The following is a 57,671-nucleotide window of genomic DNA, read 5'->3' on the forward strand; positions in this document are numbered from 1 at the left end:
GCAGCACAAGCCCGGCGGAAGGCATTTCCGGCGAAGAAGCACGCAGGATGATTGTGCCCGTCTCCCTGGTGCCGGCAATCACAGCGAGCAGCTTGCCGCTGAACATCTTGCGGCTTACACCTTTGTATGGATCGTAGTCCGTGCTGTCGCCATTATCCAGACCAACCAAACGCCCGGGGCCTTCTATACTAAGGCTAACCCGGTTATTGGCGTTTGCCACCGGAAGACCTTCCTTGTCAGCTGCGGTAATCGTAACAAAGATCAGGTCCTCACCATCAGCCGTAATTTGCTGCTTATCGGGAGTCAGGACCAGCGAGGCGGCATCGCCAAAGGAGGATTGCTGCTCCGTAGCAATCACATTGCCCAGATCATCATAGGCAACTGCACGAAGAACACCAGGAGAATAAGGCAGCTGCCATTCTCCAAGCAGTTTGTGTCCATTGACATGATCGATGTCATAGGTGCCTTGGGATACATCATTGAAGAACAGCTCAATCCGCGGAGCATTCGAGCAAACCCGGACATCAATGAGCTGCCCCTCCGAGAAGTCCCAGTACGGGAAAATGTGGATCATCGGATGGGTTCTGTAATCCGTCCATTCCGCCTGGTAAATGTAATAAGCATCCTTCGGAAACCCTGCCGTGTCCAATTGTCCGAAGTAGGAGTTTTTGGTGAAGTACGGAGTCGGCTCTCCGATATAATCGAAGCCGGTCCACAGAAACTGTCCGAGTGAATAGGTGGCATCGCGGTCGGCCGTGATGCAGGCCTCCGTGCTTTTGGCTCCCCAGCTGGTTGAGCTGTTGCCGAGGGAGGAGCACTGCTGATCATCGTCGGCCAGCACTGGCTGGGCCAGCGGGAAATGATAAACGCCCCGGCTTTGCACCGTTGAACAGGTCTCACTGCCATAGATGATCCAGTCGGGATGCTCCTGATGCTGGCGGTCATAATATTTCTCCCCGTAGTTGTATCCCGCCACCTTGACAATATCGGCGCATTTCTGCGCGTTCTCCCAAGGCATGTAGTTGGAGCCAATCGTTACGAAGGCATTACCCCTGGGATCGTGGGCGAGCACCTCATCCTGCAGCTGCCTTGTGACCTCCTGGCCGCGGGCATCAGCATGGGTGTCGTAGATCTCATTGCCGATGCTCCACATGATGAGGCTGGGATGGTTGCGGTCCCGCCGCACCCAGCTGGCCACATCCTTCTTCCACCACTCCGGGAAGAAACGGGCGTAATCATAGGGAGTTTTGCTGCGCTCCCACATGTCGAAGGCTTCCGAGACGATAAGCATGCCCATTTCGTCCGCCAGTTCCATCAATTCAACCGCAGGCATATTATGCGCGGTGCGTATGGCGTTCACACCCATTTCCTGCAGCAGGACGAACTGCCGCCGCAGTGCAGCCTTGTTGACGGCAGCGCCCAGACAGCCAAGGTCATGGTGCTGGCACACACCGTAAATTTTGACGTGGTTTCCGTTCAGGAAGAAACCTCTCTCACTGTCCAATTCCACCCGGCGGAATCCGAAGTTTTGCCGTTCTTCTTCAGCAACTTCATCCTGATCCAGCAGCTCCGTCTGGAGTGTATACAGACAGGGATTGCCGATATCCCAGAGCACCGGCCGGTCTACGGTCAGACGGCTGTGGGCATGAACGATAAGACGGCTGCCCTGCGCCGGAAGCGCAGATTCCCCATGTGCGATTGCCGTTCCGGCGTCGTCCAAAATGGTGTGGCTGAGCTTCAGGCCCGATGTTTCTGCTCCTTCTTCCACCTGCAGCTCACAGTCCACATCGACTGTCCAGGCTTCGCCGCCCGCATGCCGGGCGGCAATATAAATGCCATCGGGTGCTATATGAGTCTTCGGATAAGTCTTCAGCCACACAGAGCGGTAGATCCCGGCACCTGAGTACCAGCGGGAATTGGGTGATTCATGAATGACACGCATATTAATCGTATTGTCTCCCTCAATCAGATAAGGGGTAATATCGAATTCAAAGGTCGAGTATCCGTATTTCCATTCGCCCGCCACATGTCCGTTCACATAAAGCGTAGAATTCATATACACTCCCTCAAAACGCAGGGACAGGCGGCTGTGGGCTGGCACTTCGTCCAGGGTGAGGATTTTGCGGTACCAGCCCTCTCCGTTTTCATAGAGCCCTTGAGTGTTGTAGATCAGCCAATCATGAGGCAGCGAAACCGGCATCCAGTCCGCATCGGCGGCTACCTTCGCCAGCTCCGAATGAAGCGGCTGTTTACTGAAATGCCAGCCAGCATTCAGTTTTCTTTTGATACTCATATGGATAAGATTCCCCCCGTTTGTGGATTCGATCTCTATACGATTTGAAACACCGGCTGGTCTTTAACAAAGTGGACCGGAAGCTGTGGAAACTGCGATGACAGCCGCTCTGCCAGATAACTCATGCCGGGCGCTTCACTCTCTGCATGGCCCAGCATAATTAAGGCTTTACCCCGCCCTTGATGGGCTGCATCTCTTATATACTCTGGAGTCTCCCACTCCGGACCTTCTCCGGCTATGATTAAATCGAGGGACTCTTGTTCAAATAAAGGGATCACCGTGGCACCGTTGCCTCTGTAACCGACCAGTATTCCCACTTTGCGGCATGAAGTAGAGAGGCTGCCTGCTACACGCAAGTAAGGAATTTGAAGCTGCCGTTTCAGATATTCTGCAACCTCCGCAACCTTCATAGCAGGAATAGTCAGAATGGATGCAGAGGGCTGAAGTGACGAAACATATTTCTGCCAATCAAGCGCCAGGAGAAGGCCTTCCATGATCCCATCCGGTGTATAGCGGTGCAGGTAATCATGAAACCGGTAAATTCCCAGTCCCGAGCCTGCGATCAGATCAGCTTTTTGCTTATATACAGGGTCATGCATGAGCCAATCCCGGTGATTCTGATGGCTGAAAAAGACGCCTTCGTGCGTAATGATCAAATTGGCGCCCAAGGCAATAGCCTGTTCTATGACATACTGTGAAGCGGAGAAGGCTGTAACGATTCCCTGCACCTTCGTCTCCAGGCACCCTGGCTCCAGCTTGTCTACAGTTTCGTCCGGCGTAGCAATTCCTGCCGTTAATTTATCTATAATGCATCCGAAAGTAGGTATCATTATGTCCTCCTAATGTTTTGTGAGCATAAGCTCTATCAAGACTCAGGTCTATTCATTGGGATGTACAATAACCTTCAGGCTGCCGCTTTTGTTATGAATGGCCCGTTCGAGCGCTTCGCGGGTTTCTGCCAGCGGGTAACAGTCTGTAATTAACACACCTGCGTCCACGTCTCCCGAAGCCAAAAATTCGATTCCTTTGGGGTACGTATTGGCAAATCGGAAGATGCCGTAAATGTCTATTTCGTTATCCGCAATAAAGGGCACATTAAGCGGTATCTCATCCTGTGCAGGCAGACCTACGATAGCCAGCCTTCCCCCGCGCCGTATGGAATATAGTGCCAACTGCAGCGCCTTCGGATTACCGGCAGTCTCCCAGGCCACATCTACGCCGACTCCATCCGTTAATTGCTTGATGGTCTCTACCGCGTCCTCTTTCCTGATATTGATTGCATGCGTCGCTCCAAGGCGCAGCGCCGCCTCCAGTCTGACCTCCTCCAGATCGGTCACAATGATCCGGGAGGCCCCATGCGATTTGGCTGCCGCAACTGCCATCAGCCCGACAAGCCCCATCCCCATGATCGCCACCGTCTCACCTGCCTGCAGCCGGCTTCGTTTGGCCGCGTGGATGCCTACCGAGAAGGGTTAATTTATGCTGCTTTCATGGTCAAGGGCAGCTTATCTTGTCTTGTGACTTGTGAATGCTTGCTCATGTCCGTTCCCCCTCAGTAAATGACCCGTTTGCTGTTATCTTCGATGCCGCTCTTCCGGTAAAAGTACGTATTGATCTGGTCGCACCATTCCTTGGCATGACCGGCCTGCTCCTTCAGGCGGTCCTCCACCTGCAGGTAAAGACCTTCTGCAACCTTGTCCTTCAGACTGGTCCACATCGACAACAGCTCTGCTGCACGCTCCGCACCTTCGAAGTGGGCATCATAAATATGCTGGATCACGGTTTTCCCGGAATGAAGTATATGGGTATACGGAACATGGTGGAAGAACAGCAGCAATTCATCGGGACATTCCTCCAGAGAATCATAGCGCTCAGCATTGCTGCCTAGATATTGGGCACTGTAACCAGTGCCCGTCTTAACTGTCCGGTCTACGCCGATTCCCCGATGGTCAGCATAATGATAGGTGCCCCACTGCGAATACTCATAGCCGTCGACATTCGGTCCATAATGATGCTCCGGATTGATCATCCAGCCTACGCCCAGCGGTGCCGTGTAGGATTCATAAATCTCCCACGATTCCAGCAAAATCCGGCTAATGACGCCTGATACTACCGGGTCTGTGCCAAAGGTCAGCAAGATCCATTCACTGGCGATTTGCTCTGCCGTCAGCTCCGGATTCCAGGCCAGACGTCCGTATCCGTACAGATTCGCCTGTGCCAGCAGATGGCCGGTCCAATTCTTGTCATTGCCCACATTGGAAACTGCTGCAATTCCACTGTAACGGTTGCCCCATAGTGATCCATCCACGATATGCTTTACAGGGGAAGCCTCTCCTTTGGCATAGGTGTTGAATTCCATGATCTCTTTCCATTGGGGGACCAGATAACAAACATGGCGCTGCTGGCCGGTATATTCCTGGGCAATCTGGAATTCAATCACCTGATTGGTCCGCTCCAGAGCCCCGAACAGTGGCGATACAGGCTCTCTGACCTGGAAATCCATCGGGCCGTTCTTGATCTGCAGGATTACGTTATCGTTAAATTTGCCGTCGAGCGGTTTGAAATGGTCATAGGCTGCTCTGGCCCGGTCGGTCTTGCGGTCCCGCCAATCCTGCTTGCAGTTATAGACAAAGCAGCGCCAGATCACGATTCCGCCAAACGGTTCAAGCGCTTCGGCCAGCATGTTGGCCCCGTCGGCATGGTCCCGGCCATAGGTGAACGGACCCGGGCGGTTCTCCGAATCTGCCTTGACCACAAATCCGCCAAAATCGGGAATGGCTGTATAGATTTCGGCTGTTTTACTCTGCCACCACTTGCGTACTTCAGGGTCCAAGGGATCGGCTGTCCCTACTTCTCCTTCATGCATCGGACCGGCAAAATTAACGCTCAGGAATAGCTTGATCCCATACAGCCTGAACACATCCGCAATTCTTGAAACATCGGACAGGTACTTCGAAATAAACAGCGTTTCAAGTGCATGGACATTCACATTATTGATCGCAATGGCGTTGATACCTGCCGAGGACATCAACCGCGCATAATCGCGGATACGCTCCAGGTCGTCCGTAAAACGGTTGTTTTCATACAAAAACGATCTTCCCGAATATCCCCGCTCCACACTGCCGTCAAAATTATCCCAATGGTTAATCATCCGCAGCCCGTTTATTGGATTGACTACCTCGTCCAACCCTTCAATGCTCTGCAGGCTGCCGATCAGGCGCAGCAGGTGAAATACACCATAGAGAACACCAGCCGGTGATGAAGCGCCTACTGCAATGCAGTCATGTTCTTCACTGGACCGGATCGCAAAGCCTTCGGGGCCCACCTTTGCAAGGGTATCTTCAGCAAACACACTGGAAATCAATTCATTTCCTCCCTGGAAGGTGCCGATGGCAATACACAGCCCATCCGGTTCGGATGATACCTTTATGCCCAGCATTGATTCAATACCTCTTTGCCATTCCTGAAGCGCAGCCTGAACCGTATTGTTCATTTCGGCAACCTTCACGGCCCTGCACCATTTCACGTATTGATTATATGCGCTCCCTTGCGGCAGCACCGGATAACTTAACCAGGCATTGTATCCACTGTCAGCAAGAGTATGTTTATTATCGTTGGATGTTTTCATATGCAGATTCCTCCTTGTTCTGGCCTGAAGTAATTTGTCTTAGTGTACTGCTTCCCGGACGACGAATCCTTTTCTTGTAAAGGTGCCTTTCGTATTATCGAGGGTCAATTCAGTAAATACGGCTGGCACAATGTCATCTTTAATCGGAGCGATCTTCCACATGCTCGAAAAAGGGCAACACCTCATAACATTCTCCATCTCCCGGACTCGCGAGTGCTGAACATTATAGAATACATAGGCTTTTGTCATAAAGACTCCTTTCCGAAGCTCTGCTTAAGCTCCCTTGTTCTGCTTGTTCTAGTTCATCCTATCATGGGTCCGGCAGCCGGGAACATTGTCAAATCGAGCATTTATTTACCCAAATCAAGCAGAACTCAGATATACTGATATAGACAAACTGCATCCATTTTGATATCGATGATAAGATCCTGATTTCCCTGCTGAGCCGCCTGAATTATGTTCTCTTTGAATCCGACAGCACCATTGCCCATAAATTAGGTCCGGTTCTCTCTAAGCTGGTGGAGATTTCAAAGTCAATTGCCGGAGATATTACGATGTCCCAGCGAATGCGGCTGCAGTCCGCAGTCTTCGATCTGTTCGCCCAGCTGTGGGAGGCCTTTTCCATTGATGCTCATTTATCTTCGTCCACTCATGAAGCAAAGGTACTTTATGCAATCTTTAAAAAACGCAAAAAAAGAAATCGCCCTTTTTGGTAAAATGGAAGTTCCACCAACCATCTCAAAAAGGATCGATTTCTTTGTATATTCAATATAGGATGAGCTCGGGAAATTCAGTCTACCTTTTCTTCCTTAAATTTTCTTCTTCCGCGGCGCTGCTTTCTTGCGGGCTTTACTCTTTGCTGCAAGCTTTTCCTCAGCCAGCTTATGGATTTCTTCTATACGAAGCTGCTCTTGGCGGATCTTTTCTGCCGCCACCTGCTCCCTTTTCAGCTGTAAATCTGCCGCAGCTTGTTCCTGAAAAGAAGGATTGGCTGTTTTCAAATAGCGCTCAAAGGCTTCCGGATACAGAAAGCTTTTTTCACCAATGGCTTCCGAGAATAACACGCTTATCCGTCCGTCGATATGGCTGACGACAATTCCAGGGCCATACCCGGTATGATAGATTTGTTCATTTACCCAGTTCATTGCGGCAATGCTCCTTTCATCCACTCTACACACAACTTTTATCCAGCTCTTTTTTCAAATATTGGCCTGTATAGCTCGTTTCAACAGAAGCTACCTGCTCCGGTGTGCCTGTGCATACAATCGTTCCGCCCTCCGCTCCACCTTCAGGTCCCAGATCAATAATGTAATCTGCATTTTTGATCAAATCCAGATTATGTTCAATAACGACTACGGTATTGCCCGCATCGGTTAACGAATGCAGCACATCAATCAATTGATGCACATCTGAAAAATGCAGCCCGGTCGTCGGCTCATCCATGACATAAATAGTAGACCCGGTAGCCGGCTTCAGCAGCTCTGCTGCCAGCTTTACCCGCTGCGCTTCCCCTCCGGATAATGTGGTGGACGATTGCCCGAGCTTAATATAACCGAGTCCCACGCTGCAGAGCGCTTCGATCTTTTTGCGGATTTTTGGAATATTCTCAAAAAACTGAACTGCTTCCTGAGCCGTCATTTCCAGTACATCTGCAATACTCTTGCCTTTATAGTGGACCTCAAGCGTTTCACGGCTGTATCTTCGCCCTTTGCAAATGCTGCAGGGCACATAGACATCCGGGAGAAAGTGCATTTCCACCCTAATCAGTCCTTCGCCCGCACAAGCCTCACAGCGGCCCCCTTTTATATTGAAGGAAAACCGTCCCGGGCCATAAGCTCGAATCTTCGCTTCATTGGTGAGCGAGAACAGCGTGCGGATATTATCAAACAATCCTGTATAGGTGGCCGGATTGGATCGCGGGGTGCGTCCGATCGGTTGTTGGTCGATATTGATGATCTTGTCCAGATGCTCCATTCCTTCTATGCTCAGGTGGGCTCCGGGAACGGTATGAGCCCTGTTGAGTGATGCTGCCAGCTTTTTGTACAGGATTTCGTTGACCAGACTAGACTTACCTGAGCCTGAAACCCCTGTGACACAAGTGAATGTACCGAGTGGAATCGAAACATGAATCCCCTGCAAATTGTTGGCGGCTGCCCCTGTAATAGTTAGCTGTTGCCCAGTTCCGGCACGGCGCGTTTCAGGTACGGGGATCAGCTTTTGCCGGGAAAGATACTGGCCCGTAATGGAGCGGGACTCCGCCAGGATGTCTTCAAGTCCCCCCTGCACAACCACTTCACCGCCATTCGTACCGGCATAAGGTCCAATGTCCACGATCCAGTCCGCCTGCCGTATGGTATCCTCATCGTGTTCCACGACGATTAAGGTGTTGCCGAGATCACGCATTTTTTTCAAAGCCAGCAGCAGGCGGTCATTATCCCGTTGATGCAGCCCAATCGAAGGCTCGTCCAAAATATACAGTACACCCATCAGCCCGGAACCGAGCTGCGTCGCCAGACGAATGCGCTGGCTTTCACCGCCTGATAAAGTTCCGGCAGCTCTGGAAAGCGTTAAATAGTTCAACCCTACGTTGTTCAGGAACTGATATCTGGAATCAATCTCCTGAAGAATAGAACCGGCAATCTTGGAATGTTCCTTCGACAAGCTCAGATTTCTAATCAATTGCAGTTCCGCGTCAATGGATAACCTGCAGAATTCCGATATATTCAATCCATTAATAGTGACTGCAAGAATAACTGGAGACAGGCGGTCACCGTGACAATCCGGACAGGGCAATACGGACATGTACTCTTCAATTTCTTTCTGCATCGCCTCAGACTGTGTCTCGCGGTAACGCCGCTCCAGATTGTTCATAATGCCTTCAAAGGATTCTTTCACATACTTTCTTAGCACTTCACTGGGATGGTACACTTCAAGCTTCTCTCCACGGGTTCCATACAGCAGCCCATCCAGTGCTTCTTCCGTAAGCTCTCCTAGCGGAGTGTCGAAATTGAAGCCATACCTTGCACTTAGCGCTTCATAGTACATTTTGCAAAAAGAATTACTTTTGACATTGTTCCAGCCGTTGGCCACAATCCCGCCTGAGTTGATCGAGCGGCTTTTATCAGGAATAACCTTACCCGGATCGACCTTCAAATGCGAACCCAAACCTGAGCAGGCCGGACAAGCACCCTCATGATTGTTGAACGAGAACATACGCGGGGATAACTCCGGCAGTGAGATCGAACAGTAAGGGCAGGCATAGGTTTGTGAGAATAAGGTCTCTTCACCGCTGGCGGTTTGACGAATAATGACCAGATCGCACGAGAGCGACAATGCCGTTTCCAGAGAGTCTGACAACCTTTGAACATCTATGTCCTTCACTATCAGACGATCAATCACAATTGCGATTTGATGTTTTTTATTTTTGTCCAAGCGTATTTCACCGGATAAGTCATGAACCTCCCCATTCACCCGGACCCGGACATATCCATTTTGTTTGGCCTGTTCAAATACATGCTGATGCTCTCCTTTTTGGTCACGGACGACGGGAGCCAGTATTTCGTATTTGGTTCCGGTAGGTAGACTGCTGATCTGTTCCACAATCTGATCCACAGATTGGCGTTCAACCCTTCTCCCGCAGGAGGGGCAATGGGGAATTCCGATCTTGGACCAAAGCAAGCGCAGATAATCATAAATTTCCGTAACTGTCCCCACTGTTGAACGCGGATTGTTTGAAGTCGTCTTTTGCTCGATGGCTACCGCGGGTGAAAGTCCGTCAATTGAATCGACATCCGGCTTGCCCCTAAGCCCCAGAAATTGCCGGGCGTAGGACGAGAGCGATTCCACATAACGCATTTGTCCTTCGGCATACAGAGTATCAAAAGCCAGACTCGATTTGCCCGATCCGCTTACCCCGGTAAAAACTACGAATTGGTTGCGTGGGATGTTAAGACTGACATTCTTCAGATTATTTTCCCTGGCTCCGTGAACACTTATATATTTATGCATAAGGCCTCCTAATTCGAACAAAAAAAACACTCTTAAATAAATTCTATCATATGCATGTCAAGAGTTTTTACCATATAATGTAATTTAATCAGAATTTATTTTTTTATCCAAATAGGTTTGAACTATATTTTTCAGGGAAAACGCTTTAATTTGTTCACCTTCCGCCATGCTATACTTTGGGCAAAATCAGTTCCACTGGAGGGTGCTATGAATATTAACAATGAGGGTTCTTATTACACGCATGAATATAGAAATCTGTTCAGAGAGACTGGCTATACGGAAGAAGAGATTCAAGCAAGGCTTGAACAGGTATGGAACGATTTGTTCTACGGGGCTCCCGATGTGCGGATCTATTATCCGGCGGACAACGATAAAGCCTATATGCTGGATACCGGCAATTCCGATGTACGCTCCGAAGGCATGTCCTACGGGATGATGATGGCTGTGCAAATGGACAAGAAAGATGAATTCGACCGGCTGTGGCTTTTCTCCAAGGTGTTCATGCAGCATACGGAAGGACGCTACAAGGATTATTTTGCCTGGCACTGCAAGCCGGACGGCAGCCTCCTGTCCCAAGGACCCGCACCGGACGGTGAAGAATTCTTCGCGATGGCGTTGTTCTTCGCTTCCAGCCGCTGGGGTGACGGGCCGGAGCCGTACAACTATTCTGAACAGGCGAAGATAATTCTCCGCGCTTGCGTACATCAAGGAGAGCATGGAGAGGGAGACCCGATGTGGGACCCGGCGAACAAGCTGATCAAGTTCGTTCCCGAGTCTCCTTTCAGTGATCCTTCCTACCATCTGCCTCATTTCTACGAATTGTTTGCCCGGGAGGCAGACGAGCAGGACCGCACATTCTGGAAGGAGGCTGCGGAAGCAAGCAGAGTCTACCTGCATCAAGCCTGCCATCCGGTAACCGGCCTCTCCCCGGAATACGCAAATTTCGACGGCACACCCGCAGCTCTTCAGCCCCATGGCGATTTCCGTCATTTCTTCAGCGATGCCTACCGCGTAGCGGCCAATATCGCGCTGGACTATGAATGGTTCCGCAGCGATCCCTGGCAGATCGAGCAGTCGAACCGCATTCAGCAATTCTTTCGGGACATTGAACCTGCGGATTACCGCCGATACACCATTGACGGCCATCCGTTCGAGGAAATGGCACTGCATCCGGTCGGACTCCTGGCTACGCTGGCCATGGCCTCACTCGCTGCCGATGGACCAGATGCGGAACCGTTCGCAAGGCTCTTCTGGAATACACCTCTGCGCAGCGGGGTCCGCCGGTATTACGACAACTGCCTGTATTTCTTCAGTCTGCTGGCCTTAAGCGGAAATTACCGCATTTATCAGCAAGAATAAAGTAAATAAAGCATTAGACTAGCCCAAATACAAAACAGCGGCAGCCGTGGACGAAGTAAAGTCCTGGACTGCCGCTGTTTTATTGAGCTAACGTTTCCTGTTAGCGGAACAAGAAACTCCTTGTGCTACTCGATTTTACAAATCGTTCTGGCAATGCGTTAAGGGTTCCACTTTAACTACGAAATCCATTAAAGTGCCTTAGCCTTTGGATGAAATCATGAAGCTCAACATCTTTCCAGTCCGAAAGCCGTTCATAGTACACAGACTCTTTTTCCTTCAGCGCATCTAAAACTTTTTGTTGCCCGTAATCGGTAAGAGATAATACAATTCCCCGTCCATCATTAGCCGACGTTTCTCGTTTTACATATCCCAAAGCTTGAAGTTGTTTGACGAGGCGACTGACCGAACTTCGATCCATTGCTGTTGATTCAGCTAAAGCGGCGGCATTAGTGGCGCCATAGGAATACAACCAGCGAACAAGATGGAAGGCAGCAGGCTGTATGGAGGAATCGAATTTAGCAGCGGCTTTTACATTTAAGGCATGTGCAGAACTAATGAGAGCATTAAGCTGTTCGCCCAATTCAATCTCAAGTCTATCCCTAGGTACGTTTATCTCTTGCATTCTTAATCACCTTTCTTTAGGTTTAAATAAAACCTTTAAGTAATTGACATATATCAACTAAATCAATATAGTGGATATATGTCAACTAAATTCATAGGCGGGTTATAGTGATTATCCACTTTTTAAGTGTATCATAGGAGGGAGAAAAGACGATGGTTAATAAAGAAAATGTTGTCATTACTGGTGCTACCAGTGGACTTGGGCAGCTTGTCGCGCTCGAATTAGGAAAACGCGGATTTGATCTTATTTTGACTGCCCGGAGTAAAGAACGCGCCGAAATCACGAGAGAACAAATAAAGGAGCAGGCACCTTCAGCGAATGTTGATTTCTTTTATGGAGACTTTTCGTCAATTAAGGATATTTTACGGGTTGGGAGTGAAATAGCTGCCGAATATCCTAAAATTGATGTGCTGTTGAACAATGTGGGGATACATGCTTTTAAGCCTCGCATCACCCCCGAGGGTCTTCCTGAGATGATTACCGTCAATTATTTCGCTCCATGGATTTTAACACAGATTCTAAAACCTTCCCTGCAAAACTCGAGCCATGCCAGAGTTGTCAATGTTGCCTCTGAAGCTTCACGCCGTCACGGTATATTGAAGCTGCCAGAGGATTTAACAGATACAACTCCCTTTACCGCACGCGGCTCATCCCCTGTCTATGGAAAAACCAAATTATTAAATATTATGTTCTCGGCTGAACTTGCGCGGCGGTGGTCAGGAACGGGTATTAGCGTAAATGCACTGAATCCTGGATTTAATGTTACCGGACTCGGACGAGAACTTTGGTTCGCCCCCGTCCTCGAACGATTATTGAAAGCCCTGCACCTTGGAGATCCGCGAAGAGGAACCGATATTATTACCCGATTAATTGCTGATCCGGAATATCTAAATAAGACGGGTGGATACTTTAATGTCGGAACAGGACAATCCATTGAGCCAGACTCTCCCGGAGGAGATGATGCCATGCAGCGCAGGTTGTGGGAATGCACAGAAAAATTATTGAGAGAAAAGGGGTTTCTGTAGGCAATTCAACAAAGACAGCCGATCGCACTGACTGGCTGTCTACATGTCGTGTTTGAACTATCGTGTCTTGTTAGTTTAACCCTAACTTTTCCATAACCCGAGTTTATAAAATCTGTTTTGGCATGGGAATACCGCAAGATCGAATTTCAAACTTGTAAGGTAGATGTAAGGCAAATCGATAGCTCAGGCCAGCCTGGCAGGATAAGATTGGAACAAACGAAAATAGATTTTTTTGAAAAGGAGAATCGAGATGAGGCTGTTTGAACTGTTGCTTTTATTGTCGAACATCGGCTTGTTTGCATTAACAGTCCTATTAAAAAAAGGACGGCGTAGAATTCCAGTATTCGTTGCAAGCGGGATCGCCACACTTTTACTGGTCATTCATTGGACGGTGGAAGGATACAGAGTTCAGCTATTTCCCCTATATTGCATAACGATTATTTTTTTAGCCATTTCAGGGTATAGCTATTTTAAAAAAAACGGCCAAAAAAAAATCCCACGATTCATGTTGGGTTCAGCTTATACCGCTATAGCGATAATGCTGGTGGTAACAGCGGGTCTCATGTATGCTTTTCCTGTATCTAAACTACCTGAACCGACAGGCGAATTTAAGGTGGGAACGCAAACTTTTCATTTCGTGGATACAAATAGGGAAGAGATATTCGACGAAGCCAGAGAGGGTAAGAGAGAATTGATGGTTCAGGTATGGTATCCGGCTCAAGCTGGCACCGGCAAGTACACTCCCTTTATTCCCGATACCCAGATTTTACGTTATATGGCGGCGGACTATGGCCTTCCCGGGTTTACGTTTCAACACCTGAAGTACGTATCCAGTCATGCTTATTCGGGGACCGAAATCTCTTCGGCACAAACTTCATACCCGCTGATCCTTGCGAATCCAGGCAACGGCTCTTCCAGGTTCCTCCACACGTCACAAGCCGAACATCTCGCGAGTCACGGATATATCGTGGCAGTGATCGACCACACCTACAATACATTTGCAACCGAGTTTCCGGACGGGCGAATCACGACCAGCACAACCAACGACTTATTCTCGCCCGACCATGATTACCGGACAGGAAGAAAAATTCGCGACAAATTGGGAAAAGTTTTAACCGATGATGTAACGTTTGCGCTAGACCAATTCGAGCTCATCCAATCGGGGCATCTTCCAAGTCATCTAAAAGGGAGGATTGATCTCGGTCATGTCGGGGTGTTCGGTCATTCCATCGGCGGAGCGACGGCTTATGACGCTTCTTACGATCCGCGAATCGCGGTTGGAATAGACCTTGATGGAGGGCTTTATCGTCTGCGTGACAGAGAGGGTCTGCGAAAGCCGTTTTTATTCATCACCTCGGAAAGCTATTTCGAAAAGTTAAAAATGGTGATGGATAACCGGGTCTACACGGATGCAGAGCTTAACCGTATGGGTTCAACCAGAGAGTGGGAGGATCAAGTAACGGAAGACAAAAAGTTGGAGCTTGAACGGATGCGCGAAACGGTCGACGAAGGGGGGCAAGTCCTCTATATCGAAAATACGGAGCATTTGAATTTTACCGACTTACAGTTCATTTCTCCGATTTTCAAAAGGCTGGGCATTACAGGAAAGATTGCGCCCGAAAGAGCGAACTCCGTTATCAATGCCTATATGCTGGATTTCTTCGATATGCATCTGAAAAATCAAGGCGGAATCTTAATGAAAGGACCGGATAGCCGCTTTCCGGAGGTGAAGTTCGTATCCTCGCTATTATAATCACGGAACAGGCTATCGATTTTGATATGCTCCCCTTCAGTTAGACAGGTTTAATAAATAAACCGCTACTTGAAGGGGAAGCGAAAGCTATGAGCTAGGGGCGGTCTATCAATTATCAGGAACGAATAGACATTGTTCTTTACTGTCTTGCCCCTCCATCCATTTATAAGATTCTATCTTTTCATCAATCATCTTCAGGTTGTTCTTCAGTTCATTAATTTGAGCAAGAACGTTTTTTTGATGGGTTTCCAACAGCTCTCGTCTTGCACTTATTGTAGCCTCTCCTTGACTTCGCAGATCAGAAAATTGCTTCATATCACTGACTTTCATTCCAGTTACCCGCAATCGGAGTAAAAAATGGATCCACGAGATATCAGTCTCTGAATACTGGCGATACCCACTTGTATCTCGATGGATCCCGTAAAGCAATCCGATTTTCTCGTAATAGCGCAATGTGTGAACAGTAAGCCCTGTCATTTCAGAGATTTGTTGAATTGTAAAAAAGTTAGGTTCCATAAATATTATTATAGCACATCAAAAAAAACCATTGCTTTAGAGTGCACTCTAAAGTGTAACATTTAATTCAAGTTACACAGAGGAGGAATAATATATGTCAAATGAACGTTATACACGTGGTTGGGAAAAACTAATGCAAATAGATGGTGAAGGAGGAAAACGTGTCATTGAGTCAATGAGGGACATTGCTCCCGACCTGGGAAAGTACGTTGTTGAATTTGCATTTGGAGAGATATACTCAAGGGAAGTTCTTGATCTCAAACAGCGGCAGCTAATAACGGTCGCATCGCTTACAACACAAGGCGGATGTGAGCCACAGCTAAACGTGCATATCAACGCAGCTCTCAATGTAGGACTTACACCCAATGAAGTAATTGAAGCGATTATGCATTGCATTCCCTATACTGGTTTTCCAAGAGTTCTTAATGCCGTTTTTGTTGCCAAAGAAATTTTTGAGGAACGGAATTTGAAAATTGTGAACTAAAACCTGATTTTGCATCTTTTCAATGTTGGAATCAGTTCCAATAAAATTAATTCAGACAAGTCATTAGCATCTTCAATTCTTGCCTACCTTACGTTTATATCCATACACTCATCTCAACGATTTTTTTGTCATTGAATTATTAATGCGAAAAGTATGCTAAACTTAGGATCACCAAAAATCCCCTCGACCTGAGGGGATTTTTTCTATTGCAATGCATTACGTCTCTCCTAACATTTCCTACAAACGCTAATGATAGATGAAGATGACGGAGAGAACGGCGTCTTATCCCAATCAGCATATTGATGTTCGACGCGAAAGTTGTGACGGGTTAATAAAGAATGCAGCGTATCCTGATCCGTGAACCGACAAGCAATTCGGGAAGTCGTCCGCTTGTCCCCCCAATCACGCATCGTGACCCAATGCATGATATGCTGTCTAGCATCGTAACATTGTGTGCCTGATACCTTGACGTTATTCCCATCCTTATCTATGAATGATCCCCATTCTGTCTCCTCTTGATCGGATAAATCCGTTCCCTCCGGATTACGGGTCTCGAATGCAAAGATTCCCTGGGGTTGTAAATGTTTGTGAACGGTCGTGAGCAAATCAATTTGATCTTGATCACTTATGAATGCCTGAAATGCATTACCAGTCAAATAAATCATTGAAAATCGCTTGTCCGATTCGAAGGTACGGGCGTCACCTTCCATAAAAGTAACAGTCAACCCTTCCGCCTTCAACCGCGCATATGCGAGCATCTCTGAAGAGATATCTACACCGGTCATCGTTATGCCGGCTTTCGACAGGGGTATCGTTGTTAAGCCTGTACCACAAGCAAGCTCTAACACTTCCCCAGGACTCGATCTAGCAAGCTCAAGATAGAACTGATATTTGTCAATTTCACCGTCAAATTCAAGATCGTAATTTACCGGATCTTGATATTCTTCAAGATTGCTATGTTCAATCAACGCCATTCCCCCTTTCATATTGTAAGACCTAGACAAAATAGTCACTGATGAGAAGCAGCCGCTTAGTCAGCCTTCACACAATCAATTGCGACAACGAACGCAATCATGATTGCCTCCATCTCCTCCACAATATAAACCAAGTATATCAAAGCTAGGTTATTCAACTTTACTGCCCGCTAGCGTAATTCATTGCATTAAACTCCCCGTTCGGTTAAAAGAGGCAGCCGATCGTCGTGACCAGCTGTCTCCATGTCATTATTAGGTTATCGTTCTCCGTTAGAGTTCAATGTAATTCAAATCAAAATCGTTGCCTAGATTCCCTTAAAAACAAAGAATCGTCCTATTCACGGGAATCATCCTTCAAGTAAAATCCTCCGAAATCATCAATAATTAATTGCTTTGTCTCTAGCTATTTTTGTAAGCTCCATGAATGTATTACTGTATTGTTCTTTTTCAATTGGCTGAACCTTATAACATTCTTATTCTTTAGGTCATTAAATAACTGATAATAATCCAGCTCCAAGGTTTCCCAATCACTATATTTTCCGTTTTCATCCAATTGTCCAGTTAGAGAGCTTACATTCGTTTCGTTAAGTAGGGTTCCATTGGAAGTTTGCCAATCGGGAATTTTATCTTTCCAATCCGCATATATAAAACCTCTCCACTTGTCCCCTAAAGCTGACTCTAATAAGTTCTTATTAACTTGATTAGCTCCCCTGAACATTTCTAGCCCAGGATGATCATTATCAATGAAGAAATTCCCACAATTTGAACACTGATAAACCGTCTTAAAAAGTGTGGATATTAATGATCGAATTCTCATTGCAGCTTCTTCTTTATCTGTAGACGACGGCCCCGATTTTTCAATAGCATCGTCAATCTCGTCTAGGAGATCAAACTGATCTTGGTCAGAAATTAAATATCCCTTATAGGATAAATAATCAGTCGTGTCGTGTATTCTTTGTCCACACTCACATCTAAAATTCATTAGTTCACCTCAGGCTGACTGCCACTTATAATAGTGCTGTTAATTACAACGTATCCTGCCCGTTAGCGGAATTAAACTTTAACCTCTATCCAAGATATGTTACCAATGTTTTTAATGGATTTCCAATTTGCACATCCATTTCACGCTCAACTTTTTCAGCAGTTTCAACCATGGATAATTGAGCTACAGAAATGGTCTTGTTGGGGTCAGAGACAAGCAAACCCTTTATATAGTTTGATACTTCATTCACATATTGCTCCTTCTTTCCTTGCATTATTAGCTCGAAGGTATTCTCAATGACTTGAACATCAATATTAATTGGTTTTGCGTGTGTGGTTGCAAATTCATTAAGCCGTTTCATTGTTCCTTCGACTGTTGCTGGATTAGTAAATAGTAGAATCTGTGGCTCTGTTATATTGCAAACGTGGTGGATAAATGGCTCATCAATTTTTATTATTGGGACTGATGTCTTAAGTTGTTCTTCGTTGAGAATAGCAATGTAATTAGTACATGTAATTAAAATTGCATCGATATTCGTATTTGCTATCCATTCAATCTGCTCATTCACTTTGTTTTGGGCTTTTGTTAAATCGAAATTTTCATCTGACGCAATTCTGCTCATTAATCCAGGGTCTACAAAGTGTACTAATTCTAAATCATTTGAAGCAATAGCTTTTTGAATATACTCAATATTTGAATAGTGGGCATGCAAACAACCAATCTTCTTCATATGATAACCACCCTACTTTATTTCCTCTTACACTACCAGTTTATTGTGTTTTTCTCCAGAAACAACTTGCTATACAATCCTGCCCTATAGTTGAATAAGCGGGGGATCTTAGAGCAATTAATTCTAGCTTGCTTTTTCAGCGCTTTTGTTGAAATTAAGTGGAGAATTCATCAATAATTTCTACTACTTCGATTTCCCCATTAATCAGCAGCTCAGGAAGTTCGTTATTTATATTGCCTTTCCAATATTCTCTGGCTTGTTCGATTTTTCGGGAGAAAGGAATTCCATCTTCCTTTGGTAAAAGATTACCGTCACCTTCAAAGATATTCCCAGTAACCCGAAGTTTAACGATCTGCAAAACTTTTCGATGATAAGAATCGAAAAGTTCTTTCCATTTCAGAGCGTCTTCATAGCTCTTAGCAGCGTATAAGCAAGACAACCGTGAAGGATATTCAGGATATTCTTGCAATCTGACCATTTCAACTATTACTTCTCTAGTAGCTCTGATTGTTTGTTCCGCATATCTAATAACTACATCTGCATTCTCTTTATCCAACTTAAAGCCGTCATTTGTATAATGACGGTGTAATATTTGAATAAAGTCTTCACCTTTGGAATTCATCTGTTCCTTCTCAAAAAAGAAGTGATATAAAGTGTTTTTTTTGTTTTTGTCAAAGCTAATTATCTGCCCAATGTCCATTTTTCTTCTCGTGACAATGTGGTAAACATACAATTCGCTTCTTTCCATGGACTGCCCCCCATTAATCATTGTTAGCATAAGTAAATTCGGAATTTACCAGCATTATCCTGGCTGTTAGCTTAATTATGGGTCCCGAAAGTCCATATATTTAGGAAATACGTCTCGATTCTTTAGTCCTCTAAGATTTGCACATTCTTAGCTGTCCAACGCTGAGAATCAACCATACTCGGGAACTCGAATAGGTCGAACGCAACTTTTTGACCCTCTTTAAGAAACCGAAAGCCGTTCGGTAGCCTAATAGGGTCTGGTCGTATTTCGCTAAAGTGAACAAACACATGGTTATCGTCCTGCCCGTCTAGCATTATCCGTCCGTAACCTTTATCTTCTTTGAACCATTTGACAATACCACATCTTCTTTCCGCCATTTAAGCACCTCCTCTGTCACTTTATTAAGTATCATAAAGATTGAGTTTTTTGCCCAAGCGGTGAATGAAGCAACCACTTTTTCATTAACGTTTCCTGTTAGTGCTTCGCTGCACTATACATAATGTGTTCCCATCGCGTTGAGTGAGTTACCTCATTTTATTTTTTTCGGGAACCCATATACGAAAAGTATCATACCGAGGAACGTAAGGATTGGCACAAAGATATTATCGAAGAAGCCTGTAATATGAGTTTTAGGTAGGGCATCGAACATTTTCGCTTCGTATAACACTGCAATTTCTTGGATGCGAGCTATCAAAGAGCCCACACGTTCAATAGCATAGATTACTCCAGCGGAAATTAGAAAGGCTGCACCTAGTTTTCTGTATAAGTCGTTGCCCATGAAATATTTGTTGCCTCCTCTATTTTTTGTTGTAATCACTGATGAGAAGCAGCAGCTTGGTCAGCCTTCACACAATCAATTGCGACAACGAACGCAATCATGATTGCCTCCATCTCCTCATTCAATATTTGAATCTTGTAGCTATCGCCCCAAGTGAACCACTCCTTGTTAACTTCACCTATGACTACACCATGCTGTAAGACCTGAAAATCCATGTCCCACCAATTACCATGTACCTCTATGTCAGCCGAATCAATCGTATAGCGTGCTTTTAAGAAAGAAAACTCTTTCTTAATCGTTAACACCTCTCGACCATTTACCTCAACAAAAAACTTCGGTAAAAAACTGAACACCTTTTTCGTAATAAGTGCGACTTCATCTCTTGTTGTATTCATAATGGAGAAAGTCTTTGGAATTTGCATAAAACTGCCCTCTACATAATAAACATCCTCCTCCTGCTGATTCTTTACCGTAAATTTTCCACTTAGACTGAATACTTTCTGCTTTATATAAAGTTGCTTCATACCCCGCCTCCTTCGATATAGTATATTCCCATTTCTTTTTCTTCTACAATATAAACCAAGTATACCAAAGATAGGCTATCTCACATACTGCCCGCTAGCGTACATATTTTGTTGTATGTCTTGCTCTTCAATATAATTGCGATAATTAATACCGCTGTCCATTTAACATCTGATTGTTTAGATCTGGCTTTTGTGGAAATTTGAGATATGACCCCGATTTTAATTCACATTCAAATGTAGATATCACCATAAATATAATTGTTTTTAGTTGGTTGATATTCATAAATAAAGGAAACAGAACCGACCTCCATGTCGACACACGCCTCTTCTTTTGCTTCCCTTTTCACACCGGTGAACATGACGTGTAGATAACCGAGGGCATTTACAGGAGTAGTTCGGTGATCTGATATAGTAGGTGGGGTGAGAAATCGCGAAAGTTCAAGTCGGCTGTGGCCATCTGGGGTAACCATCATAGCAATCTCTACACACTGTGAACCCAGCCCGGTTACGCGGCCAGCCCATTCACCTTCGACAGTAGCTCGCCCGAGCTTCAAGCACGGAGACCTGCCAGCTTATGTCAGGATGGTCGCAGATCGGGTTACGTGAGTCAACAAAAAAATAGAGTATTAGACTGGATGTCTTTATTCAACGCGTTTTGATTTAGACTGGCCTTTGAAATAGAAACAGAGACATCCAAGGACGAGAAAATATGTCCTAGAGTGTCTCTGTTTCATTGAACTAACGTTCTCTATTAGTACAAAACTTGCCTGATTCGGCTCGACCGCGAGCAAAGATTTCTGTACCTGAACCGATGTCTGCCATTTTACTGTTTAACCCAAGAAGATGAAACAAACCCAATAAGCCTGATGAAAAAGGAACGGAAAACTCTCCAATTAATGGAGTAGTTTCGCCGATTTTAGGAGTAGAATTAACATCATATTGTTCCCGTTTACATCTAAATGAACCTGAGATTGATAATCTAAATGGTCATAATGGTCATGTGTATTGAATCTCCACCACTTAGCTGAGCATTAAATAGCCCTCGCCCCTGTAACGGCAAGTTTTCATCAAGTTCTACTCATCCTTCAACCGTCGTTGATACAAAACAACAGACACAATCGTTAATACAACGGTCCATACCAAAATAATGAGGAGGGGTTTTAATATATCTCCCGTCGTAAAGCCTGTATTGCTTATCCCTAGAAAATGCACCAGTTGACTGCTTGGCATGTAATCCAGCACTTGGAAGACCGGGTAATCCTTCTCTAGTACTGCTCCCCACGGTGCACCCATAAATATGAACGCCACAGGGAGTATGGATAATGAGGCTTCAAGCAGCGTCTTGGAGAATAAACCGCAGATGGTCCCGGCTGCTGTGTACAGGATAATCGAAAGAATGATCACTGCCACAAACGCCCATATATTAGCTGGCTCATAGCCAAATAATAATGTAGAAATAGCGAGAACAACAACAGACATCACAAAGACTAAAGAGCTTTTACCGGTTAGAACATCCAGGCTCGTGGCCGGAGTCATCATTAATGACCGTAAAGTGTTACGCTCCTTTTCTTCCGCAATCAAGCAAGCTTGTGCGAAGCATGTTAGTAATACAAACGAAGTATTAAAAAGAAAACCGCTGGCTCCAGGCAAAGACGCGCCAGCCTTCCGAAAAAGAAGTGCAAGAATAATTGGGAAAATCAGCATAATGGACAGCGCATAGTTACGTGAAAACTCCTTGTAGTCCTTTACAAATATCGCCCGCACACGTTTCAATGAGATACTCATAGTAGCTCACTTCCTGTCATTTTAATAAAAATATCACCCAGACTGGGCTCTTTCGTTTCTAACCGGTCAATTAGCCCCTGTCTCATCCAATCCGCGATTTGATCAGCCGTTCCCTCACCGATCGGGAGCTCGTAAGTTTCCCCATTAATTAATTCAACACAAATTACGTTTTCCCGGTGTTGCCGTTTAAGTTCCTTCGGTGAGCCGATGGCTTGAATTTGTCCCTGATACAGAATCGCTACACGATTGCATATCAATTCTGCTTCAGCCATATCATGCGTAGTCAGAAAAATCGTTGTCCCCTTCTCATTTAAGTAGCGCAAGCCTTTATAAATATGTGCGGTGTTAACCGGGTCCAAAGCCGAAGTAGGCTCATCTAAGAATAACAATTCGGGCTCATGGATAATCGCGCAGGCCAGCAAAACACGCTGACGCATTCCCTTCGATAAGAGATTGGCTTTCTTTTTGCGCTCTCCGCTTAAGTTCACAAACTGCAGCACCTTATCGACCGCAGATCGGGGAAGATCATACAACTTACGATACAGCTCCAGATTTTCCTCAACCGATAATCGTTCATATAGACCACTGTTATCCGTCAAAATGCCAAAGCGCATCTTCTGTGAAGACTGCTGCATCATCTCCGCCGGCTGGTTAAATACACTTGCCTGTCCACTTGTCGGATTTAACTGCGCCGTTAAAATCTTGATTAATGTTGTTTTTCCTGAACCACTCGGACCGAGGAACCCGAAAATTTCTCCCTTAGGAATTGAAAAAGACACATCTGCTAACGCATCCTTATTTCCAAATCTCTTGCGGATACGTTCTACTTGGATAACATCCATTCACACCACTTCCTTAGCGTTGATGGCTTAAACATATACAGATTGCATGCTTCCAGCCATCAAAACCCGCCGAAATGTAGCTATTATCGTCTGAATGGTACCACCCAATGCTTGATTGGTTCGACATTTCCCCGGAAATTAAATGTTAAGAAGTGCTTTTAATTCATGCAATTTTGAACGGGATAACGGAACCACCGCAGCTTGGCCTGTATTTAACCGCAAGCTGTAGCTATTCTTCGTCCATGTAATAATCTCTCTTACTTTTTGCAGATTAACGATGTAGGATCGATGACACCTAAAAAACCCGAAATTCAACAATCTCTGCTCCAGCTCGTTTAGCGTCAAAGTACAGTCATAATTTTCCCCGCCCACATGAACAAGGATCGAACCCTCTACACTTTCTATAAAATCGATTTCAGGCGGATTAAATAAAATTACCTTGTCATTTCTTTTTGTAGAGATCTTCTGCAAGGTTATATTGGCCTCGTCTTGTTTCTGTACTTCCTGCTTATCCTCTTCGGAATCCCGAATATCAAGTGGATGAAATCCGGACTCGTTCAACCGGTAAATGGCATCACAGGAAATAAGTGCATCCTCTAAATTCGAAGTTAAAATTAATACTTGCTTCTCTTTCAAAAGGTCATCTAGAATCCGTCTAAATTGACGGCGATCTTGCTCTTCTAAGTAAAAATAGGGTTCTTCCAGTACAAGTGAAGGCTGATGCGCAAAAAAAACACGCAGCAAGGTCACATACATCCTTCTTGATGAGCTTAGGTCCTTGATTTTTACCTTCCTTTCCTCTTTTAAAGCAAAATAATCGATCAACGAAGCGGCACGCTCATTCCTCTCCGTTACTCTGATTAGAAAAGTGATTAGCTCTTCCACCGTTAAACGCATATACTCGTTCTGCCCAGCCCGAAATAAATAATATCGGGAATGATCAACTAATTGATCCATTAAAAGCTGCTTTCGCTTCAAGTCGGTTATAATGCCAATCGATTGGTACGTTGTCATATCTAATTCGATCTTCGGTAGAAGTAATTCCCCATCATAATACATTGGTTGAAATTGCATGCCGTCCTCCCGGTTAGTGCTGCTATAGGATATATAAAACAATTATAAAGTTGGGCTGCTTTTTTGTCAGTTTCTATTAGAATATATAACAGCATACCATGGGTCGGGAAAATACGATGACAACTAAAGTACCATAACAAAGAGAACAGCCTGCGGCTGTTCTCTTTGTTATCTGCCTTAGAAGCAGGTGAACGAGCTAATCCGATTCAAATCAATGCCGAAGTACGCCCAGAAGAAACCAGTCCATCTGAACCCTGCAATAGAATTACGCCCGACGAATACCGGGAAGAACCAGAATTGCTCGCCGTTGTTCAGCCAAATGTATGTGTTGCGGAACAGGCATCGTCTGATTCCCCCGGGGTCGATGGCAAAAGCGGTAGCCGGCATTTGCGGTACGAATTGCGGTGGAGGAGCCGTCGGTGCTTGAACGCCTCCCGGTGCACCCCCCGGAAGTCCCGGAGTCCCCGGAAATCCTCCGGGACTTCCACCTGGAAACCCCGGTCCTCCCGGGACCCCAGGAAATCCTCCGCCGGTTCCCGGCGTTGGAAAAAATCCCATATATGATCGCTCCTTTCAATGATTAGGCATAATCATCATATGCATTCGCGGAAAGGACGCTTGGGCGGATGCCCAACAATAAGATTTAACATAGACCGACTATGAACAACACGGATGGTTTCGACGCAGATCCAAGTTTTACAAAAAAAGAGAGTTGCACCATCATCTGGTGCAACTCTTTATCCGTAGTTCAGTCTTCAAGCTCAGTATAAATTTGAAAAGTCACGCCGAATTTATCCGTTACATCCCCAAACCCTGGACTGAATGGTTCCTCTTTAAACGGCATATTGACCTGACCCTCTTGCCGCAAGGCTTCATACATCCGTTTTGATTCTTCTACTTCATTCGTTGTAATGCAGATGGTGACCCGTTTTCCGTTTTCACTAGGCGAACCCCCTGGAGCATCCGATAACATGAGCTCCGTTACTCCGACCTTTAACTTGGCGTGCGCTACAAGATTACTCAGATCGTCAATGAACGTACCAGGCATGTCCGGCATTTCACCGTAAGTCACCATGGAGAGAATTTCTGCACCGATGGCTTGTTCATAAAATTGAATTGCTTCCTGTACCCGGCCCTCCAAAGTAATATAAGGGGTAAGTTTTACCGTCATAAGATTGTTCCTCCTTAAATTTTGATTGGATTCAATGTGGTTCATTAGTATAGACGATCCGGGCACCATAAACTCATCGGTCTATTGAAAAATCCTGCTTCGCGTCCAAACCTGTCGGCAATCCAAATCGAACAAATAAATCGGAGTCAATAAAATAATGGATATGAGCGATCTTACCCTGTTCCATCTCTGGAATATGAATGCTCCACGGAGCCAGCAGCCCATCCGGTCCGGCGGGTACATACTGAGCAAAAGCGGGACTATCCCCGTTAGCACGAATTGGCAGCAATCTGGAACCCAAACAATGGCTGCGTGTAATATTGTAGAATGACGACAGATTAGAGCTGCCACGAACCCACATCTTAAATGGCGGCATCGACAAGCTGCCGTTCTCGTGGAATAATGCTAACAATGCATTGATGTCGTACTGTTCGAAAGCTTCCATATAATTTGCAAGCACTTGTTGATCTGCCGGGACATCTCCCCCTTGTAATTCTTCGGACCGAAGATTCGAGCGAGCGAGTGTCGAGCGAGCCCGCTGCAAAGCACTGTTGACGGCTGCCGTGGTCATCCCCATCGCATTCGCTGCCTCATTAGCCGTCCATCGGAAGACATCAAGCAAGATCAGTACGGCACGTTGCCGTGGCGGCAATATTTGCAGCATCGCAATAAAAGATAATCGAATGGTTTCTCTGCTAACCACGATATTGGCCGGGTCACCAACGTTATCGGGGGCCGGCCAGATCCAAGAGCTCCGGGGCAAGCTGTCCCTTGGTTCCATAATAATAGCCGCTGGTTCTGAGAGATCCATCGGAAGTGCCCGACGCTTTGCATTCCTTAACCTGTCCAAACAAACATTAGTGGCAATCCGATACATCCAAGCTTTACGGGAGGAATCCTGCCTAATCTGGTCCCAGTTCTGCCAGGCGCGGAGCAGCGTATCCTGCACCGCATCTTCCGCTTCAAAAATGGACCCCGTCATCCGATAACAATATCCGATTAGTTCAGAACGCAATTCCTCGAACATGTCTATTCCATGCTTTTGGCTCATTTTACGTTTCCTCCTTTTTGACGTCCAAAAAGCTTATATCTCACTATTCATATTAACATTTCATAAGCGAGAAAACTTGATCAACAGCTTGTCAAAAAACCCAAGGTCTTTACAGGACCTTGGGTTTCTTGGAGTGTTCGCCCGGCATGGGCGATAACTTGACGGTGAGAGAATCGCTATCTCTCCTTTAACCTCAATAATGTTAGCACTGGCACACTAACTGCAAGTGCTCAAAATTATATTACACCCTATACTTCTTATGCCGGTTTCAAAGCAATTGTAGTTCAATAAAATGATATTTTCCGATATTTGTATTATTGCATTATTTCAAAGGAGAGAGGGTATTGTCTCTAGCCAGCGGTCATTTATCCGCTGGCTCCTCTTTCTCACTAAGGTTCCATTACAAGCTTTATGCGCTCTGGCTTGGTTTCTTACGTATGCTTGTGAGTTCAAAAGCCTCTTTAGGAATCCCCAGTTCATGAGCCTTCTTCTTTTTAATCACCATGGCTTGTTGTAAGCTAGTGGCTTGAAATTCAACTTTGGTGCCAAGCGGATCCTCAAATGCATAGTAACTTTTTTTATTGGACATTAGAACTTAGCGCCTCCTCATCTTATTCTCGAATGATTCTGCCTGGCAACGCCACAAGCATATAAGCTCAATGCAGATATGGCAAATCACCCTAATATTGTGCGTCTCATCTTAGAGAACTATGCGCGAAGGCTGACCTCATAAATCAACAACGAACTCCAACAACGTTAAATAGAAGGTATTTTCGTCCACCTTAGCTTCTGTTCTGACATAGTCTACAAATGCGATCCGCCGGTCGCATCGATCATTTGTCCCGTTATCCATCGGCCGTCAGGTGACGCCGTGAAGGCGACGATGTCTGCGATATCCGAAGGCTCGCCGACGCGTCCAAGTGCCGACATCTCTACCGCAGACTTACGGCCATTGGGCGTGTGTAGCCACGACGCGTTTACGTCGGTATCGATTATGCCGGGCATGACAGCGTTCACTGTAATACCCCGCGGACCCAGAAGCTGAGCCAGGTGTAGGGTGAATGTATTTAGTGCGCCTTTGGTTAGGCTGTAGGTCATGATATGCGGATAGGCAATTCGTGTCACTCCAGATGAGATATTGATAATGCGACCTCCGTCTCGAAGACGTCCGATCGATTGCTGGACGAGGAAGAACGGCGCCTTGACGTTGACCGCGAACAGCCGATCAAAGTCCTCTTCGCTCGTCTCTTCAAATGATGGGGATGTGCCGATGCCGGCATTGTTAACCAAGATATCAAAATGGTTGATGCCCGTTCTGCGGATAAGTTCCTCATCCAAGACCTGAAGAAGTCGATCGACTCCCTCCAGAGAATCCAACTTGGCACCGATGGCAAAAGCTGTACCTCCCGCTGCTTCGATCGCAGAAACCGTCTCTGCCGCCGAATCCCTCCGTGTGCGATAATGTACTGCGACTAGCGCACCTTCAGCGGCGAGACGCAGCGCGATCGCTCTCCCTATCCCTCGGCTGGCTCCTGTAACGACTGCGATTCGGCCTTCCAAACGCTTCAAATTCATGTAGATCCACTCCTTATAATGGGTTGATACCATGATAAACCCTCCTCATAAGGGGAGAGTCAAGGAATGTACTCCAATCTTTTTTCAGACTCGTTCAACCGGCACGATCGCCTCTGCCAAACGTAGCTGACCATAAATATCTTTATCCGACGTCAGATAAATCTCCCGAACCGGTATCGCCTCGAGTGGCCGGTAGCCCGTGCCAGCAATCCAAGCCCGTAGCGTCTCGCTCGCCTTGCAATTATCCTTATACGGGTCACATCGATGAGTAAAAGAGGCAGCTTCCTTTATGCCGGGCAATTGGTGAATCTTCACCCTGCCGCTATTAGGAATCGGTTTTGAGACAGGAATAGCGACCTCGATGTCCGAAGGCTCTTCATCGCAATCGCTCCTCCGATGCCAGACGATTGTCATCTCACGGTCCGGCTCTTCCCCATGTGAGCAGACATACTGCTTCAGTTCGTCGAGCAACAGACACAGTTGGTTTTTTGGCAAAGTCTCGCGGACGTAAGCGACGAGAACCGGATCCACGCTTCGAAGCAAGAACTTCCCTTCCTCCCCAACCGCCTCATTCCGTTTAATCCGCACGAGTCGCTCATCAATCACCGTAATTTGCTGCTGAGCCTCTTGTATCTGGCGCTCCAGCTCCTTTCGTTTCTCAAGCAACGTGCGCTCCGCTTTCGTTAGAGAGGTGGTTCCGGTGAGCATCGGTCGCATCTTCTCAAGGGTTAAGCCGTGCTCTTTGAAACCTGCGATACGGCGGATCGTTAGCAGTTGCTCCGCAGTATAAAAACGATATCCCGATTCTTCGTCCACATGCGCGGGCTTTAACAAGCCGAGTTCATCATAGTGGCGCAATGTCTTCACCGTCACGCCGCTCAGTTTCGCGAACGCCCCAATTTTGAACATCCTAATCCCCCCTTTTGTGAATTCTTAGTATCGGCCTGTTCCCCTATTTATTCAGAAATATATCAATATACTATTAATTTCTAATATACTCATGACGTTTATTCGGATCCCCTTTAATAAAATATTCTTCGTTTACATCACATCACAATCTTCTTTTCAAAATTCCAGATCGTTCTTAGCTAAATCCAAAGCTACGGCAATTTTAAGCTGATTTATCTTACTACGTCCCTTGAACAAACATCAACTATAGGTGCTGTTTTTAATCGTAGCGATCCAATTCAATCTTAATAACTGAGTGTATGTCCACAAGAAAAGTAATAATGTCTTCCCCCTGCTCTGGTGTCCAATATAAGATGTATGCTGTTTTCATTGCAGGGAAGGCCTCTCTAATAATATTTAGAAATCTTCGCATGGATATATCATTGAAAAGAATAGTTCTTGAGGTGCTTAATTCTTCTCTAAATGCTTGTTCTGTCATTGTCCCTCTAAGTTTCATGACTTGCCCTACTCTCCGATAAAAACATACTTTTTTTTACAACTTACCCCAGATGCGAGGTCATCGAGTGGTTTGTGTATCCGTTTTTCGTCCATATATCTCATCCAATTTATTAAGCTTCAAATTATAAAATAGTTCTTAACTATTTCTGCTTTACCGCCCGGTGGGTGCCTCCTTCGTGTGAATTATAAGGTATACTTCATACTTATCCTCGTTTCTATATTTATTTTGCAAACAGTGTTGCTTGTTGTCTCATCTGTTATTTTGAACAAGCATACTATTAAAGAGCCAGCGAAAGTTCCATCTGAAATACTGGGGCAGATGCCAATCCTCATAGCCTTTTAATACCCCTTGTTCCAGCCAATAACACTCTGATTTCCCGCTTTTTACAGCTCCAGAAACATAAGTGATCGTTTTCTCCAAAAAACGTATGACATCCGTGATTCGATCTGAATTAGATACAGCTCCGTGTCCAGGAATGACAGTATCGACCTTGAGGTCTTTTTGAATTCGTTTAAGGATGCGTATCCAAGCGTATGGATTACCGTATGGTATGACCGGAATGGTCTTAGTCGATATTAAATCACCAGCAATCAAAGTTTGCTCTTCTGGAACGTACACAACAGCATCACTTAAAGAATGACCGCCTCCGTAAGATAAAACTTCGATTGTTCGCTTTGTTCCTTGAATAACGAGTTTATCGTCAAAAGTTATCGTGGGTATCACCCTGCAAAGGGAAGGGATGGCATCATAAAGGGCTCGCTGTACGGAAAGATCATAGTCGATTTCAGTTAGCATGTGGGCATCTCTTTGCGTTGAACGTACATGATTTAGGCTAGTTATTATCTTTTGAATGTTTTGCTGCATGAGATCAATATTCACTTCACCCATATCAGAAAGCAAATCTCTTGTCCAAACGGTAGATATAAATTCGCTTTTCATAAATTCCTGATTGCCGTTGACATGATCTCCATGAAAATGTGTATTCACTACATATTTAACCGGTTTGTTTGTTAATTGTTCAGCAGTATGACGTAACAAAGCACCAGAATGCGGCAGGTTGGTTGTATCCACTACAACGGTTAAATCCCCAAGATCAATAATTGCTGCATTTCCCAGAGAACCGCTGCCTGGAACCGAAATAGCACCCCAGATACCTTCCGATGCTTGTTGAATCGTGAAATATTCGTTGTTCATTGTTACACCCCTTTAACAATTAGTAAAGTTAACTTACAAGTTAGAGTCAACTGGAAGTCAAGAGAATTTTCAGGGTGAAGTTAGGGTCAATTGTAAACATTGGCTTTGAGTTGACTGAAAGCTGTATAATATTTTTCAATATCAGCATTAAAAAGGAGGGGCAGAAATCAGATGCTTACAATAAGTCAAGTGTCAGAAAAAACGGGATTAACTCCTTATACGATTCGTTATTATGAAAAAATCGGGGTACTACATGAACCCAAGCGTAGTAATGGAGGGGCACGTGTCTACAAAGAAAGCGAGGTTTCCTACATTCAATGTCTAAATAAACTAAAAAAATTGGGCTTATCGCTTGAGGAGATTACGGAATTTACTCGTGAGGGCTGTGTAATGGATAAAATTCAACAAGGGGAGAATCCTTCTAATTATAATCCTACCTTAAAAAAGCGGATTGAAATCCTTGAGAAGCATCTGATGGGACTGGAATCCAGGCGGCAAGAAATTGATTACATGATTTCTCTCGCCGAAGAGAAACTTACCTTATACCAAGAACTTACGAAAGAAGACATAGTGAATACTAGATAATCGCGGCGTAATCCTACGTGAACACCGCAGGGTGTCTGATGTAGAAATCAGACACCCTGTGCCAGTTCATTGAAAGCAAGCCCCTCCGGGACGAGCTAGCCGATCCCGCAGTGCAAAACCCTGAGCTTCCGCAGTCGCAAGTTCTGGATTTAAGAGAAATCATCGGCATTGAGGAGCAGCAGGTCTGCAGCCTGACGCTGGTGCAGCGGCCTAATCTGGCAATGACGCTGTTGTCTCTCGATAAAGGATCCTCGATTGGAGGGCACTCTTCACCCGGTGATGCACTCGTTCAAATCCTGTCCGGACAAGCCCAAATCACGATTGGCAGTGAGCAGTTCCTGCTGCAGCACAATGAGAGCATCCTCATGCCGGCCAATATTCCCAATGCCCTGCAAGCCGTTGAAGCCTTCCAGATGCTGCTGATTGTAGTCAAGCCGGAGCAGAAGGTGAGGATTGGAGGATGAAGAAGGTGGTAGGCCATAATTTCCTTGCCAAGCTGGAAAAAAAGCGTCTGCGCCCAGGCGGTGTGGTTGCCACCAACTGGCTGCTGGGTCAGGCGGAGCTGGGCAGTGAGAGCAAGGTGCTGGAGGTAGCCTGCAACATGTGCACCACCTCAATCCAGCGCGCCCGAATATTACCGGGTACTGAAGCCCGGAGGCATTCTGCTGACCCATGATATCAGCTATACGAAGGAAAATATGGCCGATGAGCTTGCAGAGCTGCGGCAGACCATCCATGTGAACGTCGAGCCGCTGCCTGCCGCCAATTGGCAGCAGCTGTTCTACTCGGCAGGCTTCTCGCAGGTAGGCACCGCTACAGGTCGCTTTAACCAGATAAAGCAGCGGCTTGTGGATGTACTTATAAGCGTAGAGAGAATACATTACAATAATCATCACGGATAACGCCGCGAGCAGCAGGAACCAGTTCTTGAACTTGTCCAGCGGCGCAAAGACCGCGTTTACCGGAACATATTTGCTAAGCACTGCGTCAAAAAACGGGGAATAGGCATATACCGCCAAATAGCGGGCATTCGCGAAGTTCATCGTTCTGACCAGATTTTGTTCTGAATGTTTGGACAAGATATCCGCAATCATGGGATCGGGTCTGACTCCGCCGCTTGTGGAGATCGTATATTCCGGATTGATCAGCATGAGCAGCTCGTCGGATGAGTTCACAAGCTTCTTGAGTTCTCATTCAGCTTGTTTTGGAAAATTCAACAGACAGGATGAATTGAGGTGTCCTGCTGCCCCCCGGTGAAGTTGTGGGATAGGCTGCACTTATGAAGAGCCTGCCGTTCATATCCCGGAGCTGCGATCCCGTTGAATCCATCGCAAGCTTCAGCCCGTCCATTTCCTCCTGATTAAAGGAGGACACGGTCAAAAGCCGAGATCTTTTTCTGAACCGACTGAATGTAAGCGTACACATCAATGATGTAAGTGCTGCTGTTCCGTATCGCATTGAGCCGCTGCTGCAATCTCAGGATGCTTTCCATCAGTCTTCGAAACACATTTTTCTTCCATGGAAATTTCCTTATGTTCATTTCGCCCTCCACTCTGGTGCTGTTTTTCTTCACTTTGTTTTTTAACACATCGAAGCTTCAGAAGGCAATGTAAAATAAAAAAGCTTACTAGAACGTTAGGTGTTTCCTATACGACTATCAAGCCTTTTCTAAATACCTTTCACGAAAAAAAGCAAAGGGAGCAGCGCCTTCTTTGGCGCTCCCTTTGCTTCAACCTGCTGTATAAATACATACTGATTTACTATAAATCCGGGCTTGGAAGAACCAGTTCATCCAATGAAGTCGGCTGAACAAAAATGCTTAGACTAATTGATTCTCATCATAGGAGAACGTATCAAAAATATCCTTTAAATTTATCCTATTTGCTTATCCCATACTCCGTAATCTTCCGGTACATGGTCGATTTCCCTATGCCCAGCATTTTGGCTGCGGTCACAACATTGCCGCTGCAGGTTTGAAGCGCACTACAAATACTCTCGATCTCTATCTGCTCCATTTTTTTGCCGGACGCCTCCCTTACAGGCTGCTGTGACACTGCCACACTACCGCTGTTGCTGTGCTGCACAGGTGTAATCCTTACGGGGGGCAAATCCAGATGGGTAATGCAAGCGAAGCTACACACATAATAAGCCCGCTGCACGGCATTCTGAAGCTCACGTGCATTTCCCTGCCACTCATAGCTCTGCAAGGCTTCCAGAAAGGAGGGGCTGAACTGCTTTGCCGGGCCGGGATGATCACGGTTGCACTTCGTCAGGAAGAGTCTCGCCAGCGGTGCAATATCCTCCGTGCGTTCCCTTAGCGGTGACAGCTTGATATTGATCACATTCAAACGGTAATAAAGGTCGCTGCGATAAGATTTCAGGCTTACTTCCTCCACCAAATCGCGGTTGGTGGCCGCTATGACTCTTACATCCAGCGTCCGCTCATGCTTGCCGCCGATTCTGCGGACCTTATGGTTATCCAGAACACGGAGCAGCTTCGCCTGAATTTCCAGCGGCAGTTCCCCGATTTCATCCAGAAAAATAGTTCCCCCGTGCGCCAGCTCGAACTTCCCCGGATTGCCTTCCCGCAGCGCTCCCGTGAAGGAGCCCTTCTCGTAGCCGAACAGTTCGCTCTCCACAAGATCTTTAGGCAGCGCCGCGCAGTTAATCGCAATAAAGGGGCCTCCGGCCCGCAGGCTGGCATTATGAATGGATTGGGCAAACAGCTCCTTTCCTGTTCCGCTCTCCCCTTCGATCAGCACAGTACAATTTGTCTTCGCAATTCTCTTGGCAAAAGCAATTTGTCCCTGCATATAGGAATTGTCCGTGATGATTTCCTCGAACCGGTAGTTCGCCTTGAAGCCGGCCAATTGATTGACCTCTTTGCGCACCTGCCCGGCTTCCCTGATCGTGAGCGAAGCGCCAAGAATCTTGTCATCGAAGGTGAAGGGATAAATGTTCACCATGCAATCGATCTTGTTGCTGCCGACGGTAAGTGTACAGTCCGCGTAGCTTAAATGCCTCTCACCGGCAAATACACTGTCCAAATCGACCTCTTCCAGCAGTTCTTTGATGCATAAAGCTTCCATCTGTTGCAGGCTGAGCATAAAGATTGAGGCCAGTCTTTCATTAAAATGCCGTACGTGGTATTCGGTGTCAATGACAAGCAGCCCGTCCTGCATCGACTGAAATACGGCATGCATCATCTGGCTCGTCTCCAGCATATGCAGCTGCTTCTCGATACTGCTGACCGCCGACACCACAACGCCGAACGTATGGGCATGCACATCTTCGGCCTTGCCCGACAGATCCAGACAGCCAATCACGTTGCCCCGGCTATCATGAATCGGTGCGGCCGAGCAGGTCCAAGCATGGTGCGTTGTGCAATAATGCTCGCCGCCTAGCACCTGAACTTCATCATTGATAGCCAATGCAGTGCCGACCGCATTGGTGCCCACACTGAGCTCATCCCACTTAGCCCCTTCCACGAAATTCACCTTGACACATTCTGGTTCAAGCTCCTTATTGAGCATCGTGTGCAGAAGCACCCCATCCTGATCGGTCAAGACAATTGCGTATACAGTATCCTTAATGATCTGAAAGATACTGTTCATGACCGGCCCTGCAATGGAAAGAAGCTGCTTCTTCTCCAGTAAGCGGGAAGCCAGTTCCTCTTCTGACACCTGCATTCCCTTGCCGCGCATCGGATCGACTCCGGATTGGCGGCATCTTCTCCATGAAGCGGCTATTTCCGGCTTGGTCCCGGCGGCAATCTCCCCGCTGGATATGAAATGTTCCCAGTTCCCAAGCGATTGTGCGTAGCTGATTCGCATGTCTACTGCTCCTTTCCGTTGCGTGCAGCATTTAAATCGGATAATCACGTCTGCCCGGGGCGGAGGCAATCCGCATGGATTCCCTATACTTGGCGACCGTCCGGCGGGAGAGGACCGCACCTTGCTCAAGCAGAAGCTCGGTGATTTTGCGGTCGCTATAGGCTGCCCGCTTATCTTCGCCCTCTATAATGTCACGGATGATTCTCTTCAAGGCATCCGGTGTCCAATCGGTATCTTCTCCCGTAATTCCGGAAGGAAAAAAATACTTTAACTCAAAGGTTCCCCATGTACACTGCACATATTTGCCCCGGATCGCCCGGCTCACCGTAGACTCATGAAGATCCAGTTCTTCAGCTATTCTGCCAAGGGTTAAGGGCATCAGATAATCCTGCCCTCTTTCGAAAAAAGGCCGCTGCAGCTTCAAAATGGCGCCAACCACGCTGCATAAAGTCACCTTTCGTTCTTCGATGCATTTCATGATCCAGTTGGCCTGTTCGTTCTTCTCCCGCAGATAGTTGCGTGTTTCTTCGTCTCCGCTCAGGCTGAACAAACGTTGATAGCTTTCGGCAAAGGTAATCTGCGGGCACGACAAAGGATGCGGGGCGGCTTCGTACAAGCCGTTCTTCAACACAACGGATACATCCGGCACAATGTACACCGTTGATTCCCCATGATCAAAGGTATTGCCGGGGCGGGGATTCAAGGATTTAATCACATTGCATGATTCCTTAATACTCTTTAGTGAAGTCTTCAATTCTTTGGCCACACGGACTAACTGATTACTGCCCAACTGCTCAAGATGGCGTTCAATCAGCTTCCGTAATAAGGGTGTTATTCTGCCGGTGTGTTCCAGTTGCAGCACCAGACATTCCTGCAAATTCCTGGCGCCGACTCCGTAAGGCTCCAAGGACTGAACGAATCTCAGTCCGGTTTCGATATCCTGACAGCCGACTCCCAGTCCGGCGGCCGTCTCCTCTACCCGTTCAACAAAATATCCCTTATCATCCAGGCAGCCGATCAGATAGGCCGCAAGAGACCGTTCCGTCTCAGGCAGCGAGAGCAGATTTAATTGCGACAACAGATGATCCTGCAGATTCTGCCGGGGACCGGCCACATATTGCAGCAAATGCTGGGTACTCTTTCCGCTTCTGACCCTGCTGCCGCCTAATGAATATTGAACCTCAATCAGCGGATTTCCCTCTGACAACCGGTCCACATATTGCCCCAGCTCTTGCAAGTCCATTTGTAGTACCTCAAGGGATTGCCGCAGCCCCGGCGACAAACCCATTCGTTGCTTAGTATCCAAAGCAAGCCTCATTTGCTCACCCCTCGTCGTGTATACGCTTACATTATCTCTCTCTATTATAAATCGCCATAACGTCCAAAAAAGACAAATACGATGAACTTAGTATGACAATCCGCAGGGATATAAGGGATCGGCATAGTCTGTTCATCGTATTTGACATCTCTCTGGTGAATTGAAGGCTATACGTTAAACGTGAAGATGAATGGCACGGTTATGAACGGCGTGCGCAGCTTCGTGCAACGATTCCGCAACTGTCGGATGGGCATGAATGGTGGTAACGACCTCATCCAGCGTTGCTTCAAGGCGAATAGCCAGCGCCCCTTCCACAATGATGTCCGTTGCCCGCGGTCCCGCAATATGCAGCCCCAGAATTTCATCATTGCCGGCGTCAACAACATACTTCACCAGCCCGTTGCTCTCACCCATGATCATGGATTTGGCATTGGCCTGAAGCGGAAATACCCCGGTCTTCACCTGAAATCCCTGCTGTATGGCCTCTGCCTCCGTCATTCCCACGGATGCCAGTTCGGGCCGTGTGTAGACACAGGAAGGGACCGTTCTGAAATCTATCAGCGATGGCTCACCCATAATCGCTTCCGCAGCAATAACCCCTTCTGCGGAGGCTACATGTGCCAGCATGATTCCTCCGTTGCAATCCCCGATAGCATAGATGCCCGGTATGCTGGTCTCCATATTCCGGTTGACCTGAATTGCACCGCGTTTAATCTCCACCCCGATGTCCTCCAGTCCCAGGCCCGTAGTCACCGGCCGCCGGCCAATGGACAGCAGCACTTTGTCCGCCTCTATGACATGATGGCCGTTACCGGTGGAAGTGACTACCCGCAATCCTGCCGCCGTCTGCTCGATTCTCTCCACTTTCGTCTCTGTATGCATCTCTATGCCGGTGCTTGCGAATTCCTTTCGCAGGCACTGCACAATATCACGGTCCATGACCGCGATCAGTTCGGGCAGCATCTCGATAATCGTAACCTTGCAGCCCAAGCTGCTATAGACACTAGCGAACTCACAGCCGATTACCCCGCCGCCAATAATGCAGAGGCGCTCCGGTACCGCAGGGAGCGATAGTGCTTCATCGCTTGTTATAACCCCTTCCAGTTCTGCACCGGGAATAGGCACGATCGAGGGCTCTGAGCCGGTAGCGATAATCGCCCGGTCAAAGCCCAGCGCCCGGACACTGCCATCGGCTGCAGTCACTTCCAGTTCGCTGCTACTTGTAAATTTGCCTGAGCCGCTCAGCTTGGCAATCTTGTTTTTTTTGAGCAGTGTCTCGATGCCTCCAGTGTTTATTCTGATGATCTTATCTTTGTGTTTCTGCAACTGGCCCCAGTTCACTGAGACCTCGCCCGCTTCAATACCAAGCTCCTTGGCATCCCGCTTCAGGTGTGTATACAGCTCCGAGGTATGAAGCAGCACCTTGGTGGGTATACAGCCGACATTAAGGCAGGTCCCTCCCAGCGCCTTCTTCTCCACAAGTGTAACTTCCGCCCCCAACTGCGCAGCCCTAATTGCGGCCACGTATCCGCCTGGGCCGCCTCCAAGCACAACGATCCTCATTGTTGTCCTCCTAAAAGTTTTGATAGCATAGGCTTTCTTATTTCACTTCGCAAAACTCACTTCGGAAGCATACACCTAAGTTTTGATAGCTTAGGCTTTCTTATTTCACTTCGCAAAACTGACTTCGGAAGCATACGCTTCTCACAGCAGCAGCAGTGCCGGTTTCTCTACATAGGCTTTGATTTTTTGCATAAATTGCGCTGCAACCGTTCCATCCACTGCTCTATGGTCAGCGGTCAGGCTGATGTTCATCAAGGGTCGGATGACAACTTCTCCATTGACTGCGACCGGAGTATTCACTATGGCATTGACGCCCAGAATAGCAACCTCAGGTTGATTGATAATCGGTGTGAAGGACTCCATTCCATACATTCCCAGATTGGTAATGGTAAAGGTGCCTCCCGTCATCTGCTCGGAGGTCAAGCTGTTATTTCTGGCTCCTGCCGCCAGCCGTTTCACTTCCTGCGATATTTCTGCCAGCCCTTTTTGCGCGGGATTCTTGACCACAGGAACAACTAGTCCTTCATCCAGTCCCACGGCTACGCCGATGTTGGCATAATTTCTCATGACAAGCTCGGTTCCCTCAATGGAGCAGTTCAGAAGTGGAAACTCCAGCAGGGACCTGGCTACAATACTGACCAGCAAATCTGTATAAGTAACCTTGAGCGTCTCCTTCAGCTGCTGTCTCAGCGCACCCAGAGCCGTTGTATCCAGCTTCATATTGTAGGTCACAGTCGGAGAAACCGCCTGGCTTTCCAGCATTCGTTTGGCGATGATTTTGCGCATGCTGTTCATCGGCACACGTTTGACTTCCTGCACGGCGGCCTGTACTGCGGTCTGTACCGCTGTCTGATTGGAGGCTGCTGCGAAGGAGCGGATGTCTTCCTTCATAATTCTCCCTTCTTTATGGAGCCCGGAAAGATCAATTCCAAGCGCCGCCGCTTCCTTAGCCGCCGCTGGAGATATTTTCAATTTATCTACGGATCTGCTGCCGCCTTCTGCGGCATACTTACGTACATCCCCTTCGGTAATTCTGCCCTGCGGCCCGCTCCCTTTCACCTGCTGCAGATCAACGGACAACAACCCGGCTGTCTTCTTCGCATACGGCGAAGCCTTGATTCTGCCCCCGGCAGCATGAAGCGACGTTTCACTGGAATCTGACGTAGCTACTCCGGTATCAGCCAGAGCTCTGCCCTGTTCAGGAGCGGGAACTGCCGGCATCCCGCCCCCACCGAGCAGAGCGGAAATATCCTCACTGGCATTGCCTATGACAGCAACCGGCTGGAAGATCTCAACAGTGCCTTCCTCTACAATGATTTTCCGCAGTACACCGCCAACCTTTGCTTCAACTTCATTGGAGATTTTGTCGGTCTCCACATCAAACAGGATTTCCCCTTGGGCCACGGTGTCCCCTTCAGCTTTTCGCCAATTGGAGATTGTCCCCTCGGTCATAGTGAGCCCTAATTTGGGCATAACGATAAGTTCAGCCATTGTGCACCTCCGCAAGTTTGCTTACTGACATTTCCTGAGCCTGATCAGAACATGCTCTTGATGCCCTGAATAATATCATCCGTATTTGGCAGCACATAGGCTTCCAGCGCCGGAGAATAAGGGACGGGAGTATTAAGTGCACCGATTCGCACAACAGGAGCATCCAGCTCGTCAAAACACAGCTCGGAGATCATGGCGGACAGTTCACCCCCGAACCCGCCCCGCTTCACTTCTTCGGTTACAACAAGCGCCCGGTGAGTTTTGGCGACTGAGGCGAAGATCGCTTCCTGGTCAAGCGGATAAAGCGAGCGCAGATCAATTACCTCTGCTTCGATTCCCTCTTTCGCCAGAGCTTTTGCGGCACTAAGCGCATCATCCACTTGCTTGCCATACGTAATAATGGAAACGTCGCTTCCTTCCCGCTTGATGCTGGCTACGCCAAAAGGAATCGCGGCAACCTTGTCGTCCACCTCATATTTCTTGGAATACAGAACCTTGCTCTCGATATACACCACCGGATTGTCATCTTCAATCGCAGTCAGCATCATCCCCCAGGCATCCTGAGCGTTGGAAGGATAGACCACCTTAAGTCCCGGAACATGCGTCACCCAGGCCTCCAGTGATCCGGAGTGCTGTGCCCCCGCACTGATTCCACCGCCTGCCGGCAGCCGCAGTACGAGCGGCACGGAGATTTTGCCGCCGAACATGTATCGCATCTTCGCAGCCTGATTCACCAGTCCGTCCATGCCGAAGGTCAGAAAGTCAATGAACATCAGCTCGGCAACAGGTCTCAGCCCTGTTGCTGCTGCCCCTACGGAAGCCCCAACAATAATTCCTTCGGAAATCGGAGTATCCCGTACCCGCTCTTCACCGAATTGCTCCCAGAGCCCCTTCGTTACCCCGAAGGTTCCTCCGTACGGCCCGACATCCTCCCCAAGCAATACCACATTCGGGTCCTCCAGCATTTTGCTGCGCATACCTTCACGGATTCCTTCACCATAGGTCATTTTTCTCATCTGCTGCGCGCCTCCTCAACGATATCGGAATAAATACCTTGAACCGAAGATTCCAGAGCCGGATAATCGCTGGCAAAAGCGAAATCAAGCGCCTCCTGAATCTCCCCGTCAACCTCATCCTCGATCTGCTTCAACTCGTCTGCCGTCATTAGCTTGTGCTCCATAAGGTACTCCTCAAATCTGGGAATTGGGTCCTTTAGCAGCCAGGCCTCTACTTCTTCCTTCGGTCGGTATGCTCCCGGATCACCTTCGAAGTGTCCATGCTGTCTGTATGTTTTGAATTCCAGCAAGGTAGGACCTTCACCATTTCTCGCCCGCTGTACCGCCTCTTGCACATGTTCATACACCGTAACCACATCGTTGCCGTCGGCCGTAAGGGAAGGCATGCAATAGCCCTCGGCACGTTTGGCAATATCCTTGATCGTCTGATGTCTGGCCTGGCTGACCGATATCCCATACAGATTGTTCTCACATATAAAAATTACTGGCAGCTTCCATAAACTCGCTAAATTCATCGCTTCATGAAATGTGCTCTGATTCGTGGAAGCATCTCCGAAAAAGCACACGCTGACCTGATCGCTTCCTCTATAATGAGCGCTCCAAGCCGCCCCGGTTGCAATCAGATGGCCTGCACCAACAATTCCATTGGCACCCAAAATGCCCAGCTCCGCATCTGCAATATGCATCGAACCGCCTTTGCCTTTACAGTATCCGGTTTCTTTGCCGAACAGCTCTGCCATCATATATTTCAGATTCCCGCCCTTGGCCACGATATGTCCATGCCCCCGGTGGGTACTCGTAATATAATCGTCATCCCGCAGATTGGCGCATGCCCCGACGGCTATTGCTTCTTCCCCGATGTACAGATGAACAAAGCCCGGTATTTTTCCTTCAGCAAAAAAGGTGGATGCAGTCTTTTCAAATTTCCGGATACTCAACATCTTCCGGTACATCCCGCCAAGCAATTCTTTTGAAATATGCAAGTGAATCCCTCCTCTTGATTTGGCCTTCACCTATATACAGAGCAAATTTCGTGCCAACTTTGCAGGATTCTCTATTTTTATTTTTCCAGGCCGGTTTCCTTGAATTATAGCTGTCAGATGGGTTATCCGGTCGAATGAACGGCGGCAGCAAAAAAACACCCTTTCCCAAAAAGGGAAAAGAGTGTTTGAGATTTTCCCTTTTTGGGAAGTTTCCCGGAATGGGAATATAGATGAGTTAACCAAAAGCTTCCGCTTATAACATCAAACGAGTATATACTATGAAACATGGACTTGTTTTTGTAGTTAGATCAGGATTTTATTTGACTCACATATGCTCCGATAACAACATCTTGCGAAAGATCCAATAGCCTGCCATTTATCGTTACATTCTCAAACCTCACGTTCTCTACCCTGCGGATTTCATCATAGCCTGCTATATGGGATGGATTAGTGCTGCTGCCGGAATAGCATATATTTCGGAATAGAATATTCCGGATGATCTTACCGGGAGCTGGATTGTATTTGAGGTTCTGAAGCACTCTCACGTTAAACAACTCTCCGAGTTCAAAAGGTTCAATGCGTATATCCTCGTAAGTAACATTCTGTACCGTGTTATTGTCACCCGCATTGATCGCCAGACATCCCCAATAGTCCGGCTGAGGCTCGTGATGTTCAAGGATATCAATATCGTGGAATAGAATATCTTCAATCACATCCCCATTGCCTTCATGGTTGCCGTGCGTCCCAATATTGGCCGGATGGGCAACATCCGCCCAAAGAATCGAACGGGTAACGGCAACTCTGCGGGTATCGCCCTGGTAATCGCCGCGCGAAGCATAGATGGCGATACAATCATCTGAGGTGCGGAGAAATACACTGTCGATCTTCACATCCGTGCAAGCCATCATATCTATGCCGTCAGACCAGCCGCGGGTACTGAAGGTTTTGATATTCCGGATGTCGATTCGCTCTGATTGTCCCAGCAGAACCGTATAATGGGGCGGATCAATAACCGTAATGCCTTCAATGGAGATGTTCCGGGAATAGCTGATTTCCACACCGCGGTAATAGGTCGTCTTCTCGAAATCCGACATATACAGAACCCCCCTGCCGCAAATCTGCACATCATGGACATGACTGCAAATAAAACCGCCATAAACCACGGCCCCGCCCGCGATATAAATCACTGTATTGGAAGGTAATTCAAGCCGGGCTGAATCCAGGCGGTGAATGCCGGGTGCAAAATAAACCACCTTGGGTTTCTCATCTGCAGGCAAACTGGCCAGGGTCTCCTGGATTTCTGCCGTGACATGGGTTCCCGGTTCCAGAGTAAGCACTTCCGAACCGGCGATAGCCGGGATATTCTCATCCAATGGATTGGCGAAAATATGCAGGTTGTGGAACCGTTCCCCGTCCGCTTCCAAGGATAGCTGCCGCGGGCCATCCAGCCGGAGCAGTATCACATTCCTTTCGCATTCACAGTTTATATCCGCTGATAGAGGACGTACAACAGCTTCCTTAACGATCCCGTCATTCTTCACAATCTCCAGTTCCACCGGCCCGGAACAATCAAACGAGACCATGGAGGCATTGCGCACTTCATGCATATCGACCTTCACATTGTGGCAGAACAAGGGCTGCCATTCCCCCTGCGGCCTGCGGACCTTCACCGAGAAATCCGGGTTTCCAGCGGCACCTTCCGGCACCGGATATACTACCAGCTCTGTATTTGCTTCCTGCATGATGTTAGACTCCCTCCGGCATAATGAGGAGACCGGCATAGAAGCGGGCACGTTCTCCGTGTACCGCTTAAGCCGGTCTTCCGTTGCTCACACTATATAGATTGAACTGAGAGGTTTAGAGTAAAGGGTCAGTCGCAACTGCGGGGAATGTTTGGACTTCCGGCCGCTGTTGTCTTCGGGTTTCTTGATTTAGACTGCTGTTCGCGGTTGAAATCCGCAGACAAAGGCGGTCGCTATCGCTCCTCCAGTTCCAAACTTCCCCTCCGTCGCTCCGCTCCCTTTCCTCAAGTTTTAAGTTCAATCTATATAAGTTCATTTTATTTACTGCGTTCCTCATAAATCTTTTGTGCTTCATCAAGTTCCGTCTGGCCGCCGGAATTGAGCCACTGGGACCGGAAATCATCAAAGTCTTTATCCGTATTGGATTCGCCGGAGATGGCCTTGATATAATACTGCGCCTGAAGTGTATTCAGGATGGCCTCATACTGCGCTTTTGTTGTCATCACCGTTGACTGCATCAGATCGGTTAGGACCGTCAGTCCCTCCACATTTGTCAGTTTTTCCTTGTAAGTAAGCTTTTCCGGGGAATAGTGGTGCTTCATCATCGAATTGACCTTGCCGCCAAAAGGATTGTAGAAGCCGGTACCTAACTCACCCATTAATTCCGTTCCCGTTGCCGCTTCTGTAATTACTGCCAGATCACCTTCCAGATTATAAGAGTTTCCTTTTTCTCCAAAGGCTGTGGTCAGATAACCTTCATCATCGCTAGTGACATATTCAAGAATCTGCAAAATTCTGATCCGTTTGGCTTCATCCTTCTCAAGCTGTGCGCCGAATAACAGCGGCGGCTGCAATGCTCCGTTTGCCATGGCATATTTCTTGCCATCCGGACCGGTGAACGGGACCCCTGGAACCAGTTCAATGCCCTTATCCTTAGAGACCAGGCCAAAGTAACCGTCATCATATAAATGATGCCACATTCCGGTCTCGATAAGTCCGGTGCGCAGGCTGATGAATTTGGTTTGAATTTCGCCGTTGCCGTCCGTAATAAACTCGGGGTCGATAATCCCTGCTTTATACCATTTATTCAGCAGCTTCAGCGCATTGCGTGCTTCCTCCGTAACCGCACCATAGGTCACTTTGCCATCGGCGTCCAATTTAAACTGGTAAGGAGCAACACCGTAAGCCGCGAACACTGTATTGAACAGCTGTGCCTGGGCATCCTTGCCGCGTCCTGTTAGGCCATACGTGTCTTTTTTGCCGTTTCCGTCAGGATCATTATTCGTGAATTTGGTCAGAACATCTTCAAGCTCCGTAAGATCTTTGGGCGGCTCGTTGTATCCTACGGCCTTCAGCCATTGTCCGTTGAAGGCGGGAACAAAGCCCGTTGCACCTTCGCCCCATACCTTTGGCACACCCCAGTTTTTCCCGTTGTAACTGCCAGGGTCCCAGGCGTTGGGATCAACGCTCTCCACATCCGCCGTATATTTAGGCATGTATTGCTTAATCTCCTCTTTGGAAATGCTGGCAAGGATGCCCTGATCCGCCCATTGCACCATATCGCCTACAGTGCCGTCCACGGATATAATGTCGGGGATTTCACCGGAGGCCAGCATTACGTTAAATTGTTCTTTCCAGGTTGCCGTCTCAAAGGTAACATTCTTAAACTTGACATTAAATTTCTGCTCCAGAAACTTCTGGACATAATTGTTGTCCGCTTTCGGTTTGTTCCAGTTGTTGGCGAGTGTAATTTCAATCGGTGCTTCTTTGCCGGCATTTGCGGCTTCTCCTGCATTGTTTTCTTTAGCCGCCTTGTTGTTCCCATTGCTGCTGCAACCGCTCACAATCAGCGATACTGACATGGCCAGCCCCAGCATACCGGTGACAAGCTTCTTTTTATTCATTTCTAATAGCCTCCCTTTTGATCGTTAGCAATTTTATAATTTCATCAAACCGCCGTGAAAGACAGCTTGAGCAAACACCGGTTAACCTTTAAGCGATCCCACCATGGTTCCTTTGACAAAATACTTTTGCAGGAACGGATAGACAATAATGATCGGCAGCGCCGTGAACATCAGGGTGGCCGCTTTAATCGGCTCTCCATAACCCAGTTCAGAGCCCTTAACATCGTTCGCAAACAGGGAGAGATTCTCTCCCGTGATAACCACCCGTCTCAGGAAGGTCTGCAGCACCTGCTTGGAGGGGTCCTGTATGTAGAGAACCGCGTCAAACCAGGCGTTCCAATGTCCCACCGCCGACCATAGCGACAATGTCGCAATGACGGGCAGCGATAACGGCAGCACAAGCTGAAACAGAATGCGCAGATCATTGGCACCATCAATTTTAGCCGAATCCTCAAGCTCGTCGGGAATCTCCTGAAAGAAATTGCGCAGAATGAGCATCGAGAAGGTACTGATGAGACCAGGAATAATATAGACCAGGCGCGAATCCAGCAGTCCCAGGGACTTGATCAGGAAATACGAAGGAATCATCCCTCCGCTGAAAAACATCGTGAACACAATAATCATTGTGTACACATTGCGGTGCGGCAAGTATTTACGGGAGAGCGGGTAAGCACCAAATGACATGAACAAGATGGAACAAATGGTGCCAACTACGGTACGAAAAAGTGTGTTTCCAAACCCCGTCCAGATATCAGGATTGCCCAGCACTTTCTCCCAGGCGAATAATGAGACCTTCTGCGGGTACAAATGGATTCCCAGTCTCAAAGCTTCCGCCGGTGTGCTGAACGATATGGAGAGCATATGGACGAATGGATACAACATGACGATACATAAGATGATCATAAAAGTAATTAAACAGGCCTGAAAAAGGGTACTACCCAAACTATGTTTCACTGTCTTATCCTCCTATCCGGTTTTTCCGTTTAAAAGATGCCTTGCTGTCCCAGCTTTTTAGAAACAAAGTTCGTAGTCAACACCAGAGCAAAAGCGATCACATTCTTGAACAAGCCGACCGCCGTCGTCAGGCTGAACTGGAAGTTCTGCAAGCCAACCCTGTAAACATAGGTGTCCAGAATATCTGCCACACTATAGGTCGCAGGTGAATAGAGGTTAAGAATCTGATCAAATCCGGCATCCAGCACACTGCCAATCCGCAGAATAAACATTAGGATAATGACCGGTAAAATCGTCGGAAGTGTAATACTGAGGGTCTGCCTCCAGCGGCTGGCTCCGTCCATGACGGCAGCTTCGTACATTTCGGGCTGTATTCCGGCGAGCGCGGCCAAATAAATGATCGTCCCCCAGCCCACTTCTTTCCATATCCCCGAGGTTACCAGCGTGAAGCGGAAATAATTAGGATTGCCCAGGAAATAAATCGGCTCTAGTCCTACAAGCTGCAGCAGGTAATTCACTACACCGCTCGACGGGGACAGCAAGGTGATCAGAATTCCCGAGAGAATGACCCAGGAAAAAAAATGCGGCAGATACGTCAGCGACTGCGCAACCCTTTTGAAGCTGCTTGAGCGGATCTCGTTGATCAGCAGCGCGAGTATAATCGGTGCGGGAAAGCCGAAGGCAATATGCAGAAAACTGATCGTAACCGTATTCTTCAAAATCCGCAGAAAATCAGGGGACTGAAAGAACAGGAACTCGAAATGTTTGAGGCCGACCCACGGGCTGCCCCAGATGCCATCCATAATCCTAAAATCCTTAAAAGCCAGTTGAATACCGTACATCGGGGCGTAGGCAAACACTGCGTACCAAATCATCACCGGAGCGAGCAGCAGAAACAAGTATCTGCATTTTTTGTACTCTCTCCAGGTTGCTGCAATTCTCGACGGCCGGGCAGGGTACAATCTCTTCCCTCCGTCAATTTCCGGACGATTCACCGGGTTCATGTTGACTGCTCCTTTCCAAAATCCAAAATCCCTCAAACCACATTCCCATCTTAGGGTCCTGAAAGCGCTTTTTCCATTGCAACTTCATTCGAATCTTTATAAAATCTTTCACTTCTGCCCTTAAAGGCAAAAAAAAGGCCGTTGACTGGAAAGCATAACCAGATGCTCCAGCCAACAGCCCTATCATCATCTTATTTTAACTTATCATTCTCTTACTATTCGTTCTCTAAAAACAAGGTATCGAGGGCCGCCAGCTGCGAGTTCCGGTATTGGACGGGCGTGACACCAAAACGCGTCTTAAATTTGCTGTGAAAATACTGGGGATTACGATACCCGACCTGCGAGGCGATCACCGACACCGAAAGGCGGGGCTGGCAACGCAGCAGATCCGCAGCTTTTTCCAGACGCAGCCGGGTTACATACTCCGTAAAAGACTCCTTTGTCCCCTCACTGAACAGTGTGGAAATATAAGCTGGAGCAAGTGATACTTCCTTTGAAAGGATCTGCAGGGATAAATCCTCATGTAAATGGTCTTCAATGTAATTCTTCAGGGTACGGATCAGATCCGTATGCGCATGGTTGCCCGAATATTTCAGATGCTCGGTAATCTGCATGGACAGCACCCGTATCCCTTCAACCGTACCGGTGAGCGTGTCTTTCTTTAATTCATCAAAGATATTCGAGTGCGGCAGAAAGTGCTGCAGCTTAAGCTCAATTACGGATTGATACAACTGCATAATCAGCTGAAGCAAGGCCAGTTCCACCGCCTCAATCTGCAGCTTGCTTTCCTGGAGAGTCTGCAGAAAATGATCAAGGAAGCTGTTCACGCTATCCTCGTCTCCCGCCTGCAGCGCATTTTTGAAATGATCGTAAGGAAACAGATGAGGCGCCGTATTCAGCTCAACGATACTGGAATAGGCAACAATGGAATCCTTCCCGTATAAAAAATGATATCGGTCCGCCTGTTTGGCCATCTGGTAGGAGTCGGCGATTTCCTCCGGGTTGTTCACTATCGTACCGATGGCTGCCCCGAAGCTTGACGCTTGCTCTGAAGACTGAGTTTGCTGCAGATCGGCAAATATAACCCTTTCCTGTTCCGGCTCAGCCCGCGGAATATAATAAATAATAGCCGCTTCCTGCTCATTCAAGGCGACAACTACGCTAGGCAAGCAGTGGTCCATCCGCTCATATTGGCTTTTAAAACCTTCAGTTCCCTCTTCAAGGTTATTCAGATAAACTGTGCAATAGCTGTAATCCGGCCTGATGAAGGACTCTACCTCCATTTCCAGGTTTACCCCGAGCAGCAGATTTTTCAAATCATTTTTTCTGGCCTGTGTTTCCAGATTCACTATTTTCTCTTCCAATAAATTAAAGGTGCTGCCAATAAACGCATATTCATTGCCCCATAACGTGACAGAACCCGGCGACTGCAACCCTTTAATCTGCATTACCAGTTTTTTCACCGGAATATACAATTGCTTGGAGAAAAAAAATGACATTAAAAGACCAAATAGCACGACCGCCCCGCAGCTGATGAAAAGGCTTTCCTTCAACTGTTCGGAAGAAAGTACAAAAGAATTCATCGGGCGGTACATCGCATATGTCCAGTCATGCGCCGAATGGGCCGGCTCTAGATACGAAAGGACGGCTTTGCCTTCTGACTCCTCGGTGATCTGTTTGCCGTTCCGCCGGTTTTGAATCGTTTCCTTCAGCAATCCGCCTAAAGCTTCATCATACTCCCCCGTATGAAGAACGGCCTGCCCGGAAGGGCTAAAGATATACAGCCGGTCAGCCGCAGAACTGAGCATTTGGGCTGCCGCCGTCTGAAGATACTCCATGCCTACATCGATAAAAAAGTACCCCATGGTCGGCACACCCGGTGTCTCATAAGGCAGTTTAATCACGTAGGTCATGACCTGACTTCCATCCGCCAATGTCCGGAACAGCCATTCTTTAGGCTTCACCCTGTTCAGCTTTAAGATAAACGCCGCTTCCTCCGAATTCTCAGTCTTCATATAAAATTGACTGGAATCCACCACATAATTATTGGCCGGGAAATAAACGGTGACATTGCTGAGCCCTTCATTTTCGATCCTGTAAAAATCCAGATCCTGCCGAAAGGAAGCGATACGGCTTAAATTCCCCTCCCAGCTCTTGTTGAGCAGCAGATTCAAATTGAAATTTTCCTGGATAAACCGGATGGAGAGCGCTTTGTTTTGCAGATTATCTTCGTATTTCTTAAGTACTGTCTGTTCGATATAATCCTTAGCGGAATTCAGCCGGTTCTGATTGTCTTTAACAATCTCATCCTCCATGATTCCGTTGGTTTGGGTATACCAATACCCTCCCATGATGCCGATCAGTACAACAGACAGGATCGTATAAGACATGATAAACCGTATAAAAATGGTTTTTTTATATTCGGGCATATACATCATCCCCCCTCTTTGTCTCACTCATCGCTTTACACTTTCCATTATAAATGCGATTCAGGTCTCCTTTTACACAAAGTGTCAGGCACTGCTCCGGACAAAAATGATAGCGTTAACAATAATCTGCTGGTAATGAACTGTTCTTACGGCTTAACCTATCAAAATCATCCTCCAAACACCAGTGTAAAATCTTTAAATTCATTCCATTTTCTTTAAAACACCAAGTAGAAACGGTCGCCGTCCTCAAAAGGACGGTATCCGTTTCAGCGGGAAATAGAAGGATGATTTATAGCGTGAAGCATATAAATTTTTATATTTTAAAAAAAGTCCCGCAGCTACGCTAATAGCCCGGGACCACCTTTAATTTTGTCTCGCGTTGATCTAAACCAGATTCCAGAACATTGCCGTATTCGCTGCGGTAATCATGGTGAACAGAATGGTGTTCAAGAAGGAGGCCAGCCACACATTGTTGGTCTTCTCAAAAATCTTCCGGGCATATACAGCAGCTATTAGGAGAAGCGGCACCATGGCGAACAGCAGAATACCGTTTAAGGATTGCCCTGGATAAAGTGCAACACCCGTAATGAAATCTTTGCCATATTGAGCTGCCATCCAAAGAATAAGTCCGCCCACATTCAGAATAATGGATAGCAGATATCCCCTTCTTTGCCCTCTTGTATTGGCATTTAGTGCAACAACACTGACAAAGTAGTAAATAAAGAAAAACGGCATATACCGAAGCCCGGTGATCAAATGCTCGATTTCAAAGGTACGTACAGCAAAGGTCCAAAGACGGAAATCTGTGCCAGCTACTGCCTGCACGGCGAACAGCAGCAGATAACCAACGAACACAGCTGCAATGGCAGTGCACAAGCTGGCGATGATGGTAATAGAGTTCAGATGGATCCCATAGCTGCTGAATTTCGTACCCGCCTGCTTTTTCGAGAAATAGTAGAACGCACAGGTTATAAAGGCAATAATGAGACCGGAGACAAGCGCCCAATATCCAATCTGATTTGTTGTAGGTTCGTTAAAGTAAGAACTGGTCGAGAGAATACGACTTGATTTTTCAAAGACGATCCACAAACCCAGCGAAATTACCGCCAGCAACGCACTTCCTATGCCTATGTTTTTCATTTTGGCGCGGACATCCGGGTTCGCCTTCTGGCTGTTGGCCAGAATAAAGCCTGCGGCCGCTGCGGCCAAACAAATGATTAGCAGGATAATGGAAATTACACTCAGAACATTCAGTCCATCCGCTTGCTTATCCATTAACGTAGGGAACAATATGGCCGGAAACAACGTCGAGAACACAATGGCTGCCCAATAGGCGATTCTCTGCATCCCGGTTGAAGGCGCGCTTACCGTGGTTGTGGAAGCCGTGACCGAACGCTTCAGGAATGGAGCTTTCAGCAGCAAGCTGATCAAGGGAACCAGTAGCAGAAAGAAGCCCACCAATGCTATAGCATTGCCCGTTTCTTTCATCCACCAGATTTGATTGCCTGAACCAAGATCAGCGTTTGTCTGGTTGGGTGAGGTCACACCTTTAAAGGCATGGGCATAAAAATCAATAAAGCTGGCGGTTGCAGTTTTGGAAAAATGGTTCCACGGGTGAGTCTGGCTAGGTGTAAATAAGATATGCTCACCGCTCTGCGCTGGACGAACGACCTTATCTTCAAGCTTCAATTCTCCAGATTCTACAGTGTAGAACTTTCCCGTCTCTGCAGCCGGATTGTCCGCGGCAAGTCCAAGGAATCCTTTGCCCGAGATCGTTGCCGCAAAATCCTTTTCCGTAACGGTCCCCTGTACTTTCTTCTCGGTGGCACTCTTTTCAGCATCCGACTTATTGAAGAAGAACTCATCATATTTCCCCGCAATCATGCCTACCGTCCGGCTGCCAAAAGCAGCTTGAATCTGATCCTGAGGAGCAACCGCGGAGGCGTAAGAGAAATCGGCACCCGCAGAAATCCCGGCATAAATCATGCGCTGTCCGGTCTGTAGCGAGGTCAGTTCATCCATGTACATAGCTACCAATGAGGAGAATCCGCCCATCGAATGGCCGCTGACCGCGACATAAGCGTTACCCTTATCATCTTTTTTGGTGTAATCCTGTTCAAAAATGTACTTGGACGCGTCAAATTGGGAATAAACCCAGAAGGTGCCGAATAAGTCCTTCACGGGGATGTCACTTTCCCAGCGCGAATCACCGTGATCATACATATCAAGCGCCAGGACAATATAACCCCGTCTGGACATTTCGATCGCCGGAGCATCCTGCATTTCTTTAGTATTCAGATAGCCATGTGTCGTTATGATTACCGGCCTGGGATCCTCTGCACCAGCCCCATCGGGTGTATAGAGCAGCCCGGAAAGTGTACCATGATCACCCTTGAATTTAATTTCTTTCACGTTCACCGAGTAAAATGAAGTGTTAAACATATTGGCGATCAGACTTCCAAGAATGATCAGACTCAAGGCTAAGGCCAGCAAGCCCTGTGGTTTTTTGAATTGCGAAACCATTTTACTCATTATAGATAGCTCCTTTGTCTTGAACTTATGGGGTTACATCATCACGGCCCCTTAAATGTAAGCGTTATCAATATTCGCAACAGGTATAGCAGCGCTAAGAGATCTAACGCTGATACCTTTTGAGAATGTGATCTTTTTACTTCAATTGATCCGAAAGCTCCTTAAAAATAACCCCAAGCGCATAGGCACCCGCATCGGGATATCCAATGCTTCTTTCGCCAACAGTGCCTGCGCGTCCCATACGTGCCACAATAGCTTCTGTCTTTTTGGCTCCTTCAATGGCTGCATCGGCACCCTTCACAAAAGCGGTTTTGAAATCATCTCCGGCCTGACTGCTCTTCGACCAGGAATCTGCACAAGGCACAAGAGCGTCGATCAAGGTTTTGTCCCCCACCACGGCTCCACGCCCGAATGAACGTTCACCGACTGTTTGTATGCCTTGTACAGCGGCCTGCATCATGTCAGCAAATTCAGAAACACTTATTTCTGTTTTCGCACCAACAGCCTTACCCGCTGAACGGAATGCAGAACCCCAGATCGGTCCGGAAGCCCCTCCGCAATATTCCATAATAACCAGTGAACAAGCATTCATAAAGCTTCCTATGTCCGCTTGGCTATGTGCCAGAATATCTTTCCACTCCCGCTTCAACTGCCGGAATCCTTTGGCAATACTCATCCCGAAATCGCCATCACCGGCATGTGAATCCAGTTCACAGAACGGAACTTCATTTCTAATAATGATTTCGCTCATCTTGTCTAACAGATAGACGAAATTATCGAGTGTAAAGGTATCGCCATTGATCTTGGCATATGCTTCAGGTGTTTCTGTCTCAAAGGATACAGATGATTCTGTGAGATTGTCCCGGGCAATATCAACATACGGAACGCTTTCCGTAGGCCCTGAAACTTTGAAGGCAGGGGTATCGCTTTCCTTGAATAAGAGCATTTTCAGTTCTTCGTCCAATTTCATAAGGGTGATGGAGGCTCCGGCCATATCAATGCTTGTCATATAGTTTCCGACGAAGGTTTTACAAATCTTAATATTTTTCTTCTCTGCTAATTCCCGGGTCACGGCGTTATTTAACAGATACAGCTCCAGCAGCGGAGTTCCCCCAAATCCGTTAACGAGTAGTGCAATCTCGGAAGAAGCTTCGCCCCCGATCTTTAAATCCGCTAAAAGTGCCTCCACCATACGTTTTGCCAGACTATCGGCAGTTGCTATTTTTTCGCGGCGGATTCCCGGCTCCCCATGAATGCCGACGCCATATTCCAGCTCATCCTCAGCAATTTCGAAGGTGGGGGTTCCCTTGGCAGGAACCGTACATGAGGTTAATCCGAAACCGATGCTGCGGACATTTGCAGCCGCTTTCTCCGCAGCGGCTTTCACCTGCGCCAGACTCCAGCCCTCTTCTGCCGCCGCCCCGGCAATTTTATGCACCAGTACAGTTCCGGCTACTCCCCGGCGCCCTACCGTATATAAACTGTCCTGTACCGAAATATCATCTTCTACCCGGACATAATCGACTTCAATCCCGTCTTCTTCAGCCAAAAAAGCTGCGTTCTTGAAATTCATCATATCACCGCTGTAATTCTTTATAATCATCAAGGTACCCTTTTTGCTGGCGGTTGCCTGAATGGCCTGATATACCTGGATCTGGGACGGGGAGGCGAAAATATCTCCGCATACCGCCGCATCCAGCATGCCTTTCCCCACATATCCTGCATGTGCAGGCTCATGTCCGCTGCCACCGCCACTAATCAGGCTGACCTTATTTTCATTGATTTCTTTTTTCTTAATGATTTTATACTTCCTCACAAATTCAAGCTCCGGATGAGCCATGGCAATGCCATTGCACATTTCAATGACCGTGTTCTCCGGCTGATTGATGATCTTCTTCATGGATTAGGCCTCCCGGGCTGTTTTGTAGTTTTGGCCAATTCTGTCTGCCGCGGCAATCGCAGCTGCAACTTCCTTTACAGTGATAGGGAACGGCATCGCATGAATGGATTCTTCAGGAATGCAGGCTTTTTCAGCGACTTGAAGCAGTTCCTCAGCTGTAATATGATCTACGCCGATATCCGCCAGGCACACAGGCAACCCTACCTCCAGACAAAAATCCAGAACCTGATGCAATTCCTCCGTCGGGGCATTCTCCAGCACCAGTTGGGCAAGTGTGCCGAAGGCAACCTTTTCTCCGTGATAGTAAGAATGTGTTCCTTCCAGAATCGTTAAACCATCATGGATCGCGTGTGCGCCGCCCAAGCCTGCGCTTTCAAAACCAAGACCCGACAATAAAATATTAGTCTCCACGATATTCTCCAGCGCCTGTGTAACCACATTACTATCACTGGCTATCTTCGCTTTCGCCCCGTCTTTAAGCAGCATTTCATAACATAGGGTTGCGAGGGCGAGCGCTGCGTTCGTTCCTACAGCAGGGGCACAGTAGCCTTCTCTTGAGCCCATGGGCAGACTGGCGTTCACTCTCGAATAAGACTTGGAGGTCGCTCTTGCTTCAAAATAGGTGGACAAAGCGTCCCCCATCCCTGCCACAAGAAAGCGTGTAGGCGCATTGGCTATCACCGTCGTATCTACCAAAACAACACTTGGACTTTGCTTGAAATAGGCATAATCATCAAAAGCCCCCTCCGGTGTATACAGCACGGCTGAATGGCTGGTAGGTGCATCGGTAGCAGCAATCGTCGGGCAAATGATCAGAGCTTCTCCCTGAGCGACGCATTTGGCCGCATCAATCGCTTTGCCTCCGCCCAGGCCGATTGTGCAGGTACAGCCCTTCTCTGTCGCAATAGCCTGTAATCTGGTGACTTCCTGACGTGAGCACTCTCCCTTAAAACCGCTTTCAACAAAGGTGATGTTAAACTTCTTAGACGTAGCATCGAGCTTATCCTTTACCCGTTTCACATCATCCGGATGGGCAATCAACAAAGCGGAGGAACCAAATGAAGTTACAAAGTAGCCAAGATTTAATAACTCGTCTTCACCTTGAACATATTTAGTTGGACTAATGAATGCTTTTCTCATGAATCTAACGCCTCCTGTTTTTTATAACAAATTTTATTATTTAATTAGAGTATAAAGCAGGATATTGATCTTGATAGTGGAATATCATAACCAATAATTATAATTCTTAATCGTAATTATTTGCACTGTGCAGTAACAATGGTATCCTCTTGCCATAAAGAAGGTCCTTATTATACGATTTTAAATCGAGGGGTGATTTTTTTGATGCAAGAGTCCTTAAATATAAGCAAATTTTTGGATCTCAAAAAATGGAAGCGGCTTCAGGATTCCTTGGCTACCGTTACCAAGCTGGCTATTTTGACGGTTGATTACAAGGGAATCCCTGTGACCAGCCACAGCAGCTGCCAGGCTTTCTGTCAGAATGTGCGGAAGGATCCGGAGCTGCTGCCGTTTTGCCAGAAGTGTGATTCCCGCGGCGGGCTTGAAGCAGTTCGATTAAATGCACCTTACGTTTATCTATGCCACTTTAATATTATAGATATTGCGATTCCGATCACTGTGGATGATAAATACCTGGGTGCTGTGATGGCGGGGCAGGTCAAGCTTTCCGATCCTGAGAACGGTACAGATCTGGAGCAAATTGTATCTTCGCCAAACAAATCATCACATCTGCTAAAAGGAAATCAATTGAAGGCATACTACGATGATATACCAACGATGACCTATGAAGAAGTCGTGAAAATATCCAACATGCTGTTTCTCCTATGCAACTATATTATCGAAGAGGCACTCAACAAAAATCTGCTGGTCGAAATGTTCGAGAAGGCTGCCGGAAACGATGAAGCCCTAAACCTCTCCACTATTCTGCCCGGCTACACCATTAAAAATATTGAGTCGATCAAAAAAGAAATGACCAATGCTATCGCGGATGCCTACCTTAAAAACACATCCAGTGATATGAGTATTTGTACAAACCCGATCTTTAAACCCGCCTGGGATTATATTTACAATAACAAAAGTGAAAATATAACATTAAGTCATATGGCTGAGCTATGTCACATCAGTCCCAGCTATTTCAGCAGACTTTTTGCGAAGGAAACAGGGGAAAACTTCACCACTTATTTGGCAAGGCTAAAGGTGAAATGGGCGAAGCAGCTGCTCGAAGTGACCGATATGCCCGTTTCTCAAATCAGTGATGAGCTGGGCTTCAATGAACCCGGTTATTTCATTAAAATCTTCAAAAAATTCGAAGAGATCACACCTGCTCTTTATCGTAAAGGTTATCGGGAAAAAGCAGGATCAACTTGAGCACTTGGATGGACGCTCCGCGAACGGACCGTTGTTTCAATCGCTGCCCAATCCAGATTTTAATGATTTGCCTAATATAAATTGAACTTAAGATCTTTACATGGAGTAAGGACGTTTCAAAAAAATGGGGGTTATTAGTACATGAGTATTGAATTTAAAAAAGTGAGCGACTTTAATCGAGGAATACTCTTTGAATTATTGAAAGATACATATTCATTTGATTGCAGATATCAGCAAAGTAGTAATTCTGATTGGCAAGTTTTTGACAACTTTTTCTTTGACAATTTGCAAATTGCAGATAAATACGGGTTTATCACAACACTAAACGATGAAGCCATCGGATTTGTTTCATGGGACCCGAGAAATATGCCTGAGTATGCGGAAATTGGCCATAATTGCATTGCTTCAAAACACAAAAGCAATGGTTATGGTAAAATACAGCTTCAAGAAGCGGTCAATAGAATTACCCAAGATAATGTAAGAAAAATCATTGTAACCACAAATAATGACCTAATCCCTGCTCAACGAATGTATGAGAGTGTTGGGTTCACAATATATCAAAAAAGGGAAAATCAAAATATTGCAGATTTTGTTGGTGAACACATAGATTATGTATATTTTTGCTGAAGCAAGCTTCAATGGAGCAAAACCGAAGAGCAGCGATTCCCCAATAACGGGAGAATCGCTGCTCTGTTTTTTAGAAAGAAGAAGATTAGACCTGGTCATAGAAAATCGACTTTTGGGACACCCCCATATAGAATGAACTTAATAACTACACAAAAGGGAAAAGTGGCGGAGGGGAATTTTGGAACTGTAGGAGCGACAGCGTCCGCCTTTAGGTTTGGATTTCTACCGCGATTCGCGGTTAAATTCAGGAAATCCAAACCTAACAGCGGCCGGAAGTCCAAACATTCTCTGTAGTCACGACCAATCCCGAAACAGAAGAATTATAAGTTCAATCTATACAGTACTTACATTCCCACAGCTGAAGATATCGCGGCAAAGACTGCAGCCACCAGCCACAAGATTGGAAACAGCTTAAGGATGACTTTGAGCCACTGCCCAAAATTGATCCGGGCGATTGCCAGTCCTGCTAATAATACTCCACCTGTTGGGGAAATGAGGTTGGTCAACCCGTTTCCAAATTGATAAGCGGTTACTACCGCTTCGCGGTTGACACCGACCAGATCGCCCAATGGGGCAAGCACGGGCATCGTTAAAGCGGCCTCACCGGAGGAAGAGGGCACCAGGAACGTGATAATATTATGCACGACCAGCATGATGGTAGTGAACAAATAGTTTGGCAGACCTTCAAGCAGGTTTGCCAGTGCATTCAGGATCGTATCGATAATCATGCCGTTCTCAGCAACGACGAGAATTCCCCGGGCCAGCCCGATAATGACCGCCGCATAGATGAATTCGCCACAGCCCTTTACGAAATTCTCAGCGATTTCCTTCTGATTCATCTTGGTGACCACACCCGAGAAAATACCAAGTGCGAAGAA

51 protein-coding genes and 4 pseudogenes (2 of these 55 cut by a window edge) are annotated in these 57,671 nt (G+C 47.0%); 10 read left to right on the plus strand and 45 right to left on the minus strand.

Annotated features, from left to right (window positions below; all coding sequences use genetic code 11):
* The 6 genes and pseudogenes from AC3WT9_RS12905 to uvrA form a co-directional block, all read right to left on the minus strand.
* Nucleotides 1-2,293 carry the 5' portion of a glycoside hydrolase family 2 TIM barrel-domain containing protein gene (locus AC3WT9_RS12905; RefSeq protein WP_492407627.1) on the minus strand. Its footprint begins 1,193 nt before the window's first position, so the window shows 2,293 of its 3,486 coding nt (coding positions 1-2,293); its start codon is at nt 2,291-2,293; its stop codon lies beyond the left edge, outside the window.
* Between the two features lie 35 nt (nt 2,294-2,328).
* Nucleotides 2,329-3,123: a Nif3-like dinuclear metal center hexameric protein gene (locus AC3WT9_RS12910; protein WP_341095019.1), complete on the minus strand. Its 795-nt coding sequence runs from the start codon at nt 3,121-3,123 to the stop codon at nt 2,329-2,331.
* A 48-nt stretch (nt 3,124-3,171) separates the two neighbouring features.
* Nucleotides 3,172-3,765: pseudogene (locus AC3WT9_RS12915) on the minus strand (zinc-binding dehydrogenase); the annotation flags it as partial.
* A gap of 80 nt (nt 3,766-3,845) precedes the next feature.
* Nucleotides 3,846-5,921: an alpha-glucuronidase family glycosyl hydrolase gene (locus AC3WT9_RS12920; RefSeq protein WP_341379297.1), complete on the minus strand. Its 2,076-nt coding sequence runs from the start codon at nt 5,919-5,921 to the stop codon at nt 3,846-3,848.
* A gap of 809 nt (nt 5,922-6,730) precedes the next feature.
* Complete coding sequence (locus AC3WT9_RS12925; protein ID WP_038595233.1) at nt 6,731-7,066, minus strand: hypothetical protein; 336 nt, start codon at nt 7,064-7,066, stop codon at nt 6,731-6,733.
* A 25-nt stretch (nt 7,067-7,091) separates the two neighbouring features.
* Complete coding sequence (uvrA, locus tag AC3WT9_RS12930; protein ID WP_341379299.1) at nt 7,092-9,929, minus strand: excinuclease ABC subunit UvrA; 2,838 nt, start codon at nt 9,927-9,929, stop codon at nt 7,092-7,094.
* Between the two features lie 207 nt (nt 9,930-10,136).
* On the opposite strand from uvrA, the gene AC3WT9_RS12935 reads away from it, so the two are divergent.
* Entirely contained in the window at nt 10,137-11,288 is a 1,152-nt protein-coding gene (locus AC3WT9_RS12935) for a family 8 glycosyl hydrolase (RefSeq protein WP_341095026.1), read from the plus strand.
* A gap of 172 nt (nt 11,289-11,460) precedes the next feature.
* Here AC3WT9_RS12935 and AC3WT9_RS12940 read toward each other — a convergent pair whose 3' ends face one another.
* On the minus strand, nt 11,461-11,910 hold the full coding sequence (locus AC3WT9_RS12940; protein ID WP_341095028.1) for a MarR family winged helix-turn-helix transcriptional regulator: 450 nt from the start codon (nt 11,908-11,910) through the stop codon (nt 11,461-11,463).
* Nucleotides 11,911-12,062: 152 nt separating this feature from the next.
* Between AC3WT9_RS12940 and AC3WT9_RS12945 the strand changes: the two genes are divergently transcribed.
* Together AC3WT9_RS12945 and AC3WT9_RS12950 are read left to right on the plus strand one after the other, a co-directional pair.
* Nucleotides 12,063-12,935, plus strand: coding sequence for an SDR family NAD(P)-dependent oxidoreductase (locus tag AC3WT9_RS12945; protein ID WP_492407628.1), 873 nt, complete (start codon nt 12,063-12,065; stop codon nt 12,933-12,935).
* Nucleotides 12,936-13,185: 250 nt separating this feature from the next.
* Complete coding sequence (locus AC3WT9_RS12950; RefSeq protein WP_341379301.1) at nt 13,186-14,688, plus strand: alpha/beta hydrolase family protein; 1,503 nt, start codon at nt 13,186-13,188, stop codon at nt 14,686-14,688.
* Nucleotides 14,689-14,796: 108 nt separating this feature from the next.
* On the opposite strand, the gene AC3WT9_RS12955 is transcribed toward AC3WT9_RS12950, so the two are convergent.
* The gene (locus AC3WT9_RS12955; RefSeq protein WP_445935397.1) at nt 14,797-15,018 is read right to left on the minus strand and encodes a MerR family transcriptional regulator; all 222 of its coding nucleotides are present in this window, start codon (nt 15,016-15,018) and stop codon (nt 14,797-14,799) included.
* Nucleotides 15,019-15,054: 36 nt separating this feature from the next.
* Nucleotides 15,055-15,204 (minus strand): annotated as a pseudogene (locus AC3WT9_RS12960) (MerR family DNA-binding transcriptional regulator); the annotation flags it as partial.
* Nucleotides 15,205-15,298: 94 nt separating this feature from the next.
* Between AC3WT9_RS12960 and AC3WT9_RS12965 the strand changes: the two are divergent.
* Complete coding sequence (locus tag AC3WT9_RS12965; protein ID WP_038595249.1) at nt 15,299-15,688, plus strand: carboxymuconolactone decarboxylase family protein; 390 nt, start codon at nt 15,299-15,301, stop codon at nt 15,686-15,688.
* A gap of 227 nt (nt 15,689-15,915) precedes the next feature.
* On the opposite strand, the gene AC3WT9_RS12970 is transcribed toward AC3WT9_RS12965, so the two are convergent.
* The 19 genes and pseudogenes from AC3WT9_RS12970 to AC3WT9_RS13060 all read right to left on the minus strand — a co-directional run bounded on the left by AC3WT9_RS12970 (nt 15,916) and on the right by AC3WT9_RS13060 (nt 30,524).
* Nucleotides 15,916-16,656: a class I SAM-dependent DNA methyltransferase gene (locus AC3WT9_RS12970; protein WP_492407629.1), complete on the minus strand. Its 741-nt coding sequence runs from the start codon at nt 16,654-16,656 to the stop codon at nt 15,916-15,918.
* Nucleotides 16,657-17,065: 409 nt separating this feature from the next.
* Nucleotides 17,066-17,644, minus strand: a complete 579-nt coding sequence (locus AC3WT9_RS12975; RefSeq protein ID WP_341095041.1) for a DUF8617 domain-containing protein — start codon at nt 17,642-17,644, stop codon at nt 17,066-17,068.
* A gap of 85 nt (nt 17,645-17,729) precedes the next feature.
* Nucleotides 17,730-18,374, minus strand: coding sequence for an aspartate/glutamate racemase family protein (locus AC3WT9_RS12980; RefSeq protein WP_341095042.1), 645 nt, complete (start codon nt 18,372-18,374; stop codon nt 17,730-17,732).
* A 154-nt stretch (nt 18,375-18,528) separates the two neighbouring features.
* Nucleotides 18,529-19,122, minus strand: a complete 594-nt coding sequence (locus AC3WT9_RS12985; RefSeq protein ID WP_341379302.1) for a DUF2441 domain-containing protein — start codon at nt 19,120-19,122, stop codon at nt 18,529-18,531.
* A gap of 122 nt (nt 19,123-19,244) precedes the next feature.
* Complete coding sequence (locus AC3WT9_RS12990) at nt 19,245-19,499, minus strand: cold-shock protein (RefSeq protein ID WP_038595257.1); 255 nt, start codon at nt 19,497-19,499, stop codon at nt 19,245-19,247.
* A 152-nt stretch (nt 19,500-19,651) separates the two neighbouring features.
* Nucleotides 19,652-19,900 carry a hypothetical protein gene (locus AC3WT9_RS12995; protein WP_341095044.1) on the minus strand — a complete coding sequence of 83 codons (249 nt, stop codon included), beginning with the start codon at nt 19,898-19,900 and terminating at the stop codon, nt 19,652-19,654.
* A gap of 35 nt (nt 19,901-19,935) precedes the next feature.
* Nucleotides 19,936-20,424, minus strand: a complete 489-nt coding sequence (locus tag AC3WT9_RS13000) for an LURP-one-related/scramblase family protein (protein ID WP_341379303.1) — start codon at nt 20,422-20,424, stop codon at nt 19,936-19,938.
* Between the two features lie 350 nt (nt 20,425-20,774).
* A pseudogene (locus tag AC3WT9_RS13005) lies at nt 20,775-20,978 on the minus strand (VOC family protein); the annotation flags it as partial.
* 520 nt (nt 20,979-21,498) lie between these two features.
* Nucleotides 21,499-22,209 carry an ABC transporter permease gene (locus tag AC3WT9_RS13010; protein WP_341095046.1) on the minus strand — a complete coding sequence of 237 codons (711 nt, stop codon included), beginning with the start codon at nt 22,207-22,209 and terminating at the stop codon, nt 21,499-21,501.
* On the minus strand, nt 22,206-23,051 hold the full coding sequence (locus tag AC3WT9_RS13015; protein ID WP_341095048.1) for an ABC transporter ATP-binding protein: 846 nt from the start codon (nt 23,049-23,051) through the stop codon (nt 22,206-22,208). The genes AC3WT9_RS13010 and AC3WT9_RS13015 overlap by 4 nt, the downstream gene beginning before the upstream one ends.
* Before the next feature lie 138 nt (nt 23,052-23,189).
* Nucleotides 23,190-24,125 (minus strand): LytTR family transcriptional regulator DNA-binding domain-containing protein, encoded by a 936-nt coding sequence (locus AC3WT9_RS13020; protein ID WP_341379304.1) that lies wholly within the window; start codon nt 24,123-24,125, stop codon nt 23,190-23,192.
* A gap of 177 nt (nt 24,126-24,302) precedes the next feature.
* Nucleotides 24,303-24,683 (minus strand): collagen-like protein, encoded by a 381-nt coding sequence (locus tag AC3WT9_RS13025; protein ID WP_341095052.1) that lies wholly within the window; start codon nt 24,681-24,683, stop codon nt 24,303-24,305.
* Nucleotides 24,684-24,873: 190 nt separating this feature from the next.
* Nucleotides 24,874-25,296, minus strand: coding sequence for a VOC family protein (locus tag AC3WT9_RS13030; protein WP_492407630.1), 423 nt, complete (start codon nt 25,294-25,296; stop codon nt 24,874-24,876).
* A gap of 73 nt (nt 25,297-25,369) precedes the next feature.
* Nucleotides 25,370-26,353: pseudogene (locus AC3WT9_RS13035) on the minus strand (sigma-70 family RNA polymerase sigma factor); the annotation flags it as partial.
* 403 nt (nt 26,354-26,756) lie between these two features.
* Nucleotides 26,757-26,936 carry a hypothetical protein gene (locus AC3WT9_RS13040; RefSeq protein ID WP_341095057.1) on the minus strand — a complete coding sequence of 60 codons (180 nt, stop codon included), beginning with the start codon at nt 26,934-26,936 and terminating at the stop codon, nt 26,757-26,759.
* A gap of 215 nt (nt 26,937-27,151) precedes the next feature.
* Nucleotides 27,152-27,922, minus strand: a complete 771-nt coding sequence (locus AC3WT9_RS13045; RefSeq protein WP_341097742.1) for an SDR family oxidoreductase — start codon at nt 27,920-27,922, stop codon at nt 27,152-27,154.
* 84 nt (nt 27,923-28,006) lie between these two features.
* Entirely contained in the window at nt 28,007-28,831 is an 825-nt protein-coding gene (locus tag AC3WT9_RS13050) for a MerR family transcriptional regulator (protein WP_341379306.1), read from the minus strand.
* 259 nt (nt 28,832-29,090) lie between these two features.
* On the minus strand, nt 29,091-29,327 hold the full coding sequence (locus AC3WT9_RS13055; protein WP_341379307.1) for a hypothetical protein: 237 nt from the start codon (nt 29,325-29,327) through the stop codon (nt 29,091-29,093).
* Between the two features lie 252 nt (nt 29,328-29,579).
* On the minus strand, nt 29,580-30,524 hold the full coding sequence (locus AC3WT9_RS13060) for an MBL fold metallo-hydrolase (RefSeq protein WP_341379308.1): 945 nt from the start codon (nt 30,522-30,524) through the stop codon (nt 29,580-29,582).
* A gap of 171 nt (nt 30,525-30,695) precedes the next feature.
* On the opposite strand from AC3WT9_RS13060, the gene AC3WT9_RS13065 reads away from it, so the two are divergent.
* From AC3WT9_RS13065 to AC3WT9_RS13080, 4 genes are all read left to right on the plus strand, one after another.
* Nucleotides 30,696-31,109, plus strand: a complete 414-nt coding sequence (locus AC3WT9_RS13065; RefSeq protein ID WP_039310460.1) for a MerR family transcriptional regulator — start codon at nt 30,696-30,698, stop codon at nt 31,107-31,109.
* A gap of 110 nt (nt 31,110-31,219) precedes the next feature.
* Entirely contained in the window at nt 31,220-31,573 is a 354-nt protein-coding gene (locus AC3WT9_RS13070; RefSeq protein WP_341095063.1) for a cupin domain-containing protein, read from the plus strand.
* Nucleotides 31,570-31,785, plus strand: a complete 216-nt coding sequence (locus tag AC3WT9_RS13075; protein WP_445744985.1) for a hypothetical protein — start codon at nt 31,570-31,572, stop codon at nt 31,783-31,785. Before AC3WT9_RS13070 ends, AC3WT9_RS13075 begins: the two co-directional genes overlap by 4 nt.
* 22 nt (nt 31,786-31,807) lie before the next feature.
* A complete protein-coding gene (locus AC3WT9_RS13080) occupies nt 31,808-32,011 on the plus strand; it encodes a hypothetical protein (protein WP_341380442.1) in 204 nt (67 codons plus the stop codon).
* A gap of 292 nt (nt 32,012-32,303) precedes the next feature.
* Here the strand turns inward: AC3WT9_RS13080 and AC3WT9_RS13085 are convergent, their stop codons facing one another.
* The 16 genes from AC3WT9_RS13085 to AC3WT9_RS13160 form a co-directional block, all read right to left on the minus strand.
* The gene (locus AC3WT9_RS13085; protein WP_341379310.1) at nt 32,304-32,459 is read right to left on the minus strand and encodes a hypothetical protein; all 156 of its coding nucleotides are present in this window, start codon (nt 32,457-32,459) and stop codon (nt 32,304-32,306) included.
* Nucleotides 32,460-32,469: 10 nt separating this feature from the next.
* The gene (locus tag AC3WT9_RS13090) at nt 32,470-32,649 is read right to left on the minus strand and encodes a hypothetical protein (RefSeq protein WP_341379311.1); all 180 of its coding nucleotides are present in this window, start codon (nt 32,647-32,649) and stop codon (nt 32,470-32,472) included.
* A 337-nt stretch (nt 32,650-32,986) separates the two neighbouring features.
* The gene (locus tag AC3WT9_RS13095; RefSeq protein ID WP_341379312.1) at nt 32,987-34,942 is read right to left on the minus strand and encodes a sigma-54-dependent Fis family transcriptional regulator; all 1,956 of its coding nucleotides are present in this window, start codon (nt 34,940-34,942) and stop codon (nt 32,987-32,989) included.
* Nucleotides 34,943-34,973: 31 nt separating this feature from the next.
* Nucleotides 34,974-36,260 carry an RNA polymerase factor sigma-54 gene (gene rpoN, locus AC3WT9_RS13100; protein ID WP_341095070.1) on the minus strand — a complete coding sequence of 429 codons (1,287 nt, stop codon included), beginning with the start codon at nt 36,258-36,260 and terminating at the stop codon, nt 34,974-34,976.
* 174 nt (nt 36,261-36,434) lie between these two features.
* Nucleotides 36,435-37,823: a dihydrolipoyl dehydrogenase gene (gene lpdA, locus AC3WT9_RS13105; RefSeq protein WP_341379313.1), complete on the minus strand. Its 1,389-nt coding sequence runs from the start codon at nt 37,821-37,823 to the stop codon at nt 36,435-36,437.
* Between the two features lie 141 nt (nt 37,824-37,964).
* Complete coding sequence (locus tag AC3WT9_RS13110) at nt 37,965-39,314, minus strand: dihydrolipoamide acetyltransferase family protein (RefSeq protein WP_341095073.1); 1,350 nt, start codon at nt 39,312-39,314, stop codon at nt 37,965-37,967.
* 44 nt (nt 39,315-39,358) lie between these two features.
* Entirely contained in the window at nt 39,359-40,330 is a 972-nt protein-coding gene (locus tag AC3WT9_RS13115; RefSeq protein ID WP_341379314.1) for an alpha-ketoacid dehydrogenase subunit beta, read from the minus strand.
* On the minus strand, nt 40,327-41,283 hold the full coding sequence (locus AC3WT9_RS13120) for a thiamine pyrophosphate-dependent dehydrogenase E1 component subunit alpha (protein WP_341380399.1): 957 nt from the start codon (nt 41,281-41,283) through the stop codon (nt 40,327-40,329). The genes AC3WT9_RS13115 and AC3WT9_RS13120 overlap by 4 nt, the downstream gene beginning before the upstream one ends.
* 338 nt (nt 41,284-41,621) lie before the next feature.
* Nucleotides 41,622-43,055 (minus strand): glycosyl hydrolase family 28 protein, encoded by a 1,434-nt coding sequence (locus AC3WT9_RS13125; RefSeq protein ID WP_341095078.1) that lies wholly within the window; start codon nt 43,053-43,055, stop codon nt 41,622-41,624.
* Nucleotides 43,056-43,372: 317 nt separating this feature from the next.
* Nucleotides 43,373-44,959: an extracellular solute-binding protein gene (locus tag AC3WT9_RS13130; RefSeq protein WP_341379315.1), complete on the minus strand. Its 1,587-nt coding sequence runs from the start codon at nt 44,957-44,959 to the stop codon at nt 43,373-43,375.
* Between the two features lie 81 nt (nt 44,960-45,040).
* On the minus strand, nt 45,041-45,913 hold the full coding sequence (locus AC3WT9_RS13135; protein ID WP_341095082.1) for a carbohydrate ABC transporter permease: 873 nt from the start codon (nt 45,911-45,913) through the stop codon (nt 45,041-45,043).
* Between the two features lie 29 nt (nt 45,914-45,942).
* Nucleotides 45,943-46,917 (minus strand): ABC transporter permease, encoded by a 975-nt coding sequence (locus AC3WT9_RS13140; RefSeq protein WP_341095084.1) that lies wholly within the window; start codon nt 46,915-46,917, stop codon nt 45,943-45,945.
* Between the two features lie 215 nt (nt 46,918-47,132).
* Nucleotides 47,133-49,346 (minus strand): helix-turn-helix domain-containing protein, encoded by a 2,214-nt coding sequence (locus AC3WT9_RS13145; RefSeq protein WP_341379316.1) that lies wholly within the window; start codon nt 49,344-49,346, stop codon nt 47,133-47,135.
* Between the two features lie 384 nt (nt 49,347-49,730).
* Nucleotides 49,731-51,878 carry an alpha/beta hydrolase family protein gene (locus tag AC3WT9_RS13150; RefSeq protein WP_341379317.1) on the minus strand — a complete coding sequence of 716 codons (2,148 nt, stop codon included), beginning with the start codon at nt 51,876-51,878 and terminating at the stop codon, nt 49,731-49,733.
* Nucleotides 51,879-52,014: 136 nt separating this feature from the next.
* Nucleotides 52,015-53,778, minus strand: a complete 1,764-nt coding sequence (gene dhaK / locus AC3WT9_RS13155; RefSeq protein ID WP_341379318.1) for a dihydroxyacetone kinase subunit DhaK — start codon at nt 53,776-53,778, stop codon at nt 52,015-52,017.
* A 3-nt stretch (nt 53,779-53,781) separates the two neighbouring features.
* A complete protein-coding gene (locus AC3WT9_RS13160; protein WP_341095089.1) occupies nt 53,782-54,918 on the minus strand; it encodes a glycerol dehydrogenase in 1,137 nt (378 codons plus the stop codon).
* A 204-nt stretch (nt 54,919-55,122) separates the two neighbouring features.
* Here AC3WT9_RS13160 and AC3WT9_RS13165 point away from each other — a divergent pair, with 204 nt between their 5' ends.
* Together AC3WT9_RS13165 and AC3WT9_RS13170 are read left to right on the plus strand one after the other, a co-directional pair.
* Nucleotides 55,123-56,166 (plus strand): PocR ligand-binding domain-containing protein, encoded by a 1,044-nt coding sequence (locus AC3WT9_RS13165; protein WP_379141098.1) that lies wholly within the window; start codon nt 55,123-55,125, stop codon nt 56,164-56,166.
* A gap of 141 nt (nt 56,167-56,307) precedes the next feature.
* Nucleotides 56,308-56,793: a GNAT family N-acetyltransferase gene (locus AC3WT9_RS13170; RefSeq protein WP_492407631.1), complete on the plus strand. Its 486-nt coding sequence runs from the start codon at nt 56,308-56,310 to the stop codon at nt 56,791-56,793.
* Between the two features lie 344 nt (nt 56,794-57,137).
* On the opposite strand, the gene AC3WT9_RS13175 is transcribed toward AC3WT9_RS13170, so the two are convergent.
* Nucleotides 57,138-57,671, minus strand: partial view of a YfcC family protein gene (locus AC3WT9_RS13175; RefSeq protein ID WP_492407705.1) — the 3' end only. Its footprint extends 864 nt past the window's final position; 534 of the gene's 1,398 nt are visible here — the last part of the coding sequence; the start codon falls outside the window, past its right edge — the gene reads right to left on this strand; it ends in the stop codon at nt 57,138-57,140.

It is taken from the genome of Paenibacillus sp. EB106-06-01-XG199 (assembly GCF_058791575.1).

Excerpts from the sequence above, each read along its gene's own strand:
- AC3WT9_RS12910 (WP_341095019.1), bottom strand. The coding sequence starts at position 3,123 with ATGATACCTACTTTCGGATGCATTATAGATAAATTAACGGCAGGAATT.
- AC3WT9_RS12920 (WP_341379297.1), bottom strand. The coding sequence starts at position 5,921 with ATGAAAACATCCAACGATAATAAACATACTCTTGCTGACAGTGGATAC.
- AC3WT9_RS12925 (WP_038595233.1), bottom strand. The coding sequence starts at position 7,066 with ATGAACTGGGTAAATGAACAAATCTATCATACCGGGTATGGCCCTGGA.
- uvrA (WP_341379299.1), bottom strand. The coding sequence starts at position 9,929 with ATGCATAAATATATAAGTGTTCACGGAGCCAGGGAAAATAATCTGAAG.
- AC3WT9_RS12935 (WP_341095026.1), top strand. The coding sequence starts at position 10,137 with ATGAATATTAACAATGAGGGTTCTTATTACACGCATGAATATAGAAAT.
- AC3WT9_RS12940 (WP_341095028.1), bottom strand. The coding sequence starts at position 11,910 with ATGCAAGAGATAAACGTACCTAGGGATAGACTTGAGATTGAATTGGGC.
- AC3WT9_RS12945 (WP_492407628.1), top strand. The coding sequence starts at position 12,063 with ATGGTTAATAAAGAAAATGTTGTCATTACTGGTGCTACCAGTGGACTT.
- AC3WT9_RS12950 (WP_341379301.1), top strand. The coding sequence starts at position 13,186 with ATGAGGCTGTTTGAACTGTTGCTTTTATTGTCGAACATCGGCTTGTTT.
- AC3WT9_RS12955 (WP_445935397.1), bottom strand. The coding sequence starts at position 15,018 with ATGAAAGTCAGTGATATGAAGCAATTTTCTGATCTGCGAAGTCAAGGA.
- AC3WT9_RS12965 (WP_038595249.1), top strand. The coding sequence starts at position 15,299 with ATGTCAAATGAACGTTATACACGTGGTTGGGAAAAACTAATGCAAATA.
- AC3WT9_RS12975 (WP_341095041.1), bottom strand. The coding sequence starts at position 17,644 with ATGAATTTTAGATGTGAGTGTGGACAAAGAATACACGACACGACTGAT.
- AC3WT9_RS12980 (WP_341095042.1), bottom strand. The coding sequence starts at position 18,374 with ATGAAGAAGATTGGTTGTTTGCATGCCCACTATTCAAATATTGAGTAT.
- AC3WT9_RS12985 (WP_341379302.1), bottom strand. The coding sequence starts at position 19,122 with ATGGAAAGAAGCGAATTGTATGTTTACCACATTGTCACGAGAAGAAAA.
- AC3WT9_RS12990 (WP_038595257.1), bottom strand. The coding sequence starts at position 19,499 with ATGGCGGAAAGAAGATGTGGTATTGTCAAATGGTTCAAAGAAGATAAA.
- AC3WT9_RS12995 (WP_341095044.1), bottom strand. The coding sequence starts at position 19,900 with ATGGGCAACGACTTATACAGAAAACTAGGTGCAGCCTTTCTAATTTCC.
- AC3WT9_RS13000 (WP_341379303.1), bottom strand. The coding sequence starts at position 20,424 with ATGAAGCAACTTTATATAAAGCAGAAAGTATTCAGTCTAAGTGGAAAA.
- AC3WT9_RS13010 (WP_341095046.1), bottom strand. The coding sequence starts at position 22,209 with ATGAGTATCTCATTGAAACGTGTGCGGGCGATATTTGTAAAGGACTAC.
- AC3WT9_RS13015 (WP_341095048.1), bottom strand. The coding sequence starts at position 23,051 with ATGGATGTTATCCAAGTAGAACGTATCCGCAAGAGATTTGGAAATAAG.
- AC3WT9_RS13020 (WP_341379304.1), bottom strand. The coding sequence starts at position 24,125 with ATGCAATTTCAACCAATGTATTATGATGGGGAATTACTTCTACCGAAG.
- AC3WT9_RS13025 (WP_341095052.1), bottom strand. The coding sequence starts at position 24,683 with ATGGGATTTTTTCCAACGCCGGGAACCGGCGGAGGATTTCCTGGGGTC.
- AC3WT9_RS13030 (WP_492407630.1), bottom strand. The coding sequence starts at position 25,296 with ATGACGGTAAAACTTACCCCTTATATTACTTTGGAGGGCCGGGTACAG.
- AC3WT9_RS13040 (WP_341095057.1), bottom strand. The coding sequence starts at position 26,936 with ATGTCCAATAAAAAAAGTTACTATGCATTTGAGGATCCGCTTGGCACC.
- AC3WT9_RS13045 (WP_341097742.1), bottom strand. The coding sequence starts at position 27,922 with ATGAATTTGAAGCGTTTGGAAGGCCGAATCGCAGTCGTTACAGGAGCC.
- AC3WT9_RS13050 (WP_341379306.1), bottom strand. The coding sequence starts at position 28,831 with ATGTTCAAAATTGGGGCGTTCGCGAAACTGAGCGGCGTGACGGTGAAG.
- AC3WT9_RS13055 (WP_341379307.1), bottom strand. The coding sequence starts at position 29,327 with ATGAAACTTAGAGGGACAATGACAGAACAAGCATTTAGAGAAGAATTA.
- AC3WT9_RS13060 (WP_341379308.1), bottom strand. The coding sequence starts at position 30,524 with ATGAACAACGAATATTTCACGATTCAACAAGCATCGGAAGGTATCTGG.
- AC3WT9_RS13065 (WP_039310460.1), top strand. The coding sequence starts at position 30,696 with ATGCTTACAATAAGTCAAGTGTCAGAAAAAACGGGATTAACTCCTTAT.
- AC3WT9_RS13075 (WP_445744985.1), top strand. The coding sequence starts at position 31,570 with ATGAAGAAGGTGGTAGGCCATAATTTCCTTGCCAAGCTGGAAAAAAAG.
- AC3WT9_RS13080 (WP_341380442.1), top strand. The coding sequence starts at position 31,808 with ATGGCCGATGAGCTTGCAGAGCTGCGGCAGACCATCCATGTGAACGTC.
- AC3WT9_RS13085 (WP_341379310.1), bottom strand. The coding sequence starts at position 32,459 with ATGGACGGGCTGAAGCTTGCGATGGATTCAACGGGATCGCAGCTCCGG.
- AC3WT9_RS13090 (WP_341379311.1), bottom strand. The coding sequence starts at position 32,649 with ATGAACATAAGGAAATTTCCATGGAAGAAAAATGTGTTTCGAAGACTG.
- AC3WT9_RS13095 (WP_341379312.1), bottom strand. The coding sequence starts at position 34,942 with ATGCGAATCAGCTACGCACAATCGCTTGGGAACTGGGAACATTTCATA.
- rpoN (WP_341095070.1), bottom strand. The coding sequence starts at position 36,260 with ATGAGGCTTGCTTTGGATACTAAGCAACGAATGGGTTTGTCGCCGGGG.
- lpdA (WP_341379313.1), bottom strand. The coding sequence starts at position 37,823 with ATGAGGATCGTTGTGCTTGGAGGCGGCCCAGGCGGATACGTGGCCGCA.
- AC3WT9_RS13110 (WP_341095073.1), bottom strand. The coding sequence starts at position 39,314 with ATGGCTGAACTTATCGTTATGCCCAAATTAGGGCTCACTATGACCGAG.
- AC3WT9_RS13115 (WP_341379314.1), bottom strand. The coding sequence starts at position 40,330 with ATGAGAAAAATGACCTATGGTGAAGGAATCCGTGAAGGTATGCGCAGC.
- AC3WT9_RS13120 (WP_341380399.1), bottom strand. The coding sequence starts at position 41,283 with ATGTACCGGAAGATGTTGAGTATCCGGAAATTTGAAAAGACTGCATCC.
- AC3WT9_RS13125 (WP_341095078.1), bottom strand. The coding sequence starts at position 43,055 with ATGCAGGAAGCAAATACAGAGCTGGTAGTATATCCGGTGCCGGAAGGT.
- AC3WT9_RS13130 (WP_341379315.1), bottom strand. The coding sequence starts at position 44,959 with ATGAATAAAAAGAAGCTTGTCACCGGTATGCTGGGGCTGGCCATGTCA.
- AC3WT9_RS13140 (WP_341095084.1), bottom strand. The coding sequence starts at position 46,917 with ATGAACCCGGTGAATCGTCCGGAAATTGACGGAGGGAAGAGATTGTAC.
- AC3WT9_RS13145 (WP_341379316.1), bottom strand. The coding sequence starts at position 49,346 with ATGCCCGAATATAAAAAAACCATTTTTATACGGTTTATCATGTCTTAT.
- AC3WT9_RS13150 (WP_341379317.1), bottom strand. The coding sequence starts at position 51,878 with ATGAGTAAAATGGTTTCGCAATTCAAAAAACCACAGGGCTTGCTGGCC.
- dhaK (WP_341379318.1), bottom strand. The coding sequence starts at position 53,778 with ATGAAGAAGATCATCAATCAGCCGGAGAACACGGTCATTGAAATGTGC.
- AC3WT9_RS13160 (WP_341095089.1), bottom strand. The coding sequence starts at position 54,918 with ATGAGAAAAGCATTCATTAGTCCAACTAAATATGTTCAAGGTGAAGAC.
- AC3WT9_RS13165 (WP_379141098.1), top strand. The coding sequence starts at position 55,123 with ATGCAAGAGTCCTTAAATATAAGCAAATTTTTGGATCTCAAAAAATGG.
- AC3WT9_RS13170 (WP_492407631.1), top strand. The coding sequence starts at position 56,308 with ATGAGTATTGAATTTAAAAAAGTGAGCGACTTTAATCGAGGAATACTC.